Raw genomic sequence first — 57,671 nt, forward strand, 5'->3', positions numbered from 1 at the left:
AAATGAGAAATTAATAAGCAAACCGACAAAGAATATAAGCAAAACAAACAATACCATCTCACTTTTGTTTCTATTGATCCTCTTTAAACGGTACCGGTATGAAAAAGGAATCCACTTTAGCAGATTGGAGTATGATTTGTTGATCGATTTCGGCCTTTTTTTGGTTGACTTACGCTGTTTAATATAAAATCGATAAACCAAGATCAAGTTCAGTACCATAACAGTAACAAAGGATGCAATGAGACATAGCGCAAGAAGCGAATAATCCGTTTCCAAAAGGGGATAATTGTATATCTGATTATTCATTTGCTTGATTGTATCGATGAACCCTATACCTGCAATTCCACCTGTAACCCAAGCCAAAAAGAGGGTCACTGTTGTTTCAGTCAAGTAATGCTTGTAAAGTGTCGCTTTACGAAATCCCAGCTTGACAAAAGTACTTAGGTTGCCCGATTCCTTCTTTGAGACCTCGAAATGGTAGACACTTAGAAGTACCGCTACAATTAAATACAAAAGACATGTTAATAATAACGCCAAATCCCGGGGTGCTTCTGCATCACCGATAACTTGCTGGATTCGGGTATTATTCTTGGAATCATTAATATAAGCAGGTTCTACTTTCTCGGAAATATCTTGCACATCCAGATCACTAGAGTACGCATAATAAGTAGAAAAACTCTCACCAAAAAGAGACTGGAAGGTTTGGTTGTCCACGAAGGCTATTCCAAACTTATTTGAATTTGCTTGCAGAACCATATCGCTGTTTTTTGTTGTTATGTAGTCAGGGGATATCGCGGAACCAACAATGGTCAAATCCCTATTGTTAAGGTCAATTGTATCTCCGATTTCCAGTCCATTTGCTTTTAGATAGTTCTTATCCAATAAAATTTCATTTTCTTCTTGTAATTCTTCCCCGCTGGTTACTTGATGCTTATTAATATTCTCTCTCACAGAGAAAACACGAATTGTCTTGCCATCATATCGTACTTCGCCATACTTCATTTCTTCATAAGATATATCATCCGATGCCGGCAACTTATTTTCTGTCATGAATATACCGTCTTCCACTGCAAAGTCTTTATTAAATTCATGAACAGACTTCAATACACTGCTGGTGCCGACAAAGAAGCTTACGAAAATACCAGTTGTTGCAAAGACAACGAGGAAAAGTATCAATAACTTTAATTTGTATCTGGAAATCCTTCTTAATATACGTTTATTCAACTTTTTGTTCGCGCTCGGATTCACCATTCCAAAAGCTCCGCCAACTCGACGTTTACATTTTTTTGATCACTTATTTTATTGCCATCATGGATTGTAATGACCCGGTCCGATATCTTCGTGATTTGTTCGTTATGTGTGATAAGTATGATTGTGCTCCGATGACTTTTCTGTATAGCTTGAAGCACCGTCAACACTTCTTGTGAAGATTTGCCGTCCAGCGCGCCTGTTGGTTCGTCACAAAATATTATTTTTGATTCTTTTGCCAGAGCGCGTAGTATAGCAGCTTTTTGCTGTTGACCACCGGAACATTGCATTGGGAATAGGTTGATTGCTTTTCGGATATCCCAAGTATCAATTAAATTTTCGATGGTCTCTGTCGGCTCATTTTCCAAATATATATTCTCATGGAGTGTAAGGTCATCTATCAAATTGTATTCCTGAAAAACAAAGGCAATATCCTTTCTCCTGAATTCATTGGTCTCTTTACTTGTAAAACTTTGAATATCCCGATCGTTTATCAAGATTTGTCCAGAAGTCACTCCTTCCAGTCCCGATAAGCATTTTAACAGTGTACTCTTTCCCGAGCCTGATTTGCCGATGATTGTGCACAATTCCCCTTCTGCTATATCCAAATCAATGCCGTTCAATACTTTTAACTCATTCTGTTTATGCTGGTTATAAATCTTAACGATATTATTAGCTTTAATCATGTTAGCCTCCATTTTTATGTGTAATAGTAATGAAGTAAGAATAGTAAGTGTCATCAGCAGGAGTGATTGCACTTACCTGGAACCCGCATGAATCTAATAATGTCAAAAATATATCCCAACGTTCCGCCTGCGCAAAGTCTGCCAGCATATTGTTAAGAAGTACCTCACCTTGAAGGATGCTATTGCAGATATCGAATTTATATCTGGATAACAAGTTCCACTTCTTATTGTGTCGTGCTATCAATTCTTGATTTATCTCGAAATCAGGATAATACTGACAAATAACGATACAGCCATTCTTATGCAGGATTTGTTTGAGTTTGTAAAAGAGGTCTAATTTCTGTTCGTAAGTTAAGTAGAAAAGCATGTAGCTCATATTAATCATGTCGAACTGCTGATCAAAGTGGATATCAAGTATATCGTCATTATACAAAGCAATATCAGCATCACTTTTATACTTGAGCTTCAGCTTTTCATAAACCTTTTCTTGACGTTCTACACCGATGATTTGTTTACTGTATTCTCGATAAACATCGATATAATTTCCGTTTCCACAACCGATGTCCAACACGGATTCAAACTCTTTATCAAGCAAAAATCTTTTAAAGTTATCCTTTGTATACGTATGAAAGGCTAACTCACCTAGGTTCGTATAAAATTCTTCTGAAAAACTGGGGTGCACTTTGTAATAAAAATTCAGACCATTTAGTTCTCGGAGGTAGATCAATACCTCCCTTACATACTGCATATCTTTCGTATGCATGATTTTTCCTAAACCGCTTTTGGGATCAGCTGATATCGTGTTCTCTATGAACAGATAATCTTTGTGTAATAAACTTACGCTTTTGGAATGGTGCCCATCATAAAAATCGAGAAGTTTTTGTGCTTCTTCCCTCTCCAATAGATATGATTCATTCAAAGTATAAGATCCGTCTTCATGCTGGGACACTAAATCCAAATTGCTTGCCAATGCCATGAATGATTGAAAAATATCCGCATGCATGGCCAAACCATGCATGCTACTGACAGGATCAAAATTCATATAAATCTGTCTTAACGTCATGAATCTAATGTAATTCTTAATCTTAGAAAAAACCAAAAGCTGAAATAGTGGAGTCTTCCTGATGCCAAATGTTTTGGCTGCTCCTATTAAAAATTTCATCCGAAGTGATTTCTCAATTGTTTTTTTATGATATTGAGATGTATTGTACGCTTGCCGCTTCATTTGCAGCTGACTAAACTCCATATAGAAACACCCCTCCTTACTTTAAGACATGTACGGGAAAAATATCTATTATCAATGAATTTATGGATTGATGGTAAGTATGTCTTTTTCAGATGTTAAGATGGGCATATTTTTTCGAATGATTTCTAAGGATGCATCCAGATCTTCAATAGTATGGGCCGCGGATATGAAAAACCTGATTCTAGCTTCGCTCTCTTTTACGGCAGGATAAACGATGGGCATTGCATTCACACCCTGTTGGAAAAGTGACTCGGCGAATTCAAGTGCCTTATCTGAATCCCTGGTAATGAGTGGTATGATTGGGGTACGGGAGCTCTCCCCTGTATCAGCACCTAATTTCTTCAACCCCTCCAGGAAATGTGTATGATTGGTTTTTAATTGTTCAAATAAATAACCATCTCGTTCACATATCATCAAAGAAGCTAAAGCCGCCGCGGCATTGGAAGGCGTCATGCCTACACTGAAAATGAAACCGGGCGAGTTATACTTTAAGTAATTGATGAACTTCTTGTTTCCGGCGATATAGCCCCCGCAGCTATTCAGCGACTTACTCAGTGTCCCCATGAGAATATCTACTTTTTCAGGATTGATCCCAAAGTGACTTGTTACACCGCGCCCGTTTCTACCAATCGTTCCAATGGAGTGAGCTTCGTCGACCATGAGTATTGCATTATATTTTTCTTTTAACCGGATAAGCTCTGGTAGATTACATATATCCCCGTCCATGCTATATACGCCTTCTGCAATGATCAATGTCCGGCGAAATTTAGTTCTCAATTTCTTCAGTTCTTCTTCAAGATGCTGCATATCATTGTGCTTAAATGGCTTTCTTTTAGCTCTGGAGAGTAGTGCACCTTGTATAATGCTATTGTGGGATAATGCATCATGAAGGATTAAATCCTCCTCATTGACGATATTCCCGATTGTATTCACGTTTGTACTATGACCTCCTACTTGGATGATGGCATCTTCCGTACCGATAAAGTCTGCAATCTTCCGCTCTAACTCGCGGTGTATACCTATTTCCCCGCATAATAGCCGGCTGCCGGAAACACTCGTTCCATGTCGGGAGATAGCGTCCATAACAGTCTCGTTTATTTCACTGTCGCCATTTAAACCCAAGTAGTTGTATGTGGAAAAATTCAAAAGCACTTGCCCATCGATTATAATCTTATTGGATGCAATTCCCTCACTCTTCCTGAAGTACGGAACCGTCTTTTTCGTTTGTAAGAATTGGTGAAAGTCATGGATTTCAGGAAAATCTTCAATAATTGATCTGGACCCGGTATCAACGTCCATCCCTGTTGCTTGGCGAACCAGCAATGCAATGTCTTTGACCGTAGTGTCCTCTTGCTGGAATACAACTTCCAAATCGACTGTTTTAATCTCTGGAAAATCCATGAGCAATAGACGATGAAAATCCATTATCATCATGGAATCAAGACCCAAGTCATTCACCAAAGAACTTGTATATGATATCTCAAGCTTGTCGTAACCGGTAATATCGGCTAAATGCTGCATGATAATCTGGGAAACCTTTTCATTGGTAATCATTTTTCACCCTCCGGATTTGTTTAATAGAATTTTTGCACTAGGAATTTTGCTGCGTTTTCTGGACCATCTATATCCTTTAATAGCTCTCGCATTGCAATGGCGCGTTCTCGCATCTTGCTGCTTTGGAGTGCGTAATTGATTAACCTATCCAAGCTGTTTGTAGCAATATGCCCCTTTTTAAGCTCGAGCGCGTTACCGTATAAAACACAATCACGTATATTTGCAAGCTGTTCTTGCTGCAATCCGATCCCGATAAATGGTTTGCCGGATAAGCAGGCGGTTTGGACCGTGCCCTCTCCGCCATGAATGATGGACAAATCAATCAAACCGGCTAACTTATGTGCGGGCAGCAGGTCGCAGAGATGAATATTACTGTTCCAGGCAACATTTTCTTCAAGCATGCCCAACTTATCTTTCATGGGACATATGATGGTGTATGGGAGCTGTTCCAGCGCCTTCAATACACGGATAATCATTTCCTTGCTTCCCGAGCTCCCCATGGCAAAGTAAATCACCGGACGATTTTTTGGGAGATTCGTTAAGAAGGAAGGTATCTGATTTTCCAGCTTGGCAAAAACAGGACCAATATACGTGTAATTACGTGGTAAATCATAAACGCCGCTTAATTCGGGAATCGTAGTGATGAGATTATGATCCGCATCCAGTGCGTCGATGGTGCTTTTTGGAAGTGAAACATTTTCTTCTTTTGCAATTTTTACAAAGGCTCTTGGTTTGTAAGTGATGCGCAGAGCTGTTTTTGTGTAGATTCTTTTGAGTAATTCTTTCGGAAAGTAAGTTTTATTTAAACTGGAGGGGAGTTCTAGATGTCCTTTTAGAAAATACGTTCTTGTATAAGCAAAAGGCTTTATGTAGATGAGTGGAGTATGACATGCCCTAGCTGAGATGAACATGCTTAATGTAGTTCCGATTACAACTGCAGCAGGACGATACGTTTCGATGATTTTCTTTTCGCTGCTGATGCGAGCTTTAAGCATTTTGTAGGTGAATGGATGCCTTATTCCCTTCATTTGGTCCACTTTCATGATTTGGTCTATATCCCGCTCGCTTAGATGTGGTTTTAAATGGATGAAGGTAAAATTGGCTTCCTTGATCAAATAAGCATATTTCTCGGAATAGCCGACAAAGACACATGTAAAGTGTTCAGCGCTTTTCTTTGCGACTTCGATCGACCTGGTTGTTTCAGCGAGATTGAATGTTTCTGGCGCGAATAAAATTGTTTTTTTGATTATCCCACCCCTTAGATGCTTTTAAAAGAAACACAACGTCAGTATAAAACATGAAAATCGACGTTATCAAGTGTTTTGGTATTAAATTACAGTTTATTAACAATTGCATATTAAAATTTAATACTTGTCTCTTGCTGAAACCAACACATTCACTTCAATATCCTTAATAAAATCGCGACGGTAACGTAAATTACACTAGCAAGTGCTTTAGTATTATTGCCTAATTTTTATGTAAACTTCGTATGAATATTTTAATGCTGTTTCGTACCGATTTACTCCTATATGTTATAAAACGCTTGGAACGTGAACCAAACGTTTTATAACATAGTTATTCAACCCCCTCTACTTCTTCAACGCATTGATCATATTGGTCAGTTCCATAAACCGATCATCCAATTTCTCGTATTCCGGATCGGCTGCTGTCAGCATGCTCAGCTTACCCAGTACTTCCTGACGCTCATTTTCCAGTTGCAATAGCAGAATATCATCATCTGTGTCTGTTTCAGCTGCTGTACTTATATTTTTACTCATCTTACCATTTTGTATTTTCAACTGTATATCGGTTACTTTTTCACGGAAATAACGATCATGCGAGATAACCAGCAGCGTGCCGCTGTAGGCTGACAGTGTTTGTTCCAGCTGCTCGCGGGATGGTAAGTCCATGTGATTTGTCGGTTCATCCAGCATTAATACATCCTTGTCTTCCAAGATGTGCTGCATGAGCTTTAATTTCACGCGTTCTCCCATACTCATATCCGCGATCGGCAGCGTCCAGCTTTCTATTTCGAAACCGAGATGAAATAACAGTGTCTGAACCTTTCCCCTATCTGCGAACGTATCCTGGTGAAAAATTTCAGCAGGGGACTTTTCCAATGGCAAATCATATACATCCTGTGAAAGATAACCGATGTTTGCTGTTGGGGAAATCCAAATCTCTCCTGTATAAGGTTCATTATCGGTAATCATACGGAAGAAGGTTGTTTTTCCGCTTCCATTCGGTCCTTGAAGGCTGATTCTCTCCCCGTGCTTGATTGTAAAATTGGCATCTTGGAAGAGTATTTTTTTATCATATCGTTTGGATACATCTTTACATTCCAAAAATCGTTTGCCGCTCTTCTTGGAATGTTTCAAATCAAAGGAAATGCTCTTTTCCGGCATAACTGCCTGGACTTCTTCTTTTGCCAATTCTTTTTCAAGTCGCTTTTGTTTCGATTTCACAGCCTTATCCATCCGTTTAGCTTTTTTACGATAATATTCCTTTGCGCCTTCTTGTTTGGTGGATTGGGCGTGCGCTTTTGTGCTCCAGTTTTGCAGGGAAGCGATTTGTCCTTCGACTTGCTGAATACGCTTTTGCTGTTTTTCATAGGCATGCTGCTGCGCCGCTTTTTCCTTGTGACGATGATCTGTGTATGCAGTATAATTCCCTGCAAAAGTATGAAGCGCCTGATTTTCAATCGCCCATATTTTTGATGACACTTCATCTAGAAAATAGCGGTCATGTGAAACAATCAATATCGTTTTGTTTATCTTTTTGATTTTCTCTATCAAAAGGTTGACACTGTCTTCATCTAGATGATTGGTTGGTTCATCCAACAGTAAAATTTCCGCTTTACTCGAAAAACCGTTCGCAAGTCTTGCTTTCAGTTTCTCCCCACCACTCATTTTGGGATAAGAAACGGATGGCACTTGCCACTTACCGAGTAAAATAGCTGCTTCAGACTGAAATGAATCAGTGGAATAGCTGTCACTTTCCTGTTCGACCAATTCTATCTCAATTGAATCCTTCTTCCATATGAACCCCTCTGTCACTTCCTTATTTCCTGCCAAAATCTGCAATAATGTGCTCTTTCCAGCGCCATTTCTCCCAGTTATCCCAATGATATCACCTTTATGGACTGTTGCATTTGCTCCTTGTAATATTGGGCGTTCACCATAACAATAACTGACTTGCTGTAATTTGATTAGTTCTTTCATATAAATCCGCTCCTTAATGTTAGGAGGACAGAAAAAAATCCTCCCAAAATGAATTGGAAGGATTAGCCGTACCAGAAATGCACACACATGCCCTAAGGGCAGTGTGTTTCCGTTAATGTTGAAGATGGGCAGACTAATCCTATTTTGTACGCGTTGAAAATGACTTTTCAATTCGTGAAAAAATAAGATTAGTCAATCATTGTCCACCCATCATCCTCTCGTGTTTAGTACTTTCAGTATACCAAAATTAATTTGGAAGTCAATGCCACTTAAATCAATTGCTCTTTTCGTTCTGTTCCTGGCGCCAATACACTATCATCTAGACCAGTTTTGAAAGGACTGCCGGCAGTGGACTCTGTAAACTCCGCTTTTGCTTGTTCCACGAGAGCTGGTTCAGACAAAAGATCGTATGCAGTCAAAGCCATAATGCGTGCCGCATAATGCATCCCCTTTAGTCCGATGCTCGTTCCGAATACAGCTGTGGCTTGCCAAGCATGAACTTGGGTGCCAACCGGACCGCAAGTCGTTTGGATACTTGCAAGTGGTGTGATCCAGCTGACATCGGCAACATCTGTCGACCCGGGCATCGTCGTACCTTTCATTGACATGTCATAGAAGTTCTTCGTCGGCAATATATCATTTGTATCAAGCTGCAACTGGCGGCGTGATGCTTCAATCAGCTTTGGATCCATCGATTTTCGCAAAATAGCCGCATAAGCAACTTCATCGGAAGTGAAGCTTTCCATCGGATAATCCTCCATATTGCGGTAATTCAATGTATCCAACGTATCATTGGTCAGCATATGATAGCAATTCGCCAAAAGTTCATGAGATGTTGTCGTGCCTGTGATCAATGCTGCCCCTTTAGCTATATCATGCATCCGGCCAAGCATATCCCCGACTTGATCCCGATTGGCTCCGCGCAGATAATACCAGACTTCCGCTTCATCGGGCACGATGTTCGGCGCTTGGCCGCCGTTTGTGATGCTATAATGAATTCTAGTGCCGTCAACCAGATGCTCCCGCAGATAGTTAGCACCGATATTCATGATTTCCACTGCATCCAGCGCACTTCGTCCCGCATGCGGAGCACCCGCTGCATGCGCAGGTACACCATGGAAACGGAATTTGATCGAAATCATTGCTTGCGTACTGTAATTCTGAACGACATTACTGGTACCTGGGTGCCAGGTGAGACAGCAGTCCAGATCGTCGAATACCCCTTCCCTTGCCATGAAAGTCTTTCCGGAGAGTACTTCTTCCGCCGGACAGCCATAATAGCGAATTGTGCCATTCACCTTGCCTTGACCGATCAGTTCCTTTAAAGCCAACACTGCTTCTACACCGGCAGTTCCGAGCAGGTGATGACCGCAGGCGTGACCAGGACCATTCACTGTGACGGGATCTTTATACGGCTTACTTGATTGGGACAGACCAGGTAAGGCATCAAATTCACCGAGGATGCCGATGACCGGACTGCCTTGCCCGTATTCTGCGTAAAAGGCTGTTTGCATCCCTCCAATCTTATCTGTTATACGGAATCCCGCATCGGAGAGAACTTCCTTCTGAGCTTCACTCGCATACGTTTCCTCATAAGCAATTTGAGGATTTTGCCAGATATCAAGCGCAAGGCTTCCTGTGACATTCCCCAGCTTTTGGAGAATCCCAAGCAATTCTTTTTTACTCATGAATCATCTCTCCTTCAGTCGTAGTTTTTGATGTTTGGTAATTTTCCAAAAGAACGCAAATGATAACGGTGAGAAACATGCACACCAACCCTTTGAAGAAGACGGGGATTGGGAGTTGTGCCATCAGGATTCCGAAGGCGATACCGATGACACCAAAAAGCGGTTTCTTCATGGCTAATTGCGCGATCATACCGCCGAAGATGGCAGGAATGATATATGTGAATGCTGCTTGGACGGACTCCGGTATGACAGAAAGGATATAGGAACCAGCCAAAATTACTGGAATGAGTACAGCTATATTCATGAAGCTGGCAGCAGCAATCGCCAATGTGGCAGCCACTTCTCCTTTCCTTGTACCGGGATCTGCGCCGATGACCTGTTGTGCAGCCGCCGCAGATGGCAAGCACATATTGGCTATATTCCCGGTGAGGAAACTCAAATAAGTACCGGAAACGCCAAGAGTCGCGTAGTAACTCACAGGCTCTATCACCCAGGCAAAGCCTACCAGGGCGATATACGCTACAAAGGCAGCGAAAATGGCTTGCCATCCTGGGTGATAACCTTCAACGAATGATAGGTAAAGCGGCAATGCCGCCGATAAAACGATGACACAGCCGATTGTAAGCCTGCCCCAAAAGTGAGCATTCGTTTGGAATGCTTCAAACGTCTGCTCCTGCGTTTCGATCATCTGTTCCTGCACTGCTATCTGTTCGGCTGTTTTGGCCATTTCTTTCCCCTCCTTTTCTTATCCGATAAAGTAGCCGACTGTCAGACCGCCGACGATGGCAAATCCTAAAGCCCATTCTTTCAGCCAGTTTTTCTGCAATTTATTTGCTGCCAGCAAGGTAACGATCGTTATTCCGATACTTGTAAGAATGACAAGAGTATGACCACTGCTTTTTACCGCTTCATTTGCGGCAAAGTAACCGAAGGCACCGAGCATGGCTGCCGTCGAAATGACTACCATCTTTTTTGTCCCGTTTTTCCTTGCTGTGATTTTCTTTTGGTAAGAACCAAGTGACTTTGTGAAGAAGAATGTAACGAGCAGCCAGCCAGTACCACCGATGCATAGTGTCCAAGCAATTGTTGTGAACGCCTCCGGACCAAAGTCAGCTGATCCAAGCTCTGTGCCATATGCGCTTGAGGCCATCTGAGCACCAAGAGATTCTGTAGCGGACGAACCAATGATCGCACTGCGCATCATGGTAAGCGGGTTACCGATCAACGTCATCAGCGAAACTGCAATGATGATATTCCCCAGTGCAGGACCAATGGCGGCGATAGCACCGGTTTTCATAGCACTCCTGGCTTCCTGCTCGGTCATACCAACTGAGGATCTAGCCTGGTAAGCTGACCTGACAAATACGACCCCTTGGAAAAGGACGATACTGACGACAAGCAGACAGAATACCCAGAGAATCCCGCTATTCATGATTTCGGAAATCGGCAATGTATAGCCCCCCTTTTTAATTGATTAATAATTCTGATTTTTATGGTAATTGAGAGAGCGCTTGGTGTCAAAACCTTTATGAAAAACAGTCATATAGGAGTAAAAGTTAGGAGAAATCAATACGGAATCTTACCTAGCGCTTGTCAGTTTTTTTATCAAAATCCCTTCAATTAGTAATAAAATGCTGCTTACAAGCTATTATCTTTAAATGCAAGAAAAAATGGGCAACCCATTGAATAAATGAATCGCCCTGAATTTTGATAGCACTATTTGCTGTTCCAATTCGATATATAAAATAGCCAAAACTAATTCTGTCTATCTTTCGTTCGCGATAATCTTCCCAATAAAAGATAGCATCCATCATGATGTAATTTCCGGGTTCGATAGATTGTTGGAATGGTCGTTTGAAAAGACAAAGAAGACCGTACATTTTCGGCATCCAACTGCATAACATCAAATTCCCTTAAAGCGGTATGCAGTTGGATGCTAATGGGCGGAGCTTCTCGCTGATGAACAAACGTTCGGGCCATTCAGCAGTGTGCCATAGCACTAGCTAATTGTTTATTTGTATCGGTCCGGATTCTTTTATTACAATCCTCTTCCTCCATCATTGCGACTGGTGCGAGACGGCAAATATCCAGGAGAACGCCTGTTATTTCTTCTTGCCGATGTCCATTCTTTTCGATAACGACTTTGACATCTTCTCTTCTGTAGCAGAAAAATTCAATATAAGACGCATATCCGCTTCCGAAATGATTCCACTCCGCTTCACAGACGATGTTTGGTATGCGGCTAATCCGATGATAAAAAACGTTTTATGTGAGCTTCAATCATTTCCTCGTCTTTTGTAATGTATGGAAAACTGTCTCCTATCACGTTGCCTGCTATCAGTTCTTTCAATTCCTGTTTCGTAAACACTGTCAATCTGTCCCTCCAATCGCTTTTTGTAGAACAAAATTCTTTGTGCCTCATCTGACAGTGAGCGCTCCTCCATGACATAAACATCCTCTTCTCCACATACATCTAGACTATGGACAAGTTGAGGTGACAAATGTGGGGAAACAATCATTATTAAAAGGTACGATCATTTTGGCTGTGGCAGCTTGCTACAGCAAGCTGATTGGATTCATAAACGGAATCGTTTTGTCACGGCTGTTAGGACCGGAAGGAATCGGGCTTGCCATGATGGCAATGCCGATTACCGGGCTCTTGATTGCGGTCACTGGTTTTGGGCTCGAAGTGGCGGTCGCCAATCTTGTGGCAGAAAATAATGCGACGAATAATCGGACAAGACTGCGGCATGTCCTTTCTCTCTCCTTTTTGATAACAAGTACGTTAAGTGTCATCACATCATTGTTTTTATTTGGTGTTCTTCACTTTGCTCCTGGCATTTTATTTGCCGATGAGCGGGCAATCTACACATTTACAGCGATTATCCCGATCATCCCGATAGTCGCGATATCGTCCATTTTGAAAGGTTACTTCCACGGGAAACAGTATATGTCCCCTGGAGCATTCGCTTCGATCTTGGAACAAAGCGTGCAGCTTGTTGTGACATACATGCTCGTCCAATACCTGCTTCCGTATGGACTCGGCGTAGCTGCTGCCGGTGCTGTAATCAGCATGGTCATCGGGGAAGCGATATCGTTAGGAGTTTTGATGATCGCTTTTAACAGACAAAAGGAATTCAAGTGGCGTTTTTTCCATATCATCGGTGATCTCGTTCGTGACGGGAAACAGCATACCCGTGACTTGATCAAGGTTGCATTGCCGAATACCGGCAGCCATTTGGTCAATAGCTTCGCAGGTGTACTGCTGCCGATCATCATCACGCACAGTTTTCTAACTGCCGGACTTACTGCCGAGACGGCTACCGAAACATATGGTCTTTTGATGGGATATGTGATGCCGCTCGTATTCGTCCCGACATTCATCACCCATTCCTTATCGACAAACTTGCTCCCATCCATCAGTGACTTATATGCAAGGCGTCAATTCCAAGAAATGTACAGCAATATAAACCAGGTGATCAATGTCACCATGATGATCTGCATTCCTTGGGCATTGTTCCTTTATTTCTTCGCGCCCGATCTGACTGGATTATTCTATCACTCGGAAGAAGCGGGCCTGCTCATCCAAAAAATGATCTTTTGCTTTATGCTCAGCTATTTACAGATTCCGCTCCAGGCGGTGCTGATCGGGATCGGTAAAAGCAGTGTTGTCCTGTATAACAATCTTATTGCTGCCCTTGCGAGTCTGCTGATGATCTATTTTGTTGCTTCGCAGCCGAGCATGGGGGTAAATGGTGTCATTCTCGGGCTGAACTTAGGGGAAGTACTGGGTACGGTACTGCACTTTGCGAGTCTTTATCAGGCAGTCCGTTTCCCATTCAGTTTTGCCCGGTTCTATAAATTGCTATTGGCCATCACCTGTATGGCATCCTGCGCAATTTTCTTGTATATGACGCTGGATTCCTATATTACAAATGGATATGTACTGCTAAGCAGCGTATTGCTTGTATCTGCGACCTTTTATTTGCTCCTCCTTCACCGATTCCGACTATTCAAACAAGAGCAGTAGCAGACAATCACGCTTGAAGCCGATAATTCCACTAGGTTATACTAATACTAGTAATTGAGGTGAAGAGATGTACAAACTATTGACGCATAATGACTTGGACGGTGTCGGCTGTGGTATTTTGGCGACACTCGCTTTTGGGGAGGAAGTTGATATCCGCTATAACTCCATCAGCAGTCTGAATGAAGAAGTAAAGAAATTCCTGGCTGATGAAACCCAGCATGAGAAAGAATTATGGGTGACGGATTTGGCAGTGAATGAAGAGAATGAAGCTGCCATCAGCGAATTCATCCAATCCGGCGGAAAGGCCCGCCTTATCGACCATCACAAGACAAGTGAACATCTGAATGCCCACGATTGGGCATGGATTGAGACAAAGCAAGAAGATGGAAAGCAGACTTCAGCAACAAGTATGCTGTATGACGTCCTGGTGAATGAAGGTCATTTGGAGAAAACAAACGCGGTGAGCGAATTTGTCGAGCTTATCCGCCAATATGATACATGGGAATGGGAAAAACGGCAGAATGAAGCTGCCAAACAGCTGAATGCCCTTCTCTTCCTGCAGAGCATCGAAGAATTTGCCGATGAGATGATTGATCGCTTACAGCAGGATGACACGTTTGTTTTCAGTGATTTGGAAGAAAAATTGCTGCAAGTGCAGGATGCCCAGACAGCCCGTTATATCCGCAAAAAAAGGAAACAAGTCGTTCCTGTCAAAATAGATACATATTTAGCTGGTGTCGTCCATGCAGAGTCCTATCTCTCTGAATTAGGCAATGATTTAGGCAAAACGTTCCCGCATCTTGATTTGATTGTCATGGTGATGATGGGGACAAAACGCTTAAGTCTCCGTACAATCCATGATGATGTCGATGTATCAGCCATTGCCGGCAACTACGGCGGCGGCGGACATCAAAAAGCGTCCGGAGCATCATTGACCGAAGATGCTTTTGAATTGTTCGTAAAGAAAGCTTTCGAACTGCAGACATTGCGACCGGATGCGATAGATAATCGATTCAACGTGCCGAAAAATGATCTTGGAACATTGTATGCAAATGAGCAAAATGATAAGTTCCTTATCGTTCAGCAAAACCGAAAGTACTATATCATGAAAAATCAGCAGCCAGCAGAAATCGGCTTTGAATCATTCGAAGAAGCTGAAAGACAATTGAAACGGGAAGAACTCGCTTTCCTTGTCACCGATCACCGCTATGTTAAATATTTGAGTGAACGCGTGAAGAAACAGGATCTTACCGTAGATCAGCCGGTCCAAAAGAATCAAGAAAACTAAAAAAAGGCGGAAAACATTTCATTGTTTTCCGCCTTTTTCATTATTGTTTTTCAGCTGTCGCGATTGCTTGTTCAATCAGCATTATATCTTCATGTATCAAATTCCGGATTTGTGGTTCGGGGCATCGTCTGTATTCATCCTCCAGCCGTTTCAACTCTGTATAAAAGATATCCTTGTCAGTAAAATGCATATTTCCTGCCTCCAAATGGCCTTTTTATTTATATATGCCGAAGACGGCATGAAATATACCCCACATATAACATTATTTATAGTTGTTGCCTTTCAAGATATATGGTAGAATCTCTAACATAGTTCAAATATTTTCAATATTTTATTTATTGAATTGTCTAACTATTTAGAAAACGTTTCTGCTTGGAGGCATTTATCATGAAAAAATCAATTCCATTTTCTTATGTCATCGTTACTGGTTTCATGCTGTTCGCCCTTTTCTTTGGAGCAGGCAACCTGATCTTCCCCGCTCTTCTCGGCCAACAGTCTGGAACCAATGTATTGACTGCAAATCTTGGCTTCGTCATCACTGGTGTCGGATTGCCGCTTCTCGGTATCCTAGCCTTCGCTATTTCAGGTAAAAATGATTTACAGGACTTAGCCAGCCGGGCGCATCCGATCTTTGGGCTTGCTTTTACCATCATTTTATATCTATCCATCGGTCCATTATTTGCGATGCCGCGTACAGGTACAGTATCATTTGAAATCGGCATTCAGCCATTTTTACCTGCTGATGCCGGACCATGGCCATTGATCATTTATTCCATCCTGTTCTTCGGAGTTACGTGCTTCTTCTCTTTGAAGCCAGCTAAGATTGTTGATGTAGTTGGTAAATATTTGACACCAGCCCTGCTCCTGTTCATCGCAGTCTTGATTATCACTGTGCTTGTCAACCCGATCGGCAGTCCACAGGAACCAACCGAAGCTTACAGCAGCGGGGCTTTCTTCAAGGGTTTCCAGGAAGGCTATCTAACGATGGATACATTGGCAGCATTCGTATTCGGAATCATTGTCATCAATTCTGTAAAAAACATCGGTATCTCGGACCGTAAAAGTATACTTAGTTTCACAACGAAAGCTGCTTTGATTGCCGCTCTACTACTTGCTTTGATTTATACGTCTTTATCTTATCTTGGCGCAACAAGTGTAACTGGAATAGGTTTGCTGGATAATGGTGGTGCCGTACTTGCCGGAGTTTCCGAGTCCTATTACGGCACACTAGGTAACGTCTTGCTTGGCTTGATTGTACTTGGTGCCTGCCTGACGACAAGTATCGGTTTGGTAACAGCATGCAGCAGTTATTTCAGTCGTCTGCTCCCTAAAGTATCTTATAACGTTATTGCCGTTGTGCTGTCAATTTTCAGTGCTGTTGTCGCAAATGCAGGATTGGCTAATATCATCGCATTCAGCGTCCCTGTCTTGACGATCATATACCCACTTGCAATCGTCTTGATTTTCCTGACCTTCCTGCATAATACTTTTGCAGGAAGCAGAGCCGTCTACTTGACCAGCCTGCTTTTCACATTTGCAGTCAGCTTGATGGAGGGGCTGAATGCAGCAAAGCTTCCTATCCCTGGAGTACAGAAATTCCTGACAGATAACCTGCCGATGTACAGCGTGGGGCTTGGCTGGCTATTGCCGGCAATTGTTGGAGCTGTGATCGGATTCATCATCCATTTGGTTACTCGATCTGACCAAAATGAACTAAAGAATGCAGATGCACGATAAGCTTAATAACAAGAAAGCACGCTTGGGATGATTCCAAGCGTGTTTTCTTTTGCAATAGAGAAATTACATAGCTGTGTCGACTCGAAGATTTCATTTGAGTACCAGTCACACTTTTTTTCAAAATGGCGTCTAATACATATAATTTGTCCAATGCTTCCATATCTCGAGAGTGCTAAGCCTTTGTCAATTTCTTAACGCACGCTTCCTCCCCACCTAATACTGTAAATGTCTACCAGACGAAAATATAATTCCCTTTTAAAGCTTCAAACAAGAGAATTTACTTATCCAACTTCTCTCTTCTGTTTTATAAAGGAAAGCGAGACACCTTGTTTCTCTTAAATGCCGCTGCGGGGCCCCTTTACGAACAATATAAAAGCAGGCTCGAATATTGCAAGAAAAAAAGATGCACGGCAACTTTCATTAGCAAAAGTCATTTTCCCATTGTGCTACAAGCTATAAAAAGTTGCTATATCGGTAACTGGAAAATTAATGAGCATGATCGTATCAACTCTGATACATTTGTATCAGGAGGGGTCAAATTTGAATTTATATGAAAAAGCAAAAGAAATAGTCAGTATTTATAAATCCAATCCTAAAGTTGATACTTGTTTTATAGGAGGATCTGTATCACGAAATTGGCAGGATGCATACTCCGACATCGAAATATTCGTCTTATGGAAGCATGGGCCCAATGATCAGGAAAGGAAAAAACCTATTGCAGAATTGGATGGCGAAATTATTGATTTCTTCCCTTATGAAGATGGAGAATGGTCAGAAACTTATATAAGTCAGGGCGTAAAATTAGAAATCAGTAATTTTCTGACTGAAACAATAAATATGGTGATAAACGATGTATTGGTATCATTTGATACGAATCCAGTGAAGCAATGTCTTCTAGCTGCAATTCATGATGGTATCTCCTCGAGTGAGGATAATGTGATGGAAACACTGAAAAACAAAGTAAAGAAATATCCAACGGAGTTGCGGATCGCTATGGTGGAAGAAAATATGCATCTGGGTACGAAATGGAATAACCGGGAGGCGCTGCTTCATCGTAAGGATTGGCTAATGCTTTATCAAACGATGACAGAAGTACAGGCCAATTTGATGGGTATATTGTTCGGGTTGAATCGTCAGTACATACATCATCCATCATTTAAATGGCAGAGACAAACGTTGGAATCCATGGATACCATCCCGACAGATATGGTCGATCGTTTAGATTCACTTTTCCTGCAAAAACCTGAAGTTGCTGTTAATCAATTAGAAGCAATCATCCGGGACGTTTACGAGCTGATTCAAAAGACGCTGCCGCAAATGGATGTAACAAAAGTAATGGAGAAATCGCTTTTCTTAAGACCTATTAATCAACAGATATAACATGCATACATCGGTCAGAATGCTTTAGGCGAAGATACTGACTTAGGACAATCTTTACCATTTATGCTACGCTTGAGAAAGAATTGGAAAGGAGAGATTTAGATGCATAATCATATCCCTACCATTAAACTGCATGATGGTTCTATTTTTCCTGCTGTGGGCTTCGGTACATATCAATTGAAAGGAAGCCAAGGTGTACAGGCGATCCGCAATGCGATTGATGCAGGTTATCGTCTTTTGGATACCGCTTATAACTATGAGAATGAAGCAACTGTCGGACAGGCGATCAAGCATCATGCTATCCCGCGTGAAGAAATCCTGGTGACATCCAAGCTGCCCGGGCGTTACCAGCAGTATGATGATGCGGTTACAACGATTCAGGAATCCCTTTATCGTGCTGGCCTGGATTATTATGACTTGTATTTGATCCATTGGCCGAATCCGAAACAAGACCACTATGTCGAAGCATGGCAAGCTTTGCTTGATGCTCGTAAATGGGGCCTTATCAGATCGGTCGGTGTGTGTAACTTCCTGCCCGAGCATTTGGACAGACTCAAAGTGGAAACTGGTGAACTGCCGGTCATCAACCAAATCGAGCTGCATCCCTTTTTCAATCAAGAGGAACAACGTCGCTACCACCAGGAAAATGGCATCGTGACAGAATCATGGAGTCCGCTTGGCAGAAAAACGAATCTGCTGGATCATTCGCTGCTTGCTGAAATTGCTAAGAAGCATGGCAGAACCGTTTCTCAAATTGTGTTGCGTTGGCATTATCAGCTGGGAAGCATCGCCATCCCTAAATCAGCCACGCCAAGTCGACAGCTTGAGAACATTACCATCTTTGATTTTGAGCTTGATCAAACCGATATGGACAAAATCCACAGTCTGACAAAGGCAGACGGACGAATTGCCGACCAGGACCCGGCAGTTTATGAAGAATTTTAAAAAGAGCGCTGTGCAGATTTTGCACAGCGCTCTCGTTATTTCTTCTCGAATTCCATTTTCCAGCTGTAATATTCGTTGTCTGGATTCTTTTCATACGAAAGATAAGCAGAAAACTTTTTGCCTCGTTTGCTTGTCAGCCCTTTTACATGCGCAGTACCACTTTTGAGCAAGGCTTTCACCATCGTCTTTGTCGGCTTCTTCCGCATGGCTGCCAGGAATTTATCGGCTTTCCAAACGATGAAGCTGCAAGACTTTTTGTAGTTCTTACAGCCGAATCCTTTGTACCCTTCCACGACTTCTCCGCCGCAAGCCGGACACTTGCCTAGCACCTCATGGGTGAGGGTTTGCTTTTCGATTGTCCGGATCGGAGCTGCTTCATCTTGTTTCATCGTTTGGACAGCTTCTTTTGTAAAGGAAAAAATCATATCCAGAAAATCTTCCCGGCCAACTTTTGCATCTTCGATATCAGCCAATGTCTTCTCCAGCCTGCCGGTAAAGTTCAAGTCAAATAACGGCTTGACTGGGAAAGTTTCCACCAGCTTCTTACCTGTTTCCGTTACATGCAGTTCTTTTCCTTTGTTACTGATGTAGTGAATGTCTTTCAGTTTTTTGATTGTTTCCGCTCTTGTTGCTGCCGTCCCGATACTGAAGCCGCGGAGCACTTCGCCGATTTCCTCTTCATCCTGTCTACCTTTGCCGCAAGTTTCCATGACACGCAATAACGTCCTTTCGGTATGCGGTTTCGGGGGCTGTGTCATGTGAGAAGTAACAGCTGTTTCCCATGTATCGACCAGCATGCCTTCCTGTACATCCGGCAGCAGTGTTTCTTTCGTCTGCTGCTTCTCGACTTTCTTCCAGCCATCTACAAGCTGAATTCGACCCTTGGAAATAAAGCTGCCTGATAGAGACACACCCGGAATCACAGTTTCCAGAGTGGTTTCCTCATATACCGCGACCGGCATGAACTGCATGATAAAACGGTTTTTGATTGCTGTATACACGAGCTCCTGATCCGGCGTAAGCCTTTTTGGCAGGACGTAGGTCGGAATGATAGCGCTATGGCTTGAAACTTTGCTGTTGTTGAATACCCGTTTCGAGCGGGTAAATTTGATTTCGGACTCATAAGGCAGTCCCGCTGCCACTTTTTTCAGTACGCCAGCTGCTTTGGATACTAGGCTCTCTTCCAGTGCTGTACTGGAGGTCCGTGGGTAAGTAATATATTTTTTCTCATACAAGGTTTGCGCCACTTTCAGCACCTTATCGGATGTCCATCCGCTGTATCTTGCCGTCATATAACCTTGCAGACTAGATAAATTGAACAAAGGCGGGCAGAACTCCTTTTTCTCTTCTGTCTGCTTGTCCTTGATTTGTCCTTGTTTTCCTTGGATTTGCTGAAGGATGTTTTGCAGCGGTTCTCTTTCCTTGAACTTATCCGTTTTACCTTCCTTATAGACTCCTTCATAGAATTGCTTATCAGGTGTACGGAAGGTCGCCATCAGTTTGAAATAAGGCTCTGGCTTGAACTCGCTGATCTCCTTATCACGATCATAAATGATTTTCAAAGTTGGCAGGAGCACACGGCCGATATTTAACACTTGGCCGCGACCGCTCTGATAACGGAGTGTCGCTACCGAAGTCAGGTTGATGCCAATGACCCAGTCGGCCCATTGACGTCCGATACCGGCATCATAAAGAGGCTGAAGCTCTGTGTTTGGACGCAAGGATTGGAGACCGCGCAGGACTTCTTGTTCTGTCCATTCATTAAGAAGCAGTCTATATACTGGCTTGTCCGGTTTGACATAGTTGATGATGCTGTCGCCGATCAGCTGTCCTTCCCGGTCATAGTCACAAGCGGACACAACCATGCTGACATCCCTTCTTTGCATCAGCCGCTTTACGATGGCAATCTGCTTTTTCGCACCCGGATCAGCAGTATCGCGATTGCGCGGGCTTGACTTCACTTTGTAACGGAACGATTCCGGTACGAACGGGAAATTATCCAGTTTCCACCTCGCCATTTTCGCGTCATAATCTTTCGCGTCATACAACTGCAGCAAATGACCGAAAGCCCATGTGATGATATAGTCAGGACCTTCATAAAACCCATCCTGTTTTGTTTTAATTTTCAGTGCATCAGCGATATTCTTCGCAACCGAAGGTTTTTCCGCCAATATGACAGTCATACTCATATATCGATAAAACTCCTTTGATCTATCAAGCTCATAACTTCTATTCTATCATAAAAAGCACCGACTCTTTAAAGAGAGTCAGTGCTTTGTCATCAAAGCGCGTTAAGTAAAGTCGAATGAATCGTACGCAGGACATCCCCTCGGCTGATTACCCCGACTACCTGTTTTTGATCATTCACAACCGGTATCTTCTTGAAGCGATGTTTGGCAAGGATGTTCACGACATCCTCCATTTCGTCAGCCTCGTGCACGGTGACTATCCCTCGTTTTTTAGCTAGATTCAATATAGGATGATCCTTTAGTTCATCGACGATCTTATCGATTTTTTCTGCTTTGAAGCTTACAGTCAGCAAATAGTTGAAGACGACTGCATCCTTTGGCTGGATCCCTCGCAAAATATCCCCATCACTGACGACGCCTACGATGCGTCGGTCTTTGTCCAGTATCGGCATGCCGCTGATGCGCCGATCAACAAACGTTTTGAGTACTTGCTTGACTGTATCCTGTTCGTTCGCTGCTATTACATCTGTTATCATGAAGTCTTTTGCTTTCATATAAAAGCCTTCCTTCTGTATAGGATGAATGCTACACCTTTATTATACGCTTACATGACGGAATCTGCTAAAAAAAAGACATCTGCCAAGTAAGCAGATGTCAGTTTATCATTCTTTTTCGAAATGTTTCGTGCTCCGTACTGTGTCGATCGGACGGACGAGTTTCTCGATTTGTTCGCGCTTTGGTTCCAAAAACGGCGGTAAAGAGAGTTTTTCGCCGAGTGTCTCGTACGGCTCGTCTCCCATGAACCCAGGGCCATCTGTTGCGAATTCAAATAGAATTCCTGGTGCAACACGGGAATATAGAGATTCGAAGAAATGACGATCCACATAGCCGGAAGTCTGGAATTGGAAGCTTTGCATCCGTTCGATCCACTCTTCCAGTACTGCTCGATCCTCTACACGGAAAGCAGCATGGTGTACAGTGCCAAATCCCTGTCTGCCATCCGGCAAAATTGTATTGTGCTCGAGGACGATGCTTGCTCCATTTCCGCCTTCACCAACTTCATACAAATAGTAGGATCCTTCCTGAGCAACCGGACGGAATACCAGTACTTTTTCGAGCATTTCTTTAAAATAATCGATATGTGCTGTACGGACAAAAATCGGTCCAAGCCCAGTAATTGCATACTCCAATGGTACTGGACCATCCTGCCAAGGTGTTCCGGACGCTACACCTTCATCATTTTCGTCACTGATCAATTGATATTGCTGCTCGTCAAAATCCTCGAACGATACTGTTTTTTTGCCGAATTGGTCTTTGATGCCATGATGTTTTACATGCAGACGATCGAATCGTTTTACCCAATAATTCAAAGCTGCGTCAGTTGGGACCCTGAAAGACGTCTTGTAAATTTCATTCGTGCCGTGAGTACCTTTTGGAATGCCAGGGAAATCGAAGAATGTCATATCTGTTCCTGCACTGCCTTTATCATCTGCAAAGAACAAATGATAAGTCTGAATATCATCCTGATTCACTGTTTTCTTGACCAGGCGCATGCCAAGTACATATGTGAAGAATTCATAGTTTTTTTCTGCACTGCTTGTAATTGCTGTTACGTGGTGTATACCTTTTAAATGATTCATTTTGTCACACTCCAGCCTGATGATAAAATTACCTCGAATTCGAGATAACTACATTATGACGCATATATGAAATGATGTCAAACGCATAGAAAGCAAAGAAAACCTACATACCATTTCAATCATTTCAATCCATTTCAATTTCACTCGCAATTGAAGAAATGGCGATTCACTTATAATGCATTTTTTCATTTGGTTTTGCGAGGGTTTTGCAGCGCCTTCCATCAGTGGCTTCTGTCTGGATATCAATTTCTATGTAAAACAATAGAGCCCATTCTATTCGATTAGAGTGGGCTCTATTTATAGATTTCGTATTGAGTTAGTTTCTTTGCTTTTCTTTTAAGCATATATACACTATAAAGACCTAAAAAAGTTATAGGTGCTACCGTCAACCCTGCCCAAATAGGCAATCTGCTTGCACTCGACATCATCGGCATCCAGAATGAGAGTACATGCATCAAGACAAGGAATAAAACAAAATTAGATAAATGTGTATATTTAACCGCCCTTGATTGTGCATCTGTATAGATTTCCAATTTATCGGTCCCATCATCTTCTTTGCAAAAATAGTACCATCCTCCAGATGCACTGACCAGATTCCAGCCATCCTCTTCGAACAACTTAAAATAATCTTGATTTTGTGTACCAATTCGATAGTCTAGACGATATATCAGTTTTGTTGGCGGAGCTGCTTTGAAGGTGTATGTAAATAGGCCATAATGATCCAGTTGCCACCCTTCTTGTGCCATCCGCTGCAGCCACACTTCTTCTTTCTGGTCGCTCCAAGCCGAAAACCATTTTCTTATTTTCTTTCTCTCTGTCATCATTCTCCCCCTAATTGCTTTTTATTGAGTTCAACTAGCTTTCATAGCCACTCATATTCGTACTTGTCTAATTGAAAGTCATCCAACTAATGCCTGGACCGAGTTTCATGGTACATTTACCTTCTTTCGTATCCGGCAGCGGATCGTGCAGCAGCACCATCAGAATATAGTAGGTGCTGTGAGTCGAGGAACAAGTCTTTTACTTTCTGAGCACCTTTTGATAGTTATATCGATAGACGATATATATCGTCTGTCGATATAATATCATAATCTTTACAATGTAAGTTATCGATATTTTTTATACCTAATGGTAATATAATGGAAAATAGGTGGGGTATATTGCGCAGTGCGATTTTTGATAGGAGATTTTTATTTTTAACAATAGTTGCTCTTTCCTTTCAAGCGGGCGCCTTATTACTTGCTGTGTATGAAAAAGACTCCTTTGTGGTGCTCTTGATAATCGGAATCACTTTATTGGCGTTGTCGGTAAAAAGGGGGATTGATTATTACAAATCCCAAAAACCAAGCGCCTGAACGTATGTCCAGGCGCTTACCAATGCTTGACATCTTTGAAGTCACGCATTATGATACGCGACTCTTTGATATCATGATATAATCGATATGGTTTGCTCGCCAGCCGGATCGGCAGCGTGAAAAGGAACTGACTGAGATCGTCTTTGTACTCTGTCGTCATCCTGGAAGGCTTGGAAAGGATGCGATTCTGCCATTCTTGCTTGAATTCCTTCTGCAAATCGAGACGGACATCAATCGCATGATGACATTGAGTACAGCAAATCGTCTTAAGCTTATCGTTGATGTACGTAATGGTAAATGGAGACTCCTCGCGACAATGGATACAATATAACTCTGCTTCCATGCAGCTTCGTTTCAATGTTATCTCCTCTTTCCTGTGTCTGGCTTTTAAAACCCAAAAGGTTTCTGCAGCTTTTTTCCTTCCTAATCAAACATTTCGCTGCTTACATGCCAATATCCTGTCTATTTCCATCAATTTATATGCATGATATTCAACTCTTCGTATACGATTTTCAATAGTTCATCTTCTATTTGCGGTCCTTCCTCTTCGTCCAGCAGTCCGTTAAGCAGAATCGAGAAAACAATCCGTTCACCTGATTTGGTTTCCATGTAGCCTGATAAGGAACTGACTCCAGTAAGTGTCCCTGTTTTCGCTTTGACTTTTCCCGCGAGCTCTGTACCGACAAAGCGATTGCGGAGTGTCCCGCCGACCATCCGTTCGGTCACCCCACCTACTGGCAGCGAATGTTCAAAAGCCTGGAACCAAGGTTCGTTCTGAACGTTTATAAGCAATGCTGTCAGCTGACCGGCTGTTATACCATTCACATGAGAAAGACCAGAACCGTCCCTAATCACCATTTGCTCCGTTGGCAGCAGGCCATTCAGATAGCGCTTGATTTGTTCGATACCATCTTCCCAGTTCCCGGCTTTTTCCTTGCTGCCCATATGCTTGACATACATCTCGGCATGCCCGTTATTGCTTAGCTTCATGAATGGTAGAAGCAGTTCTTTAAGCGGAGCGGATTCCTTGCGCAAAAGCTCCTTTGTCTTTTCAGGAGCTTTTGCTGTTTTACTGCTGCCATCTAACTGAATTCCAGCAGCTTCGAGATTTTCCCGGAACAAATGCAGTACATAATCGGTCGGTTCCCAAACAGCTACCCATTCCTGCTCTTTTTCACCTGGAGCAATTGTGCCTGAAATGACGATATCATTGTTTCCATGCATTCGAATCACTTCCAATTCTGCTTCACCGTCTTGGGAAATGACTGCATTATTATGTATGGTCACATAATCTGTTGCAGGGATAATGCTCACATTTGGTTTTCCTGATGAAGACGCTGCGTCCACTACAACCTTCACGGTTCCTGTATCATGATCGGTATCGGGTGCTACCGTCAAAGCACTGATTGCGGCACCATAATAGGCTGACTCATCTCTCCAAGTTGTATCCTCACTGTAGCGTTCCTGATCGAAATACGTATCGTCAGCGATGATATCACCGTTTATTTTTACAATTCCCAACTCATTCAGCTGTTTTGCCAGCTGCGCGATGTCCTTAATTGTTAAGGAAGGATCTCCTTTACCAATCAAATACAAATTCCCATGAAGCTGACCAGCTGAGATATGGCCATCTGTTGCAACATACGTTTCGAATCGATGCTCTGGCTCCAGTTCATCCAAAACAGCTGCAGCAGTCAAAAGCTTCATATTGGATGCAGGTCGCATACGCTGGTCCGCGTTTTTTTCATAGATTGTCTTCCCTGATTGTGCTGCCGCGATATGAATCGCAACGGATGCCCCCTCTAGATGTTTCTCGCTTGCCAAATATTCCTTTATCCTTTCCTTCATCGTATCCTCTTTTCCGGCTACACGGATATGCCCGTGAGGGATCAGACATGCAAAGAACAACAGCATTACAGCTAATAATCGCGTAACGTTGCGAAGCATCAGCGTTTCCTCCTTTTCGCATATCCCGCTTAACCTTTACGTTTATATCTATATGTATGTAGTGTAACAAACTATCAGATAATTTAAAATATTATCCTGAGGATAAAGAAAGACACCATCAGATGGTGTCTTCCTTCTTGATATATAAGCATACTGGGCAATGGTCGCTGCCCAGCGTATCTGCATGTATCTCAGCTTCTTCTATTTTATCTTTCCACCGTTCAGAAACGATGAAATAATCAATGCGCCAGCCGATGTTGCGTTCTCTCACCTTATTCATATAGGACCACCAGCTGTAGGCGTCCTCGCGCTTCGGATAAAGATAACGGAAACTATCAACAAAACCAGAAGCAAGGAAAACTGTCATCTTTTCCCGCTCTTCTTTCGTGAAACCGGAATTTCCATGATTTGTTTTATGGTTCTTCAAATCGATTTCCTGATGGGCAACGTTCAAATCACCGCATAAGATGACTGGTTTGCGGCTGTCCAGCTCCTGGACGTAAGACAGGATCCGGTCTTCCCACTCCAAGCGCTCAGCCAAGCGTGCCAAGTCCCGCTTGGAGTTCGGTGTATAAACCGTCATCAAATAAAAATCATCATATTCCAGCGTGATGATTCGCCCTTCCGGCTCATTGATTCCCTCTTCCAAACCATAAGTGACATGAAGCGGTTTTTGCTTCGTGAAAACTGCAGTACCAGAATATCCTTTACGCTCGGCGTAGTTCCAATATTGATGATATCCAGGCAGATCCAATTCAATTTGTCCTGCTTGGAGCTTCGTTTCCTGCAAGCAGAATATATCTGCATCCTGCTCATTAAAATATTCAAGAAAGCCCTTCTTTACACAGGCTCTGATTCCATTAACATTCCATGATACCAACTTCATTTCTCTATTTCCCCCGTTGTTTGTCTCTAGTCTCTGATGTGCAGGATTATTTTCCCTGCATGTGTCCTGCTTTCCATCAACTGATGTGCTGTGACTGCATCCCCAAGCTCGAATTCTTGTATGCTCGGAAAATGAATAGCTCCATTGGCTACCAAATCGATGACTTGATCAGCAATGTGTTTCAAAGCCTCCGGTCGTTTTTTTCGTGTCGTACCCAAGCTGAAACCAAGCAGTGACCGGCAGCTGGCATGTACATCTGATGTTTTGATCATGCCAGGTGTACCGCTGGCATTCCCGTAATTTATTAATCTTCCGTAAGGAGCAAGACAGCGAAAGCTCTCTTCCATTATAGAGCCGGCAAGCGAGTCCAAGATAAGATCTGCCCCTGCTCCAGCAGTAAGCTCCTGCACCGATTCTATAAGATTATCATAAGTAATACAATGATCGGCGCCCAGTTCCATTGGTAACGCTGCTTTTTGTTTGTTGCTGACAGCAGCTATTATTTTGCCGGCACCCAGCTCTTTTGCAAGCTGTATCAATGTCAGGCCAGTCCCGCCTGATGCTGCATGGATTACGACGGTTTCCCCCTCTTCCAATCTGCCAACGTTACTCAGCAGCATAAAAGATAAAAAGGAAGGAACAGGACAAGCAGCAGCGATAGCTGTATCAACATGATCTGCTATCGGATAGACCAGCATGGCATCAGCTACACTGTATTCCGCATAAGCACCATTTTTCACGAACGCGACGACGCGGTCTCCAACACGAAAGTTTGTGACACCTTGACCCAACTTATCGATGATCCCGACTGCATCCAGCCCGAGTATACCGGGAATCCCAGAGCCTTTTGTTCCTTTTCGCTTTTTGATATCGGCAAAATGGACACTTGCTTTCAAAACTTTTATCCTCACTTCACCCGCAGATGGTTCCGGTACAGCTACATCTTTGTATTCCAGCACTTCCGGACCGCCTGTTACTGCTGCTGTAATTGCTCGCATAAATCAGCCTCCTATAGATGGGATATGGATGTACCAGTCATAATCAATGATTCTTCGCATATTTTATCATATTGCGGCAGTGTTTCGTTCCATAACTCTCGCGAAAAGGGGCTGTGTCATGAATCAGGTCAATATGAATGATGTGAAGATGGCTATCGAGAAGCGCATCAGAAAGCTTGAAGAGCTTCAGCAGAAGGATGGTTCTTGGCGTATGTGCTTTGAAGGAGCGATTCTGACAGATTGCTTTTATATGTTCACCTTCACTTCCTTCGGGAAAGAGCCGGATACTGTAGAAAAACTGAAAGCACAGTTATTAAAAAAGCAACGTGACGATGGCAGCTGGGCAGCATACCCCGGTGAGAGAAACGGCAATCTTTCGGCTACTGTCTTGGCTTATGCTGCACTTCGTTTTACAGGGGTCCCAGCTAAAGAGTTACGCACTTCAGAACGCTTTATCAGCACTAATGGCGGTATCAATAAAGCCCATTTCATGATCCGCTTCATGCTTGCGATACACGGAATGGTGCCATGGCCCCACTTTTTGAAATTCCCAATGACCGCCCTGCTTGTTCCGACCACATTCCCGATTAATTTCTTCCAATTCAGCTCTTATGCGAGAATCCACTTTGTCCCGATGCTGATATTGCTGAATAAAAAGTTCAAGCGAATCAGCAAGCATAGCGTCCAGCTTGAACATCTGCTTTATGAAGATGAGTGGGATGATCTAAACGATATGCGCGCACCATTTCAATCCATCACAGATGAATGGAGCCGGCTTTCGCGCCTGCCAGCACGTCTCCATCGTGCAGGTTATTCGTATGCACAAACATATATGCAGGAAAGAACGGAGTCGGATGGAACACTTTACAGTTATGCCAGCGCCACCTTCTTCATGATCTATGCCTATCTGGCGCTCGGTTATGAAGAAAATAACCCGAAAATACAGCAGGCGCTGGAAGGCATACATGGTCTTGTCAACGAAAATTGCAATGGCATCCATGTGGAAAACTCCACATCGACGGTATGGGATACAGCCCTGCTAAGTCATGCACTTCAGCAAGCAGGTGTCCCTTTGAAACAAAGGACGATTCAATCGGCGAATCATTACCTCCTCCAACGCCAGCATGTTAAAAAAGCAGATTGGCAAATTCATCAGCCGAAAGCCGAACCTGGCGGCTGGGGATTCTCGGATATCAATACAAATCACCCCGATAACGATGATACCTCCGCTGCACTCCGCGCTATCACCAGACAGGCCCGTGAAGAGTCTTCCAGCAGGCGAGCATGGAAAAGAGGAACAGACTATTTGCTGGCGATGCAAAATAAAGACGGTGGCTGGGCTGCATTCGAGAAAGATACCGACTGGTGGATACTAGGAAAGCTGCCGATTGAAAATGCGGAAGATGCGGCCATTGACCCGTCTACGGCTGATCTGACTGGGAGAGTCATGGAATTCCTGGGAACTTACGCTAGTCTGAAAAAAGATCATGGCAGTATCAAAAAAGCTGTCCGCTGGCTCCATAAGCAACAGCAGCTGAATGGGTCGTGGTATGGAAGGTGGGGTGTTTGTTATTTGTATGGAACGTGGGCTGCATTGTCCGGTCTTGCAGCAGTCGGTGTAGAACCGACAACAAAATCGGTGAAAAGGGCTGTAGCTTGGCTGAAAGCCGTCCAGCACGAGGATGGAGGCTGGGGAGAATCCTGCCGAAGTGCAGAAGTAGGAACGTATGTCGATTTATCGATCAGTACTGTCGTTCAAACTGCTTGGGCCGTCGATGCCCTGATTGCCAGCGGAGAACAGGAGAGCGAAGAAGTGCAGCGAGGGATCCGTTTTTTGCTGACAGACCCTCTGCTGCAAGCCTCAATCGACTACCCGACCGGTATCGGTCTGCCCGGACAATTTTATATCCGCTATGAAAGCTATCCTTATATCTTTCCGCTGCTTGCACTGAGCCATTACCGAATCAAGGCAAAGTCTTAACCAATACTTTTGACCATACCGCCATCCACGACGAAAGCTTGGCCGGTAATATATGAATTTGCTGAAGAACAAAGGAAAACAGCCATCTTGGCAAATTCCTCCGGAGTTCCATATCTTCCCAACGGAATGGCTGCTTGACTTTCTTTCTGAACATCCTTCAAACTTCTGCCTTGCAGATCAGCCGCCTTCTGATCAAGCTGATCGACTCGATCGGTGTGGATTTTTCCAGGACCAAGTGTGTTGATCAAAATATTATCAGGAGCCAGTTCCAGGGAAAGAGATTTTGCCAAGCCAACGATCCCGGCGCGGAATGTATTGGACAATAACAAATTATCGATTGTCTGCTTGATGGAGGATGAAGCGATATTAAGGATATGGCCGCCTCCATTTTCCTTCATGATCGGAGCCGCCGCCCGTATGAAACGCACGAAACTTAATAGGTTCAATTCGAAAGCATCCTGCCAGTCTTCATCGCCGAAATCCAACAGCTTCCCAGCAGGCGGTCCGCCAGCATTATTGATAAGTATATCGATTGAACCAATATGCTGCGCAGCTGTTTCCACTGCACGCGAAATATCTTTCGCATCCGTAATATCACAAACCGAATAAAAAACATTTTCATTACCGGATTCTTTGATGATGTCGCTTCTTGTCTGTTTCAGCGCTTGTTCATCCCGGCTGACGATATGGACGGTGGCACCTTCTTTAGCTAACTGCATGGCTGTCGCTTTTCCAAGCCCTTTGCTGGCAGCTGCAACCAGCGCTGTCTTCCCTGTCAATCCTAAATCCATATGATCACTCCTTACTCTGCTGCTTTGGCGATTTTACTCCTGATCCAGCGAGCTGCTGTATCTTCCGGGATTTCGTATGTACCGCCTTCGCGAAGCAGTTGGTTTTTGTACATCGTCTGGACGAGCATGATTACTTTCATCTGCTGTCACTCCTTCCTGGCTTTCATTATACACCGAAGCCGCCGTGCTGGCAGGCTCGGCGGCTTGTTCATAACAATACGGTATAATTTCGGTGCACGACGGCTTTATGCCATACCGAAGACGGCCCGGTTTCACGATTTACAAGCATTTCCCGAAGATCCGCAGATGAAATATCACTGATGCCGCGGGCAATTGTATCTCCATCTGTTGTCCTGATGTCGACGACAGCAGAGGCGGAAAAAGTACCTTGCACCTCAGTTACACCGATCGGAAGCAAACTTTTCCCATGCTGCAGCAAAGCCTCTGCGGCTCCTGTATCAACTGTAAGGCTGCCGGTCGCTCTGGCATGATGCGTGAGCCATTGTTTGGTTTTGCGCTGTACTTCGGACGCTTCATCGCCGATATACGTACCAGCGCCATTGCCTCGGGAAATCTCGAGCAAATTTGATGTTTCATTTGTCGTGCCGATGAAAACTGGTACACCCAACTCAAGTGCAGTCTGAGCTGCCAGCACTTTTGAATACATGCCTCCCGTCCCTACCTTGGAACCAGATGTCTGTTCGATGCTAGCCTGCATCTCGGGAGGAATCGCATCCAGACGCTGATATCGTTTCGCATCGGGGTATGTGTTGGGATTTTTGTCGTAAATCCCATCCACATCCGTGATCAATATAAGCAAATCAGCTTTAACAAGTCCGCTTACATAAGCCGAAAGCATATCATTATCACCAAATGTAAGCTCTCGGATGGATACGGAGTCATTTTCGTTGATGATCGGGATGATATTACGCTTTAGCAGCTCCTGCAGCGTATTGTAGCTGTTATGATATTGATCGGCATTCGTGAACACATCGCGTGTCAAAAGCAGCTGCGCACATTTCATATCATATTTGCCGAATGCTTCCGTGTATGCTTGGACGAGCAAGCCTTGTCCGATGGCAGCAGCAGCTTGCTTCCCTTCGATTGTCACAGGCCTTGACGGGTATCCAAGCTGGCGGAATCCAGCTGCCACCGCCCCAGATGACACAAGAATGACTTCATATCCTTCCTTGATCAAAGCTGCGATCTGATCCGCATGCTGGCGAATTTTCGCATCACTCATCCCGCCGCCTTGTTCCGACAGCATGCTGCTGCCTATTTTTACGATTATTCTCTTCATTGATCATTCACCTTTTCGTCTGACAACTCATTTTAGTAACGATTATATAGCAAAACAGAAGCAGCTCCTAGTTTATTAATAAAAAACTTCATAGAATAACGCACTAGTTTGAACGGGATATGGTTTTCCAATGATGTATCCCTTTAAAAAAGCTTGATTTTTTCACGAAAAAATATACAATGAAGCTAACTGAATATTTGAATGCTTTCTAGGGTTCCGCAGCTGCGGTTGGTCTGGTCCGAGAGAAAGCCCACAGTATTCACTGTGCCACGGAAGGATAAAAGCCTGGGAGAAACTAGTTATAGTTACTCCCGGGCTTTTTTGTTTTCTTGGCTACCATAACATTCGGAGGTGGATCGTATGAACAAACATTGGTTCATGGTCATCGTGGCGGCTGTATTCGAGGTTTTATGGGTGATTGGACTAAAACATGCAAGTGGTGTACTGGAATGGATCGGCACGGTTATCGCTATCGTGATCAGTTTCTATTTGATGATCAGAGCTGGACGTTACATTCCGGTCGGTACCGTTTATGCAGTATTCGTAGGGTTAGGAACTGCTGGGACTTTCTTTTCCGAAATCATTTTTTTCGGTCAAGAATTTGTCCTTAACAAATTCTTGTTAGTTGTCTTATTACTTGTAGGCGTTATTGGTTTGAAGCTTGTTACAAAAGATAAAGAAACCGAAGGAGCTGATCAATGATGGCTTGGACTTCTTTGATTTTAGCCGGGTTGTTTGAAATGTTTGGAGTGGCAATGATAAACAAACTGCACAAGGACAAGAATTGGAAGTCAGTTGCATTATTAATCATAGGCTTTGGAGCCAGCTTCCTTTTCCTTTCTTACTCTATGGAAACTTTACCCATGGGTACTGCCTATGCCGTGTGGACAGGAATTGGAGCGTCCGGAGGAGCAATCGTAGGGATGTTATTATATAACGAACCGAAAGATTGGAAACGGATCATATTCATAGCTATGGTGCTAGGAGCAGCAGTGGGTCTGAAGCTGGTTTCATGAGAATGCTCATCAAAAAAGGACAGCACCTCCTGAATGTAACGTTTAGGGGTGCTGTATACTATATGCCCTTATGACTAGGCTCTATCCTTCGTCATTTGATGAAAGTCCAACTCATTCGACCTCGACTGTCCAGCCGAATGTATCGTCTGCCTCGCCCTTTTGGATGCCGACGATTGTATCATAGACTCTTTTGGCAACCTCACCGGTCACGCCATTGTTGATTTCGTATGTTTCGCCTTCATAGAACAGTTTTCCGACGGGCGAGATGACTGCTGCTGTCCCAGTGCCGAATATTTCTTCAAGTTTGCCTGTCTTTTGCGCCTGAACCACTTCAGCAATCGTAACACGTCGTTCAGTTACAGGGTATCCCCAATGCTTCAATAGATGAAGGACACTATCGCGTGTGACACCTTGCAGGATGCTGCCGTTCAGCTGCGGTGTAACGATTTCGCCGTCGATTTTGAAGAATACGTTCATACTTCCGACTTCCTCGACATATTTCTTCTCCACTCCATCGAGCCAAAGAACCTGGGAATACCCGGATTCCGCTGCCACTTCCTGCGCTTTCAAGCTGGCAGCATAGTTACCGCCGGTTTTCGCATCACCAGTACCACCTTTGACTGCACGTACATAGTCATTCTCCACTGCGATGCTTACCGGGTTGAGACCTTCTTTGTAGTAAGCGCCCACAGGGGACAGAATGATGATGAACTTGTAGCTGATGGATGCAGCTACGCCAAGGAACGGTTCCGTCGAGATGATGAATGGACGGATATAGAGTGATGTTCCTTCGGCAGTCGGGATCCAATCCTTCTCGACCGAAATAAGCTGTCGCAATGCTTCCAATGCCAGTTCTTCATCCAAACGCGGAATGCATAATCTGTCATTCGAACGGTTCATACGTTCGAAGTTTTTGTCCGGACGGAACAGCAAAACTTTTCCTTCTTTCGTCACATAGGCTTTCAAGCCTTCAAAAACAGTCTGGCCATAGTGGAAACACATGGCTGCCGGACTGAGTTCAAGTGGTGCATATGGTACGATCTGCGGATCATGCCAACCTGCTTCGGCTGTATAATCCATTGTGAACATATGGTCCGTGAACACCTTTCCGAATTGAAGCGTGCTTGCTTCCGGTTTCTCTTTTAAATTTTCGCTGCGTGTAAATGCAAAGGTTTGTTGTTTCAAAGCTAGGACTCCCTGTCATTTTAGATTTTCTTTTTCTTTAAATTGTACCTAATGATAGAATATTGCGACAACAATATCTTATCAACAGATTATAAAGGAGATTACAGACAGATTCAACCTAAAATTTTAACAAAATCACTTTCTATATGTTACGATGGAGAAAGATCAGGGAAAAGAAGAACAGATACATAAAGGAGGGACGGCAAATGGAAACGGGTACAATCATGTGGATCATCTGCGGCATCATCGTAATCGGCGCTCTTGCAGTCGCTGCAGTCATGATCATGAAAGCTGTAAAGTCAATGCTTGCAACGAAGAATAAAATCAATAAGACGATGGCACCAATGCAAGCGGACATGCAGACGATCAAACAAGAGCAGACAGTCCTGCAGCAGCATCAAAAAGATATTCAGGAAAACGTCCAATCCATCACGGAAGGCACAAAGACAGTCATCTCTTCGGTCAAACAAGCGCCTTCAGCATTGAAACAGCAATTCAAGCAAACACAATATGGAAACAAATAACCAGCAGTCACTTGACTGCTGGTTTCTTTATGCTTCTGTCAGTTCATTCAATTGACGCAAAATACCTTCTGCCTGCTCCATGGCCCCTTTCACATCCGTGAGCTCAGCTGAAAACCGTTTGATACTTTCCTCTGTACGGCTGCTGATCTGTTCATTGCTCTGGGAATGCGTCATGATGTTTTCGAATTTACTTGTGACATCCCCAAGCTGCACCGTACCGCTGGAAATCAAATCTTCCGCCGTTGCCATGTACTTGCTAACATTGCTGATTTGAGCGTAAGTATCTTGAATAAGCGATGCGACATCGGAGACAGATGTTTTCGTCTCTTCTGCTAGTTTCCGGACTTCACTTGCGACAACAGCAAAGCCTTTCCCCTGCTCGCCAGCCCGAGCCGATTCAATCGAAGCATTAAGGGACAGCAGATTTGTCTGCTCGGCAATACCTTCGACCAGACTTACAATGCTGCCGATTTTTGCCGCTGCTTGCTCCAAAGCGGTTAGTTCTTGCTGCACCATCTTCATCTGCTCTCCGATGCGCTGCATCCGCTCCTGTTGGGATGCAAGTCCTGTTTGTCCTTCCTCAGAGTGACTCACTACTTCTTTTGCTGTATGTTTCGTTTCATTACTCTGCTCCGTCAGTGTTGCCGAGAATGCGACCAGCCCTTCTACAGCTCGGTTCACCTGTATGAATATGCTTGTAAGGCTCTCGGAAGTAACTTGAATACGCTCATGCAGCTTATCTTGCGTTGTAATATGTTCAATATGTACTCGTTCATGTTCTGTATTGTAAGCATCCAATACAATTTGCTGTTCGATATTGAAAATTTTCGTCGTAGCCAGAACTGCTGTACGATAAGCACGGAAGTCAGTAATATGCTTTTCGTAAATGGACAGCATCTGCTGCAGAAGATCTTGGAAAGCTCCCATATACCATTTCGGTTCCAAGCCGATTTTGGCATGAATCAAAGCGATTCGTTTGCGTTTCTCCACATAGTCTCCGTCTACTTTGCCATCAAACATTTCCTCGATATGCCGCTTCAATGTTTGCTTCAGTCTGTCAACGGAGCTATTTTTTTCGATGATTGCAAGCAAATTACCTTGATTTGTAATGTTATGATAAAAACGACTCACAATATTGTCGATTTCCTGATAAACTAGCGGTTGCATATTGATCAAGATACGCAAATCCTCTGCCGTCAAATGGATCATATCCAGTTGCTTCCTGAGCTCGCCACCGATTTGCATTACTACTTTGGCTTCTTTTGTTTGATTTGCATGTTCCTCGGTTTCATTATTTCTCTCTTTTTTTCGTTTTAATAACATTCTGGTCCTCCTTATTGAATCCCCCATTTCTACATTATCGGTTGAACAGCAGAAAAATCAAGGTGTCCTTCCAAAATACTGGCAGGATTTCTCACAAGTTGCTGGCTCCGTAACCTTTTTCAGGACATAATAAAAGCAGAACTTCCGTCAGGCGGAAATTCTGCTTCATGATTAAGGTAAAACTGTCTCACCCATAAGCTTTAGATCAACTTGTTTGGCCACGTCTCTGCCTTCGTTGATTGCCCAAACGATCAGACTTTGTCCTCGGCGGGCATCGCCGGCAGCGAATACGTTCTCGACATTCGTACGATAGTCTCCGTAAGCTGCTTCGACGCGTTTGTTTGGCGTAACATTGACACCGAATTCAGTCAGAAGCGGCGTTTCGGTACCTTCGAAGCCGATAGCGATCAATACGAGCTCAGCAGGCCATACTTTTTCGGATCCTTCAACTTCCTGGTAGACGAACATGCCTTGTTCATTACGGACTTTCTGCATATCGATCGTATGCAATTCTTTTAGGTTTCCTTGCTCATCCTTGACGAATTTCGTTGTCTGGATGGAGTATTGACGCGGGTCTTTGCCATAGACCGCTTTTGCTTCTTTGTGCGCATATTCCAAACCGAATACATGCGGATATTCCGGCCACTGGTTATCAGCACTTCGAGCAAGCGGCAGCTGTGGATGTTTACCAAATTGCGTAACGCTTTTCGCCCCTTGGCGGACAGCCGTTGCGATACAATCTGCACCAGTATCCCCGCCGCCGATGACGATGACATCTTTACCGGCAGCATCGAACTCAGGCTGAATGGTTTGTTTGTCATCAAGCAGCGCCTTCGTGGAAGCTGTCAGATAATCCATTGCGATGTGGATGCCTTTGGCTTCCCTTCCTTTGATGACAAGATCGCGCTGTTTCTGTGCACCCGTGCAAAGGATGACCGCATCATACTGTTCGCGAAGCTCCTCAGCAAGGATATCCTTGCCGATTTCTGTGTTCAGGATAAAATCGATACCTTCCTGGCGCAATAAATTGACACGGCGCTCGACGACTTCTTTTTCAAGCTTCATATTCGGAATACCATACATTAGCAAACCACCGGCACGATCAGCACGCTCGTAAACCGTTACGGAGTGCCCGGCTTGGTTCAGCTGATCTGCGCTTGCAAGGCCTGCTGGACCGGAACCGATGATGGCTATCTTTTTGCCAGTCCGTTTCTTCGGGATACGCGGTGTGATCCAGCCATTTTCAAAGCCTTTATCGATGATGGCCCGCTCAATATTCTTGATGGTCACTGCCGGGTCACTGATTGCCACCGTACAGGAACCTTCACAAGGTGCCGGGCAGACACGGCCTGTGAATTCCGGGAAGTTATTGGTCAGCATCAATCTCTCCAATGCTTCTTTCCATTTCCCCTTATACACCAGGTCATTCCACTCCGGAATCAGATTGTAAATCGGACAGCCGGATGTAGCACCGCCGATTTCCATGCCGATATGACAGAACGGTGTACCGCAGTCCATGCAGCGAGCTCCTTGTGTCTTCAGCGTAGCATCAGAGAAAGGAGCGGCGTATTCGTTCCAGTCCCCGGTGCGCGTTTTCGGATCGCGTTCAGTTGCTTCTTCTCTTTTGTAGTCGATAAAACCGGTTGCTTTCCCCATACTTCCACCTCTTTCTTAATGTACAGCTGCTGGTTTCTCGGATTCTTTCACTGGCTGCGGCTGCTGATTCTTTAATACAAATGCCTCCATGGCCGCTTCCTCCTGAGAAAGTCCAAGTTCACGCTGTGCATCGATTTGATGCATCATGCTGCGGTAATCAATTGGAATCACTTTCACGAAGTAAGCTAGCTCCGTTTCCCAGTTTTCCAGGATGAAGGACGCTTTTTCACTTTCCGTGTAAACAGCATGCTTCTCGATCATACTCCGAAGCTCTGCAATTTCTTTTTTATCGGTTAACTGTTCAAAATCGATCATTTCCGTATTGCAAAGCTGTTTGAATGCTTCACGATTTGCAGTGTGGACATAAGCGATGCCGCCGGACATTCCGGCTGCAAAGTTTTTACCCACTTCACCGAGTATGACAACCTTACCGCCTGTCATATATTCACAGCCATGCTCCCCGATTCCTTCCACAACTGCTGTCGCGCCGCTATTGCGCACAGCGAATCGCTCACCAGCCATACCGTTGATATAAGCTTCGCCTGAAGTAGCTCCATACAGCGCCACGTTTCCAGCGATTACTTGATGGGCGGCGGATGCTTGGAATTCAGCTGGTTTTTTGACGATCAGTTTTGCCCCGGATAAGCCTTTGCCGATATAGTCATTGGCATCTCCTGTCACCTTCAGGGTCATTCCTTTCGGTGTAAAAGCACCAAAGCTCTGTCCCGCTGAACCGTTAAACTGGAGGTTCACGGAATCTTCCGCAAGACCTGCCTCGGCAAATTTCTTGCTGATCTCGCTGCCTGCAAGCGTTCCAGCCACGCGATTGATATTGCGGATCGGCAGTTCCAGATTCACTTTTCCTTTGCCAGCAAGTGCTGTTTCCAGCTGCGGCAGGATGTCTGTCGTATCCAATGCGATATCAATCTTATGGTTCTGCGGCGTACTGTAAGTCCGCGGTCCATCGATTTGATGAAGCAGTCTGCTCAGATCAAGCTGTCCTGCTTTCCAATGCGATTTTGCTCGTTCGGAAACTTCCAGTACATCGGTACGGCCGACCATTTCCTCCATCGTGCGGAAACCGAGTTCTGCCATGATTTCCCGTACTTCCTGTGCAATGAATGTCATGAAGTTGACGACATGATCAGGATCACCCATGAATTTCTTGCGCAGCTCTGGGTTTTGCGTCGCGATGCCGACAGGGCAAGTATCGATATGGCAGACACGCATCATGACACAGCCCAAGACTACCAATGGAGCTGTTGCAAAGCCGTACTCTTCCGCCCCAAGCAATGCTGCCATGACGACATCACGGCCAGTCATCAATTTACCGTCGGTTTCCAAACGGACGCGGTCTCGCAAGCCATTCAGCATTAGCGTCTGGTGTGCTTCTGCCAGTCCGATCTCCCATGGAAGACCAGCGTGCTTGATACTTGTTTTCGGAGATGCCCCTGTGCCGCCATCGTAACCACTGATGACGATAACGTCAGCAGCACCTTTGGCTACGCCGGCTGCAATCGTACCGACGCCGCCTTTGGCAACCAATTTAACGCTGATTCTTGCATCGCTATTGGCATTCTTCAAATCGTGGATCAGTTGCGCCAAATCCTCGATACTGTATATATCGTGATGCGGAGGTGGAGAAATCAAACCGACACCTGGAGTCGATTTTCGAACGTCCGCAACCCATGGATACACTTTCTTGCCTGGCAGCTGTCCGCCTTCCCCAGGTTTTGCTCCTTGTGCCACTTTGATTTGCAGCTCATTTGCCTGCACAAGATAAGAGCTCATGACACCGAAACGGCCGGAAGCAATTTGCTTGATGGCACTGCGACGATAATCCCCGTTTTCATCCGGTGTATAGCGCTTAGCGTTTTCGCCACCCTCACCACTGTTACTTTTTCCGCCTAAACGGTTCATTGCAATGGCTAATGCTTCATGCGCTTCTTCACTGATGGATCCGAAGGACATTGCTCCTGTTTTGAAGCGGGTCACGATGCTTTCCACCGATTCGACTTCTTCAAGCGGAATCGCCTTCGTTTTCTTGAAATCAAATAAGTTGCGAAGGAAGCCAAGTCGTTCTTGATCGGCAGCTTCGGTATATTCTTTGAACAAATCATAATTATTGCGACGGCATGCCCATTGCAGCGTATGGATCGTTTTCGGGTTGAACGCATGATGTTCCCCGTTTTTGCGCCATTGGTAGTCACTGCCTGTTTCAAGGGCTGTTGTTTGTGATTTATAAGCCTCTTGGTGGCGTTTTTTCGCTTCTAGAGCAATCGTGTTCAAATCAATTCCATCCACTTGGGATGTTGTTCCGGTGAAATACTTGGAAATGACTTGATGGCTGATCCCGACTGCTTCAAAGATTTGTGCCCCACGGTAGCTCTGGACAGTACTGATCCCCATTTTGGACATGACCTTGACGACGCCTTCGGTCATTGCGGCGGCATATTGTCTGATGGCGTCAGGATATGACAATGCAATATCACCATTTTCGATTGCTTCCTTCACTGTTGCATACGCTAGATAAGGATGGATGGCATCTGCACCATAGCCAAGAAGTGTAGCAACATGATGCACTTCCCTCACTTCCCCGGCAGAAGCGATCAAACTGACTTTCGTCCGAAGGCCCTTGCGGACAAGATGCTGATGCAAACCGCTCACAGCAAGCAGCGACGGGACCGGTACATAAATATCGGACATGAGTCGGTCTGTCAGCACAAGAACGCTGACCCCTTTGCTGATTGCTTCTTCCGCTTCCTGGAAAATGCGCTGCATGCTTTTCTTCAGATCTTCCCCGAATAATGTGTGGATCTCCTGCAGCTTGAAATCACCGCTTTTATCAGACACCAGCTGTTCCAGCTGATTATTTGTAATGACAGGTGATGCCAATTTGATCCGCCGGCAATTTGTTTCATCCGGATGCAGCAGATTGCCCTCTTTTCCGAGATAAGAAAGCGTACTTGTGACGATTTGCTCCCGATACGCATCAATTGGCGGGTTCGTTACTTGGGCGAATAGCTGTTTGAAATAATTGAACAATGATTGCGGCCGATCAGACAGCACGGAAAGTGGCGTGTCATTCCCCATCGCTCCGATCGGGTCTTTGCCTTCCGATACAAGCGGAACAAGATACTTCTTCACATCTTCATAGGTGTAGCCGAAAGCTTTCTGTCGCGTGACAAGGTCCTCGATAGCACTATCATCCGAAACCGTCCGGTCGTGAAGTTCCACGATATTCTCATCCAGCCACTTTTGATAGGGCTGTTCCGCAGCCATTTCCCGCTTGATTTCCCCGTCAGGGATCAGACGGCCTTGCTCCATATCCAATAGCAGCATTTTGCCAGGGCTGAGTCGATCTTTAAGCAGGACATTTTCTTCTTCGACATCAATGACGCCTACTTCAGAGGAGAGGATAAGATGATCATCTTTCGTCACATAATAGCGGCCTGGACGCAAACCATTACGGTCAAGGACTGCTCCGATTTGTTTTCCGTTCGTGAATGAAATGGCTGTCGGTCCGTCCCATGGCTCCATCAATGTGCTATGATAAGCATAAAATGCACGTTTTTCTTTATTCATGTATGGGTTCTTATCCCATGGTTCCGGAATCATCATCATGGCGGCGTGAGCCGGTTTGCGACCCGCAAGCACGAAGAATTCAAAAGCATTATCCATGATGGAGGAATCACTTCCGTCCGTATCAAGGATCGGCAGGATTTTCGCAGTGTCCTTACCGAAAGCTTTGGAAACCAGTTGCTTCTGACGGGCGCGCATCCAGTTGACATTCCCTTGCAGTGTATTGATTTCTCCATTATGGATGAGATAACGGTTTGGATGGGCACGTTCCCAGCTAGGGAATGTATTTGTACTGAAACGGGAGTGCACAAGTGCAAAGGCACTTTCAAAAAGCGGATCTTTAAGATCGAGATAGAACTGATCCACTTGCGCAGAAGTCAGCATCCCTTTGTAGACGATCGTTTCACTGGAAAAGCTTGCGAAATACAGATGCTGCTGCATTTGTTTTGCTTCGTTTTCCGCTTGCTTGCGAATCACGTACAGCTTGCGCTCGAATGGGAGTCCTTTTTCAGTCTGTTTCCCGATACCGACGAATAGCTGACGGACAAAAGGCTTCACATCGCGTGCCATCGTGCCGATGTGCGTGTCATCGACAGGTACAGTGCGCCAGCCGATTACGTGCTGCCCTTCCGCTTCCACAAGCGCGCTGATCTTGTTTTCCAATTCTTCTTGCTGTGCATCCTGTGTGTTGAAGAAGATCATGGCAACGCCGTAAAGCCCGGCTTCAGGTAAAGAAAATTCCGTCTTTTCGGAAAAATAACGGTGTGGAAGCTGTACCATGATCCCTGCTCCGTCCCCTGATGCGGGATCGCTTCCTTGACCGCCACGGTGATCCAGCTGACATAATAGCTGCAATCCTTTTTGAACGATATAATGGGCGGCTTTCCCCTTCATATGCGCGTACAAGCCGATACCGCATGCATCGTGCTCGAATTCCGGGCGATAAAGGCCTTGTGCTTTTGGTAGAAAATGAAATGCCATTATTAATCCCTCACTCTCTGTCTCGAAACCGACATGTTGTCTTATAGAACATTGTAGGTTTTCTGATTGATCGAAACAATATATAATTTAGATAGAATCAATCTCATTTTGAGATGGAACGGGGGATTACTGCATGGAATTACGTCAACTGCGCTATTTTATCGAGGTTGCCAAGCGGGAGCATATGTCGGAAGCAGCCGAATATTTGCTTGTCGCTCAGTCTGCCATCAGCCGTCAAATCAGTAATTTGGAAGATGAACTTGGAGTGGACCTGTTCGAACGCGAAGGAAGAAATGTCAAGCTGACCAAAATCGGCCGTACATTCCTTTCCCATATCGAGACAGCCATGCAGGCAATCGATTATGCGAAAAAGCAAATCGATGAGCATTTGGATCCGGAGCGCGGGTCGGTGAAGATTGGCTTTCCGACCAGCCTGGCTGGCCAGCTGCTGCCAACGGTCATCTACTCATTCAAGGAAGCCTACCCGAATATCCAGTTTCAGCTGAGACAGGGTACGTATCAATTTCTGATTGAACAAGTATCCCGGGGCGATATTGACATCGCCTTTATCGGCCCTGTTCCTAGGGATCATGATCGTATTGATGGCGAAATCCTCTTTACCGAGAGCTTTTCCGCACTCGTTCCAGTCGCACACAGATTCGCCGAACGGGAGCAACTGCAGCTGAAAGACTTACAGAGTGAGCAGTTCGTCCTTTTCCCGGAAGGCTACAAACTGCGGCAGCTTGTAATGGATGGCTGCAAAAAAGCGGGGTTTGAACCGACTGTATCGTCTGAGGGCGAAGATTTGGATGCTATCAAAGGGCTTGTTGCAGCCGGTATCGGCATCAGCATTTTGCCGGAAAGTACATTCTATGATGCTACGCCCCGGCTGACAACAAAAATACCCATCACCTTCCCGGAAGTCAGGAGATCTGTTGGTATCATCATGCCTAAGGAAAGACAAGTGGCGCCCTCCGAACGTTTATTTTATGAATTTGTGCGGGATTTCTTTTCCCGTTTGCAGCAATTCAGATGAAAAAAAGCGATTGTGCATTGTGCACAATCGCTCCTTAGTTTGCCAGCTGGTCAGCCGGACGCAATAGACGACTCAGCTTGGTCAGTTCGAATTCCTCAAGCATCGCCTGCTTCTGCTTCTCATCCACTGCCCAGACAGCATCTTCCAAGGAACAGCTGATCGGAACCTCACAATGAATAGCAGCAAGCTTCCTGCTCAAATGCAAGTTGTCCAAGTCTGACTCGATCTTTTTTCTGACGCCATTGGGCAGTTCCGTTAAGTTCTCCAGCAGATTATCGATGTTTTCAAATTGGGTCAGCAGCTTAATCGCTGTCTTTTCACCGATTCCTTTGACACCAGGATAGTTATCCGAACTGTCCCCCATCAAACCTTTCATATCGATGATTTGTGCTGGTGTCAGGCCCTTTTGTTCCAAGAATGTGGCTTCCTGGAATACTTCATAGTTGCCCTCGCCTTTACGCATGATGGCAACATCGACATTCGGACGGACAAGCTGCAGCATATCCTGATCACCGGTAACTATCGTCACTTGATGTCCTTCTTCTGCATAAAGACATGCCAATGTCCCGATGCAGTCATCTGCTTCATAGTTTTTGAGTCCGATATTCGGGATGCCATATCCAGCTGCGACCTGTTTGACTGCTTCGAATTGCGGAATCAGTTCAACAGGCGGTGCTTCACGATTACCTTTGTACGTATCCAGCATCTCGCTGCGGAATGTTTTCGAACCCATATCCCAGCAGGCCGCAACATGCGTCGGTCCAAAATGATCGACAGCCGCGGACAAATGCCGGATAAAGCCATGCAATCCGTTTGTCGGCATCCCTTTTGAATTGACCATATAATAGTTGCGGTAAGCTGTGGCATGGAATGCACGGAAAAGAATCGCCATGCCATCTATTAATAAAATGTGGTTTTTCATACGTTTCTCATTGTCTCCTTCTTTTCTTTCATCCTCTTATCCAATATTACAAGCTTTTATTTTAACATACTAGTACAACTTATTTATATAGGGTAAAATAAGTCATATTACACCAGGAAGGAGCTATTGAATATGACAACAAACTTTGCCAAAGCAACATTCGCAGGAGGATGCTTCTGGTGTATGGTAAAGCCATTCGATCAATGGGATGGAGTGGAATCGGTCATCTCCGGCTACACAGGAGGCCATGTCGAGAATCCGACATACGAACAAGTGAAAACAGGGACATCAGGACACTATGAAGCTGTCGAAATCACGTATGACCCTACCAAAATAACATACCAGCAAATTCTGGATTTATATTGGCCGCAAATCGACCCCACCGATGCAGGCGGACAATTCCATGACCGCGGCGACCAGTACCGTACAGCCATCTTCTACCATGATGATGTGCAGGAAGAACTAGCCCAATTCTCCAAAAAAGCGTTAGAAGAAAGCGGCAAGTTCAAGCAGCCGATCGTGACGGAAATCCTTCCGGCAGCTGTCTTCTACCCTGCCGAGGACTATCATCAGGACTTCTATAAGAAAGAAAAAGAAGCATATGAAGAAGACCGGGCCAAATCTGGGCGTGATGAATTCATCGATGAGCATTGGAATAAATAAAGGAGCGATTTTTCGCTCCTTGTTTCCAATGCTGAGTTTACATAATAATATTATGGTCTACTTCTTTTTTGATTAGTTCATATGATTTCCATTTCGCTTCCTTATCGTGAATATTCGTGATCAGCATGAACTCGTCCGCTTGATAAAGTTCCTGCAGTCTTTCCAGCTCCATCCTGACTTGCTCAGGTGTTCCAATGACGCAGCGTTTGCGGTTTTGCCGAATTGTTTCTCTATCCGTTTCTGTAAGCTGGCGTTTTGCTATAAGCTCAGGCGACGGAACTTGTGTATCGCGCCCTTTCCCGACGCTCAGCAGCCAATGATCCTGACTCTCCGCCAACGCTTCCGCCTGTTCTTTTGTTTCCGCACAGACAACGAAGATACAAACAATGCCATATGGTTTCTCCCTCATGACCGATGGACGAAATGCTTCCTTATATATAGGCATCGCTTTCGGCTTAGCTGGACTGATGAAGTGACCGAACACATAACCGATCCCCAATTCACCTGCCCGCTTGGCACTTCCTTCTGATAAACCAAGCACCCATAATGGAGCAGGCTCTTTAACACGCGGGGATGCTTTCACCGAACGATAAGGGTGCTCACGCGGCAGTGTGTTAGATAGAAAGCCTTGGAGTTCCTCCAGCTTCCTCGGAAATTCTCCCATGCCGCTTTCTGCTCCATCCGCCAAGGCATTTCTCGTCTGTTCATTACCGCCCGGGGAACGCCCGACTCCAAGATCCACTCGTCCAGGAAAAAAACCTGCCAATGTATGAAAGGTTTCCGCTACCTTCAACGGGCTGTATTGAGGCAATAATACCCCGCCTGTTCCAACTTTAATTGTATTGGTCGCACTCGCAATCCGCGTCGCCATGATTTCTGGTGCAACACTGACTAGACCATTTGTATTATGATGCTCTGCAAACCAGTAACGCTCATAGCCCAATCTTTCTGCATGCTGGGCAAGTTCTATGCTTTCCTGCAATGCATCTTCCGGCGTACTTCCCCTCCTTATCGGTGCCTGATCCAATATGCTGAGCTTCATGCGCCCACCTCTTCTCTGATCTTCTCATTTTTATTTTAGGGAAAGTGATGGGAAGCATACAAGGTATTCGCTCAGCAACGCCAAAAGTACTTTCTAAGGGAGACGCCTAAATCATGAGATTGACTCACTTTAATAATTTTCGTTCTAAAGTATCCTCTATCAAGGACCAGGCTTCATGACAGCTGGGAGCTGTGATAAACGGTTTAAATCCATAGTTTAGGTACATATTAACCGCTTGGTAACTTGTTGTTTGCGAAGTGAGATAGGCCTTTGAGTGATAGTTTGCCAAGATATTCATTGCTGCACTCAGTAAAGGTTTGGATAGTTTTTTTCCTTGATATGCAGGAACAATTCCTACCCAATGGATTCTCCCTAAAATTTCTCCATCGTCTTTTAAGCTGCCATACCATGCCGTTGTGGTTCCAATCACTTCTCCATGTTCATTTTCGATGAACACACATCTATTCATCATTTCATCAATATATGTTCCAAATTCTTTATGAAAGTGCTCTAGTGCAGATTCTTTACTATCAAATTCATCTACACTTGCTTCCACACGTGCCCAATGATGTTCGTCACCTTTCTCAAATAATCTGATTCGAAATCCATCAGGAAGTGGGTATTGGGGAATATGCAACAAATCTTCTCTCACCATACGAAGTGGAATTCTTTTCAATTAAAATCATCTCCTTATAAAATTACATGTCTTGTACGCATACGCCTTAAAGTTCGCAGTGATTCACTTTACTAAACCTTGCATTCACTTATGTATTCTACTAAAAAAAGTGCTTAGTCTTTACCAATTCTTCAATAACTGCCCAGAAGTGGCACATCCAGTACCCGGTGCTGCGTTCAGTGACAATTACAATCTCTTCTTTCTACGAATGCGTTTTCATCATTTCATTGCCTTTTACTGAAGTTTTGAAACACATGATGCGTAGTGAAGCTGGTAATTAATTAAGTTTCTCAACGCAAAAAAGTTTCATTAACAAACTATTACCTGCCTCGAAAACAACGCCTTCAACCCCTTGTTGGCAACACAGCGTTCAATTATCGTAAATCCTGCCTTTACAAGGCATCTCATCCATATCCCCAATTGTAAGGGATAACAAGTCTATCAGCTATTCTTCTTGCATGTTTGATGATTATATGAGTGCTGTACTGCGGCAGCAATACCCCGCATGTTCAAACTTTGATTGTATGGAACGCAGTCGCAATCCGCGTCGCCATGATTTCAGTGCGACACTGCCTTTTGTATGATGATGCTCCGCAACCAAGTATAGCTCATAGCCTAATCTTCCTGTATGCCAGGCTAATTCTGCGCTTTCCTGCAATGCCTCTTCCGGCGTGGTTCCCCTTCTTATCCCTGCTTGCACCAATAAGCTGGGCTTCATGCGCCCACTTCTTCTCATCTAATTCTATTTAGCATTGTAGGGAATGAAGGGAAGCATACAAGGTATTCGCTCAGCGATTGTTATAAAGACAAAATCTTAAAAAGGCAGGCCTATTAAGTGAGCAGCACTAATGCTTTTTCATACCATATTCAAATACAAACTTGAATATAAAAACCGCATCCTATATACTTTATTCAAATATTACTTTGAATATGGAGATGACGAAATGGCAAAAGAAACAGCTTTTTGCAATGTTACCTGCCTCCACGAGGATAAAGTGAACCGAGTCAAGGAGAACTTGTCCGATGAACATTTACATGATGTTACCAAGCTATTGAAAGCTGTTGCGGATCAAACACGTATAAAGATCATCTCAGCTTTGTCAATCGAAGAAGAATTATGTGTCTGTGACGTAGCCAATATTCTGGATTGCAGCATTGCCACCACATCCCATCACTTGCGAACGCTGAAAAAAGCTGGACTTACAAGTACAAGAAAAGAAGGCAAAACGGTTTATTATAAGCTTAGCGATCACTATATGGCTGGCTTTATCCTCCAGGCCATTTCACAACAAAAAGAAATAGCACTGTAAAAGGAGAATGCGAAAATGATAAATCAAAGCAAAAAAAGCTCCTGCTGTCAGGGCGCCATTCAGAATCAAAATGATTGCTGCAACACAAACAAGCAAGTTGCTGCAATGTCCACTGCATCTCATGCCGATTCGACTTCAGAAGGAATTAATAACGCTGTCACTGTTGCGGTAAAAGACGAGAAAAAAGAAGATCGCTGCTCGGGGGAGGACCCCGACGAATCGGACAGAGGAAATTCCTGTTCTCCTCCTGACGGTTTCGGGACTGACGAAGCGGCTTGTTGCTCTTCTTCTAAAACCCAAACAGAAACATCTTGCTGTTCTCCCGTTGAAGTGGCCACTGCAGAGATTTCTTGCTGCGTAAATAGTACAGTGAAAGACCTTGATACCCTATCAAAAACAGACACCTTAGCTGGCAGTAACTGCTACACTGCTGATACTTGCAAATCAACCGCAGCGGTACAGCCTAAGGCTCTTTCTAATAGCCCAATCATGACATATAATGTCTCCGGCATGGATTGCGGTGCATGTGCAAAAACAATTGAGAAAGCGGTCCGGAAGCTGCCTGGCGTTCAATCCGTCGAAGTGCAATTTTCCACTGGGAAGATGAAAGCTGCTGCCAAAGAAGCGTCACAACTTACCATCATTCCGAAAACTGTTTCGAAACTTGGCTACAGTGCTGTCGAGCTTCCCGGTAATGGAGAAACATATGAGGTCGAAGGAATGGATTGCGGTGCATGTGCCAAAACGATCGAGAATCATTTACGGAAAATACTTGAAGTCAAACACGTAGAAGTTAACTTTTCTACAGGAAAAATGCAAATTGATCACGAAGCTGATAAAGAAACGATTATCCGTGAGGTGCAAAAAGCTGGTTATAAAGCAGCGTTAGCCTCCAAGCGAAATCCTTCAGAACCCGAGGGGAAAAAAAGTTTTGACTTTGGCACTATTTCTGTGGCTGGGTCCGGTATCCTGCTCGCCCTGGGAGTTGGTCTTAGCTATACTGAGATACCGAACCTTGTCTCTGTTCTGCTTTATGCATTTGTGATGGTAACCTGCGGGTATAAGCCTCTGAAAAGCGCTTATTACGCTGTGAAAAGCGGTTCACTTGATATGAATGTACTGATGTCTGCAGCCGCGATCGGCGCTGCCATTATCGGCGAGTGGCTGGAAGGTGCCGTTGTCGTCTGGCTGTTCTCCCTAGGCGCCATGCTCCAAATGAGGTCGGTGAATCGAACACGTCGTAGCATCAAGGAATTGATGGATCTTGCTCCTCCGGAAGCATGGGTACGAAAAGGCAGTGACTTAATAAAAGTCGCCGTGGAAGAAGTCAAGCTTGGTGACACGATTGTTGTCAAAGCCGGTGATCGCATCCCGCTTGACGGTGAGGTAATCAAAGGAGAATCCAGTGTAAATCAGGCATCGATCACTGGAGAATCCATCCCTGTTGATAAAACACTCAACGATAATGTCTTTGCAGGTACAGTAAATGAAAATGGCACATTGGAAATCAATGTCACCAAGCTAGTCGAAGATACAACCATCGCTAAAATCATTGAAATGGTAGAAGAAGCACAAGGGAAGCAAGCGCCAACCCAAGCATTCATTGATCGGTTTACCAGCATCTATACACCCGTTGTGTTTGTACTGGCGCTTTTGGTTACCGCTGTTCCCCCCTTTTTTGGATTTGGTACTTGGAGTGAATGGGTTTACCGGGGGCTTGAACTGCTTGTCATTGCATGTCCTTGCGCCTTGGTCATTTCCACTCCCGTAGCAATCGTTGCGGCCATCGGTAACGCTGCGAAAAATGGCGTGCTGATCAAAGGTGGCTCTTCATTGGAAATTGCAGGAAAAATCAGTGCAATCGCATTTGATAAGACAGGAACAATAACGGAAGGGAAACCGAAAGTTACCGACATACGAGTATTCAGTGGCAGTCAGGAATCTTTGTTGGAGATCGCAAAGACACTTGAAGCTTATTCCAATCATCCAATCGCTAATTCGATTGTTGCATATGCGGATGAACAGAATGTCCACCAATTAGAAGCCGATAAGTTTCAAAGTATTGCCGGAAAAGGTGTATCTGCCTTAATAGATGGAAGAACCTATTTCGCAGGAAATGTAAAGTTATTCAATGATTTGAAAGTAACCATCCCTCCTGCCATTGTGGATTTACAGGAGCAAGCAAAAACAATCGTTATTGTTGGCAGCAGACAAGCGATTTTGGGCGTCATCTGTGTAGAGGATACAATCCGCCATACAACGGTGAAAGCAATTCAGCAGCTGGAAGCAGACGGCCTGAAGGAAATGGTCATGCTTACTGGCGATAATGAAAAAACAGCCGCCCTCATGGCCACGAAATCAAAGGTGAACCGCTATTTCGCCAACTTACTGCCGGAAGATAAAGTGACATCCATCAAAAAGCTGCAGCAGGAAGGCCACAAAACAGTGATGGTCGGAGACGGCATCAATGATGCTCCTGCCTTGGCAACAGCGGATCTGGGAATCGCCATGGGCGGTGCCGGCACGGATACGGCCATCGAAACAGCAGACATCGTCTTGATGGCCGACAATCTGGAGAAACTGCCCTTCACGATAAGGCTCAGCAAAAAAGCCATAACTATCATCAAACAGAACATCTGGTTCTCCATTTTTATCAAAGCAGCGGCTTTAGTATTGATTGTTCCCGGCTGGCTGACCTTGTGGCTGGCGGTTTTGAGTGATACCGGTGCGGCTATAGTGGTTATATTGAATAGCTTACGTCTGTTTAAAATGAAATAACGTATAGAAAACCCTGATCAGCAGCCTTAGATCAGGGTTTTAATAAGAAAAGTTGTATCATTGTAATTGAGGATCTCTTCTTCATTCAGAATTGAAGTGGCTTTCCTTAAACATTGGGCTCAATTCATCAACGAACCTTATTTCCATCAAGGTCATAGAAAACTAATTTTTTTCCCGTATGTACCCTGTATTAATCTATCCAACCACAATTAGCTTATCCATAAAATCCCTATGTATTGATTCCAACGCACTTAATCTATTAACTTCAAAAGATAATAAAAATGCTCTTTGCCGTGAATATCATGATAATTGCAAGGTGATTTTCTTACAAGGTTATACGCATCAACTTAGCCGATCAAAGCATCTCCCTTGAAAATACGGTTGGTGTTGCTGCACGCTGCATCGGTATTCTTTCCATGAATGCTTGGTTCTTTTCTTGGTTCTCAGTAACATCAGTTGTACGTGGCCATTCTACTGAGCTAGCAGATTCGTATTGTCCCGTATATTGTAACGAGCTATCTCTAAAGCACCGTTTTAGTCACCATTTCAACAGCTGATTATAGCTGAATGCATAACCATTTCATCCCTTAGGCAACTTGGGCCATATAATTAAAGAATTGAATGAAATTAAAGCGGATCATTAGTCGCAGCTAGTAAAAAGCATCACAACATAGCATTGCAACACAAAAAAATGTAAGGGTGTTTCAAAATGAAAACAGTAACCCATCATTTTCTATTTATCTTTTATGTCACCTGCTTCCTTTTTCTCATTACAGGTTGTCAACAACAGCAAAATACAGGGGAAGAGAAAGTAATTATTTACGTTATGGAATCTGTTACATCACCTGTGCATGGTTTTACTGTTACATTAGCAGAAACAGGTGAATCAGTACCGGATATAGGAATAATACTTGAGCCGACAGATACGCAAGGGAAAACAGAAGCAGTGTTGAAAGTTGGGACGACGTACGAAGCTTTCTTAGTTCTGAATGATCGCCAAACTCAATACGAAAAAATTACAGTTTCAGAAGATGCAGACGATAACATATTCACTTTTGTACTTGGTGAATAATGAAACAGCCATCTGTTTCTACATAAATGGCTGTTTTGAGATACTAACGTAATTATCTATTCACAAACAATAACCTGCCTAGAAAACAGTGCTTTCAGCCCCTTATTAGCAACACATCGATCGATTATTGTGAATCCTGCCTTCCACAACATCTCATCCATATCCTCGATTGTAAGGATCACAAGTCTATCAGCTATCCTTCTGGCATTCTTAATAATAGTGAATTGCTCTTCTGCGGTCGCACGGGAATACAGATTATAAGGCATATCAACGATTGCGACATCGTAGTGCCCTTCTTGTTCGGCAATGTCTTTGACAGCAACTTCCCCCTGATAGTTAAAGTGCGTAATATTTTCCCGTGCTCCTTTTACTGCGAGCGGATTACGATCGGCACCAATGATAGGGATATTCATCGATAGAGCTTCCACTAAAACGGTGCCAATCCCACAGCAAGGGTCGATAACACTGACACCACGTGGGTTTGGCACTGCGATATTTACAATCGTTCTTGCCAAACGTGTGTTTAAAGCCGTTGAATATTCCTGTGGCTTTTTGGCATGATGCAGCCAGACCGATTCATTCTTTACATAGGTGCCGAAATACCATCGCCCTTTGAATGGAACGATGCCAAAAAGAACATCAGGATTCCGCATTTTCGCCTTTCCGGTTATATTCCAGCCAACTTTCCTCTCAATAGCTCGCTGTTCCTCAAATTCTATTTTCTGTTCATTGTCTAAATCATTTATTTTTAGGTAAAGTACCTTGAAGGTTTTATCTTGAAGCTTTATTTGATGCACCTGTTCGGCGATATCATCAATAGTTTCCCCTAAGTAAAGAATGGAAAGTCTTCCTTTGATGAATGGACTTCTACTCGGATCGATTTTTGTCGTACTTTTGATCAGATTGTTTGATTCCTGTCCGAAAAGTGATCTTTGCTCCAATTTACATAAGGAAGTCTCTTCCCTGCCCGCTGTGAAGGTATATAAATATTCCAATGATTCGATGGATTTTATCGTCATGTATCTGCCTTTCTTAAACCGCAATTAAGAATCAATTATAACAGAAACGGCGTAAAGGTCTTCTAAAGTATATGAACAAAAAAATACTCAAAATGAAAGCAGCGAAACGATAGGAAGAGAAAATCGATGGTGCAGCGTGAGGAAAGATTGAAAGATTTTGAAATCTGACAGATTTTTAGCATCTCATCCGGCCATAGAAGCAGTCCATTCAATTGGAAAAGAACATAAAAGTCCAGGGCTTATCCGCTTATCGGTTGGGCAAGGTGATGTGAGAGACTAAATGAAGAGGCTCTAAATAGGATAAATCAGAAAAAGCCAAGCCTTCCTGATGACCTGGCTTAATCCCTTGGCAGAAATACTAAGCACAAATTAAGATGGATGCCTTTTAACAGCAACACTATATTCTAAATGATTTCAGTTCCTGATTTAAGCCCTTCGTAGAAACATAAACTTCCTGATAAATGCGGAATAAACTTTTGTATCTTTCTACATTTGCAGCAATCGGCTTGAACTCTTTCATCTTTTCCGTAAACACTTCGGCGCATTCTTCAAGTGACGTAAACCACCCGGCTCCGACAGCCGCCAGCATTGCCGCTCCGACACCGGGGCCTTGTTCACTCTTTAAGCGTACAATCGTGGCATCGAAGATATCCGCCTGCATCTGAAGCCATGCATCATTTTTTGCTCCTCCGCCAATCGAGACAACAGTATCGATGACTTTGTCATTCTCCCGGAATATCTGGATGGACTCATGAAGTGAAAACGTTATTCCCTCCAATACCGCTCTTACAAAATCTTTAATCGAATGAGAAGAGTCCATACCAATAAAACTTCCGCGAATAACCGAATCAGCATAAGGAGTTCGCTCACCAGTAAGATATGGTGTAAAGATCAATCCGTTGGAGCCGATTGGTACATTATCGATTCCCTCCAACAATGTTTCAAAATCATTATCTTTGGCAAAAACCTCTTTGAACCAATGAAGACTGTGGCCTGCCGACAGAGTGACACCCATTGTATAGAAGGCGCCCTTTTTGCCATGATTAAAATAATGCACCTTTCCTTCAAAATCCAAGTCGCCTTTGTCTTCATAAGACAAGATGACCCCCGAGGTTCCAATACTGCATAAGGTTTCACCTTTTTTTAAAATTCCGGAGCCAATTGCTCCGCAGGCATTATCCGCCGCTCCTGCAAACACTTTAGTTGCTGGTGACAGGCCTGATTCAGAAGCAAAAGCCGGAGTCAGTGTCCCGACACAGTCCTGTGATTCCACCAGCGGAGGACATAAAGCAGGTGAGATACCCACATCTTCGCATATCTCCAAACTCCATGTTTTTTCATTTATATTCAATAGGAGCGTCCCCGCCCCATCGGAATACTCGGTCGCGATATGGCCCGTCATACGGTAACGCACATAATCTTTTGGAAGCATGAATGTCGATGCCTTTCTGAATAATTCCGGTTCGTTCTCTTTCACCCATAATAATTTCGGTAATGTAAAGCCCTCCAGCGCTGGGTTTTTAGTGATAGTCAATAGCTTTTCCTTGCTGATTTTATTATAAATTTCCTCGCATTGCTTCGTAGTGCGCGTATCATTCCATAAAATAGCATCACGCAGAACATTCCCATTCCCATCAAGTAAAACAAGTCCATGCATCTGGCCGGAAAAACTAATCCCTTCTATATCCTCGATCCTTTCGTCAAATCTCCCTATTAAGCTTTGCAGGGCGCTAATCGTCTTGCGTACCCACTCCTCAGGATCCTGTTCACTGTATCCGGATTTCATCTGAATTAGCGGATATGTCATTGTTTCTTCCAAGCAAACTTCCCCTGCTTTGTTTAAGAGCAGCGCTTTCACAGCACTCGTCCCTATATCTATCCCAATCACATATTTCAAATTATCTCCCCCTTTTCACGACATAATAGGATATACCAAAAATATATTCATCTGGTATATCCTAACTTATCTATTCTGCCAGAACGGTTAATAGGTATTGATTAATGGTCGCTTTCAACTGTTCTGCACGGCCTGAAGCGTTTTTGATTTCTCCTAATCCCAAGGCATATTCCTCGAGTTTATGAAAGTCTGTATTATTCTCTACGATTTCCTTTCCTATCCCGCTTGTAAAACTGCTATAACGAGTTTCGATAAAGTCCTCCAATACGCGGTCTTCCAACAATTTGTGGGCCGTCTTCAAACCTGCCGCAAAGCTGTCCATTCCCGCAATATGCGCGTGGAATAAATCCTCCGCTTCAAATGATCCCCTCCTCACCTTAGCATCAAAGTTTAAACCACCTTTACCAAGTCCGCCGTTTTTCAGGATTTCGTACATCGCTAAAGTGGCAGCATACAAATCTGTCGGAAATTCGTCTGTATCCCAGCCAAGCAGCGGATCACCTTGGTTCGCATCAACGGAACCCAACATGCCATTGATGCGCGCGACCCGAAGTTCATGTTCGAACGTATGGCCAGCCAATGTGGCATGATTTGCTTCTATGTTAAATTTAAAATGATCCTTCAAATCATAATTTTGGAGAAACGCTAATCCTGTGGCCACATCAAAATCATATTGATGCTTTGTAGGCTCTTTTGGTTTTGGTTCAATCAAAAATTGTCCATTGAATCCGATTTCTTTAGCATAATCCACAGCCATGTGGAAGAACCGGCCAAGATTGTCCTGTTCCAGCTTCATATCTGTGTTCAATAGCGTTTCATATCCCTCGCGACCGCCCCAAAACACGTAATTTTCAGCTCCAAGGTCTTTGGCAATTTCGAGTCCCTTCTTTACCTTGGCAGCAGAATAAGCATACACGTCCGCATTGACCGCAGTTGCGGCGCCATGGACAAAGCGAGGATGTTTAAACAGATTCGCTGTATTCCACAAAAGCTTTGTTTTGCTAGTATTCATATATTCCTTGATCATGGCAACGATTGTATCAAGATTTTGATACGTTTCAGCCAAGGAACTTCCTTCAGGTGCAACATCTGCATCATGGAAACAAAAGAATGGTACATTCAGCTTTTCGAAAAACTCAAATGCAGCCTCAACACGTGCCTTAGCTAAATCCATACCGGAGAATTTATCCCATGGGCGCAGCATATTCCCGCTGCCAAATGGATCGGAACCATCCATGGTCATCGTGTGCCAATACGCAACACCAAACCGAAGAATTTCTTCCATCGTCTTTCCTGCAACCATTTCTTCGGGGTTATAAAATTTAAAGGCTAATGGATTGGTAGAATCAGTACCTTCGAATACAATCTTGTCAACGCTTTCAAAATAAGCCATGTTACTACCTCCTATTGTTTTTTACTTGATGTATCCAAAGAATCATGCCTTTTACGATGTATTGCCATAATGCTCATGCCATTGCCGATACTAGCGATAATCAAGGCATCAATAACAACTCCAGTGATTTTTCTTTTCCTCCCAAAAGGCTGTCAAGGCATCTAATTCATTCATGTCTAAAGCTCTGACGGCCGTGCTTGAAAGCAAAATTCCACTGACTTCTGCCAGAGCTCCCCTCGAATTGAATACCCTAATGATATTCCATTTTATATGGATACCTGATAATGCTGTCAGCGTCCGAGTGTTTAAGCCGAAACTGATAAGTGTGTCGTTTCCTTTGCCTGCATCTCGATTTCCATGTCATCAGCACTGTCATTTCCAATTTCTTTACCGGCAAGCAGCTAAGCTGAACAGCAGACAGGTCCGAATGGAGTAAGCCCTTACATTTTTCCGCGTAAGCCAACCCTCCCCTTCCTTCATCATCGACTCTTTCCATTTGATGATATCACCGAAAACTTAGTTTGTCTAGACGATAAACTAAGTTTTCCAAACTATCATCTTCCTCACATGTTCAGCAAAAAAGCGTATACTTATTGAATCTATTATCTTATAATGTAAGTGCTTTCATATTTTTATGGCTTGCCACAGAAAAGGAGGTCTTAAAATGGACAGAATCAGCAGTACTATTTATCTTATATTGGAATGGATCACACGTTTTGCTTATTTGAATGTCCTTTGGATTTTATTCACTTTTGCCGGCGGTATTATCTTGGGATTTTTCCCTTCCACAATTGCTATGTACAGCATCATCAGGAAATGGTTGAGGGGAGATTCGGATTCTGCCCTATTTACGACGTTTTGGTCATCATACAAAAAGGAATTTTGGAAAAGTAATAAATTAGGGGTATTCGTTGCAATGCTCACGGTTACCATCTTCGTGGATATATGGTACATGCACATCCTTCCCTCTGGCCTGTCTTGGACGCACGTTCCTTTGCTGGTATTCATCCTTTTTTCCTTCCTTTTCTTGTTTTATCTTTTTCCGACTTTTGTCCATTTTGATTTGAATGTTAGAACAATCATCAAACATGCTTTTTTGATCATGTTGATTCATCCTTTGCACACACTTTTAATCATTATCTGTCTGGCTTGTTTGTTGCTTATAATGTATACGCTGCCTTCCTTGGCATTTATATTTGGCGGTAGTTCTTTTGCGTTCATCACGATGTGGCTCTGTTTGCATGCTTTTACTGGAATGAATAGAAAAAGTACCATGTAAAAAAGAGCAATCTTCACATAGAGATTACTCTTTGGCTTTTTCACCTTAACCTTTAACTGCACTGGAAGAGATACCTTCTACTACTTTATTGCTAAAAAATAAGAAGGCCAGCAATATTGGCAGCATACTAATGATTAAGGTTGCACCGATTGCCCCCCAATCCGTCATATACTGCCCAATGAAATTTTGTATCCCGACTGTCAGTGT

The 57,671-nt window shown here is 44.0% G+C and carries 51 protein-coding genes, 1 pseudogene and 1 riboswitch (2 of these 53 cut by a window edge); of the genes and pseudogenes, 16 read left to right on the top strand and 36 right to left on the bottom strand.

Annotated features, from left to right (window positions below; all coding sequences use genetic code 11):
• The 11 genes from AB1K91_RS06415 to AB1K91_RS06465 form a co-directional block, all read right to left on the bottom strand.
• Nucleotides 1–1,251: the 5' portion of an FtsX-like permease family protein gene (locus tag AB1K91_RS06415; protein ID WP_413088948.1), read on the bottom strand. The gene continues 891 nt to the left of window position 1, outside the view; 1,251 of the gene's 2,142 nt are visible here — the first part of the coding sequence; its start codon is at nucleotides 1,249–1,251; its stop codon lies beyond the left edge, outside the window.
• Complete coding sequence (locus AB1K91_RS06420; protein ID WP_413088949.1) at nucleotides 1,245–1,934, bottom strand: ABC transporter ATP-binding protein; 690 nt, start codon at nucleotides 1,932–1,934, stop codon at nucleotides 1,245–1,247. The genes AB1K91_RS06415 and AB1K91_RS06420 overlap by 7 nt, the downstream gene beginning before the upstream one ends.
• 1 nt (nucleotide 1,935) lies before the next feature.
• Nucleotides 1,936–3,180 carry a class I SAM-dependent methyltransferase gene (locus tag AB1K91_RS06425; RefSeq protein WP_413088950.1) on the bottom strand — a complete coding sequence of 415 codons (1,245 nt, stop codon included), beginning with the start codon at nucleotides 3,178–3,180 and terminating at the stop codon, nucleotides 1,936–1,938.
• 60 nt (nucleotides 3,181–3,240) lie between these two features.
• The gene (locus tag AB1K91_RS06430; RefSeq protein ID WP_413088951.1) at nucleotides 3,241–4,734 is read right to left on the bottom strand and encodes an aminotransferase class I/II-fold pyridoxal phosphate-dependent enzyme; all 1,494 of its coding nucleotides are present in this window, start codon (nucleotides 4,732–4,734) and stop codon (nucleotides 3,241–3,243) included.
• Nucleotides 4,735–4,754: 20 nt separating this feature from the next.
• A complete protein-coding gene (locus AB1K91_RS06435; RefSeq protein ID WP_413088952.1) occupies nucleotides 4,755–5,777 on the bottom strand; it encodes a glycosyltransferase in 1,023 nt (340 codons plus the stop codon).
• A gap of 546 nt (nucleotides 5,778–6,323) precedes the next feature.
• Nucleotides 6,324–7,955: a ribosomal protection-like ABC-F family protein gene (gene abc-f / locus AB1K91_RS06440; RefSeq protein ID WP_413088953.1), complete on the bottom strand. Its 1,632-nt coding sequence runs from the start codon at nucleotides 7,953–7,955 to the stop codon at nucleotides 6,324–6,326.
• Between the two features lie 269 nt (nucleotides 7,956–8,224).
• Complete coding sequence (locus tag AB1K91_RS06445; RefSeq protein WP_413088954.1) at nucleotides 8,225–9,643, bottom strand: amidohydrolase; 1,419 nt, start codon at nucleotides 9,641–9,643, stop codon at nucleotides 8,225–8,227.
• Nucleotides 9,636–10,370: a small-conductance mechanosensitive channel gene (locus tag AB1K91_RS06450; RefSeq protein ID WP_413088955.1), complete on the bottom strand. Its 735-nt coding sequence runs from the start codon at nucleotides 10,368–10,370 to the stop codon at nucleotides 9,636–9,638. The genes AB1K91_RS06445 and AB1K91_RS06450 overlap by 8 nt, the downstream gene beginning before the upstream one ends.
• Nucleotides 10,371–10,388: 18 nt before the next feature.
• A complete protein-coding gene (locus AB1K91_RS06455) occupies nucleotides 10,389–11,093 on the bottom strand; it encodes a DUF5058 family protein (protein WP_413088956.1) in 705 nt (234 codons plus the stop codon).
• A gap of 166 nt (nucleotides 11,094–11,259) precedes the next feature.
• A complete protein-coding gene (locus AB1K91_RS06460; protein ID WP_413088957.1) occupies nucleotides 11,260–11,457 on the bottom strand; it encodes a hypothetical protein in 198 nt (65 codons plus the stop codon).
• A 428-nt stretch (nucleotides 11,458–11,885) separates the two neighbouring features.
• Nucleotides 11,886–12,017 carry a hypothetical protein gene (locus tag AB1K91_RS06465; protein WP_413088958.1) on the bottom strand — a complete coding sequence of 44 codons (132 nt, stop codon included), beginning with the start codon at nucleotides 12,015–12,017 and terminating at the stop codon, nucleotides 11,886–11,888.
• 129 nt (nucleotides 12,018–12,146) lie between these two features.
• Between AB1K91_RS06465 and spoVB the strand changes: the two genes are divergently transcribed.
• Together spoVB and AB1K91_RS06475 are read left to right on the top strand one after the other, a co-directional pair.
• Nucleotides 12,147–13,673: a stage V sporulation protein B gene (gene spoVB / locus AB1K91_RS06470; RefSeq protein ID WP_413088959.1), complete on the top strand. Its 1,527-nt coding sequence runs from the start codon at nucleotides 12,147–12,149 to the stop codon at nucleotides 13,671–13,673.
• A 67-nt stretch (nucleotides 13,674–13,740) separates the two neighbouring features.
• A complete protein-coding gene (locus AB1K91_RS06475; protein WP_413088960.1) occupies nucleotides 13,741–14,961 on the top strand; it encodes a DHH family phosphoesterase in 1,221 nt (406 codons plus the stop codon).
• 40 nt (nucleotides 14,962–15,001) lie between these two features.
• Here the strand turns inward: AB1K91_RS06475 and AB1K91_RS06480 are convergent, their stop codons facing one another.
• Complete coding sequence (locus AB1K91_RS06480) at nucleotides 15,002–15,151, bottom strand: hypothetical protein (protein ID WP_413088961.1); 150 nt, start codon at nucleotides 15,149–15,151, stop codon at nucleotides 15,002–15,004.
• 197 nt (nucleotides 15,152–15,348) lie between these two features.
• Between AB1K91_RS06480 and brnQ the strand changes: the two genes are divergently transcribed.
• The 3 genes from brnQ (at nucleotide 15,349) to AB1K91_RS06495 (ending at nucleotide 19,023) form a co-directional block, all read left to right on the top strand.
• Nucleotides 15,349–16,698: a branched-chain amino acid transport system II carrier protein gene (gene brnQ, locus AB1K91_RS06485; protein WP_413088962.1), complete on the top strand. Its 1,350-nt coding sequence runs from the start codon at nucleotides 15,349–15,351 to the stop codon at nucleotides 16,696–16,698.
• A gap of 540 nt (nucleotides 16,699–17,238) precedes the next feature.
• A complete protein-coding gene (locus AB1K91_RS06490) occupies nucleotides 17,239–18,078 on the top strand; it encodes a DUF4037 domain-containing protein (RefSeq protein WP_413088963.1) in 840 nt (279 codons plus the stop codon).
• Between the two features lie 102 nt (nucleotides 18,079–18,180).
• Entirely contained in the window at nucleotides 18,181–19,023 is an 843-nt protein-coding gene (locus tag AB1K91_RS06495) for an aldo/keto reductase (RefSeq protein ID WP_413088964.1), read from the top strand.
• Between the two features lie 35 nt (nucleotides 19,024–19,058).
• Here the strand turns inward: AB1K91_RS06495 and AB1K91_RS06500 are convergent, their stop codons facing one another.
• The 4 genes from AB1K91_RS06500 to AB1K91_RS06515 form a co-directional block, all read right to left on the bottom strand.
• Complete coding sequence (locus tag AB1K91_RS06500) at nucleotides 19,059–21,206, bottom strand: type IA DNA topoisomerase (RefSeq protein ID WP_413089076.1); 2,148 nt, start codon at nucleotides 21,204–21,206, stop codon at nucleotides 19,059–19,061.
• A gap of 98 nt (nucleotides 21,207–21,304) precedes the next feature.
• Nucleotides 21,305–21,766: a CBS domain-containing protein gene (locus AB1K91_RS06505; protein WP_413088965.1), complete on the bottom strand. Its 462-nt coding sequence runs from the start codon at nucleotides 21,764–21,766 to the stop codon at nucleotides 21,305–21,307.
• 108 nt (nucleotides 21,767–21,874) lie between these two features.
• Complete coding sequence (locus tag AB1K91_RS06510) at nucleotides 21,875–22,852, bottom strand: ring-cleaving dioxygenase (RefSeq protein WP_413088966.1); 978 nt, start codon at nucleotides 22,850–22,852, stop codon at nucleotides 21,875–21,877.
• 293 nt (nucleotides 22,853–23,145) lie between these two features.
• Nucleotides 23,146–23,676 (bottom strand): DUF2812 domain-containing protein, encoded by a 531-nt coding sequence (locus tag AB1K91_RS06515; protein WP_413088967.1) that lies wholly within the window; start codon nucleotides 23,674–23,676, stop codon nucleotides 23,146–23,148.
• A 336-nt stretch (nucleotides 23,677–24,012) separates the two neighbouring features.
• Here AB1K91_RS06515 and AB1K91_RS06520 point away from each other — a divergent pair, with 336 nt between their 5' ends.
• Nucleotides 24,013–24,207, top strand: coding sequence for a hypothetical protein (locus AB1K91_RS06520; protein WP_413088968.1), 195 nt, complete (start codon nucleotides 24,013–24,015; stop codon nucleotides 24,205–24,207).
• A gap of 16 nt (nucleotides 24,208–24,223) precedes the next feature.
• Here the strand turns inward: AB1K91_RS06520 and AB1K91_RS06525 are convergent, their stop codons facing one another.
• From AB1K91_RS06525 to AB1K91_RS06540, 4 genes are all read right to left on the bottom strand, one after another.
• Entirely contained in the window at nucleotides 24,224–24,565 is a 342-nt protein-coding gene (locus AB1K91_RS06525) for a bh protein (RefSeq protein ID WP_093728447.1), read from the bottom strand.
• A 113-nt stretch (nucleotides 24,566–24,678) separates the two neighbouring features.
• Entirely contained in the window at nucleotides 24,679–26,154 is a 1,476-nt protein-coding gene (gene dacB / locus AB1K91_RS06530) for a D-alanyl-D-alanine carboxypeptidase/D-alanyl-D-alanine endopeptidase (protein ID WP_413088969.1), read from the bottom strand.
• Between the two features lie 118 nt (nucleotides 26,155–26,272).
• Nucleotides 26,273–27,040 (bottom strand): exodeoxyribonuclease III, encoded by a 768-nt coding sequence (locus AB1K91_RS06535; RefSeq protein ID WP_413088970.1) that lies wholly within the window; start codon nucleotides 27,038–27,040, stop codon nucleotides 26,273–26,275.
• A 26-nt stretch (nucleotides 27,041–27,066) separates the two neighbouring features.
• Complete coding sequence (locus AB1K91_RS06540) at nucleotides 27,067–28,038, bottom strand: quinone oxidoreductase family protein (RefSeq protein WP_413088971.1); 972 nt, start codon at nucleotides 28,036–28,038, stop codon at nucleotides 27,067–27,069.
• 118 nt (nucleotides 28,039–28,156) lie between these two features.
• Here AB1K91_RS06540 and shc point away from each other — a divergent pair, with 118 nt between their 5' ends.
• Nucleotides 28,157–30,019: a squalene--hopene cyclase gene (shc, locus tag AB1K91_RS06545; RefSeq protein ID WP_413088972.1), complete on the top strand. Its 1,863-nt coding sequence runs from the start codon at nucleotides 28,157–28,159 to the stop codon at nucleotides 30,017–30,019.
• Here shc and AB1K91_RS06550 read toward each other — a convergent pair.
• The 3 genes from AB1K91_RS06550 to proB form a co-directional block, all read right to left on the bottom strand.
• Complete coding sequence (locus AB1K91_RS06550; RefSeq protein ID WP_413088973.1) at nucleotides 30,016–30,810, bottom strand: SDR family oxidoreductase; 795 nt, start codon at nucleotides 30,808–30,810, stop codon at nucleotides 30,016–30,018. The two genes, shc and AB1K91_RS06550, sit on opposite strands and share 4 nt — an antisense overlap.
• Before the next feature lie 11 nt (nucleotides 30,811–30,821).
• The gene (locus AB1K91_RS06555; RefSeq protein WP_255374703.1) at nucleotides 30,822–30,950 is read right to left on the bottom strand and encodes a hypothetical protein; all 129 of its coding nucleotides are present in this window, start codon (nucleotides 30,948–30,950) and stop codon (nucleotides 30,822–30,824) included.
• Between the two features lie 68 nt (nucleotides 30,951–31,018).
• Nucleotides 31,019–32,110, bottom strand: coding sequence for a glutamate 5-kinase (proB, locus tag AB1K91_RS06560; RefSeq protein WP_413088974.1), 1,092 nt, complete (start codon nucleotides 32,108–32,110; stop codon nucleotides 31,019–31,021).
• Nucleotides 32,111–32,307: 197 nt separating this feature from the next.
• Nucleotides 32,308–32,404: riboswitch (guanidine-I (ykkC/yxkD leader) on the top strand.
• A 66-nt stretch (nucleotides 32,405–32,470) separates the two neighbouring features.
• Between proB and AB1K91_RS06565 the strand changes: the two genes are divergently transcribed.
• The gene (locus AB1K91_RS06565; RefSeq protein WP_413088975.1) at nucleotides 32,471–32,812 is read left to right on the top strand and encodes a DMT family transporter; all 342 of its coding nucleotides are present in this window, start codon (nucleotides 32,471–32,473) and stop codon (nucleotides 32,810–32,812) included.
• Complete coding sequence (locus AB1K91_RS06570; protein ID WP_413089077.1) at nucleotides 32,812–33,126, top strand: DMT family transporter; 315 nt, start codon at nucleotides 32,812–32,814, stop codon at nucleotides 33,124–33,126. The genes AB1K91_RS06565 and AB1K91_RS06570 overlap by 1 nt, the downstream gene beginning before the upstream one ends.
• Nucleotides 33,127–33,237: 111 nt before the next feature.
• On the opposite strand, the gene AB1K91_RS06575 is transcribed toward AB1K91_RS06570, so the two are convergent.
• Nucleotides 33,238–34,311: a branched-chain amino acid aminotransferase gene (locus AB1K91_RS06575; RefSeq protein WP_413088976.1), complete on the bottom strand. Its 1,074-nt coding sequence runs from the start codon at nucleotides 34,309–34,311 to the stop codon at nucleotides 33,238–33,240.
• A gap of 206 nt (nucleotides 34,312–34,517) precedes the next feature.
• Here AB1K91_RS06575 and AB1K91_RS06580 point away from each other — a divergent pair, with 206 nt between their 5' ends.
• Nucleotides 34,518–34,835 carry a DUF948 domain-containing protein gene (locus AB1K91_RS06580; RefSeq protein WP_413088977.1) on the top strand — a complete coding sequence of 106 codons (318 nt, stop codon included), beginning with the start codon at nucleotides 34,518–34,520 and terminating at the stop codon, nucleotides 34,833–34,835.
• A gap of 27 nt (nucleotides 34,836–34,862) precedes the next feature.
• Here the strand turns inward: AB1K91_RS06580 and AB1K91_RS06585 are convergent, their stop codons facing one another.
• The 3 genes from AB1K91_RS06585 to gltB form a co-directional block, all read right to left on the bottom strand.
• The gene (locus tag AB1K91_RS06585) at nucleotides 34,863–36,158 is read right to left on the bottom strand and encodes a protoglobin domain-containing protein (protein WP_413088978.1); all 1,296 of its coding nucleotides are present in this window, start codon (nucleotides 36,156–36,158) and stop codon (nucleotides 34,863–34,865) included.
• A 171-nt stretch (nucleotides 36,159–36,329) separates the two neighbouring features.
• On the bottom strand, nucleotides 36,330–37,814 hold the full coding sequence (gene gltD / locus AB1K91_RS06590) for a glutamate synthase small subunit (RefSeq protein ID WP_413088979.1): 1,485 nt from the start codon (nucleotides 37,812–37,814) through the stop codon (nucleotides 36,330–36,332).
• A 15-nt stretch (nucleotides 37,815–37,829) separates the two neighbouring features.
• On the bottom strand, nucleotides 37,830–42,377 hold the full coding sequence (gltB, locus tag AB1K91_RS06595) for a glutamate synthase large subunit (RefSeq protein ID WP_413088980.1): 4,548 nt from the start codon (nucleotides 42,375–42,377) through the stop codon (nucleotides 37,830–37,832).
• A gap of 133 nt (nucleotides 42,378–42,510) precedes the next feature.
• On the opposite strand from gltB, the gene gltC reads away from it, so the two are divergent.
• Nucleotides 42,511–43,413 carry a glutamate biosynthesis transcriptional regulator GltC gene (gene gltC, locus AB1K91_RS06600; protein ID WP_413088981.1) on the top strand — a complete coding sequence of 301 codons (903 nt, stop codon included), beginning with the start codon at nucleotides 42,511–42,513 and terminating at the stop codon, nucleotides 43,411–43,413.
• A 34-nt stretch (nucleotides 43,414–43,447) separates the two neighbouring features.
• Here the strand turns inward: gltC and AB1K91_RS06605 are convergent, their stop codons facing one another.
• Nucleotides 43,448–44,335 (bottom strand): 5'-3' exonuclease, encoded by an 888-nt coding sequence (locus tag AB1K91_RS06605; RefSeq protein ID WP_413088982.1) that lies wholly within the window; start codon nucleotides 44,333–44,335, stop codon nucleotides 43,448–43,450.
• 132 nt (nucleotides 44,336–44,467) lie between these two features.
• Here AB1K91_RS06605 and msrA point away from each other — a divergent pair, with 132 nt between their 5' ends.
• Nucleotides 44,468–44,998: a peptide-methionine (S)-S-oxide reductase MsrA gene (gene msrA, locus AB1K91_RS06610; protein ID WP_413088983.1), complete on the top strand. Its 531-nt coding sequence runs from the start codon at nucleotides 44,468–44,470 to the stop codon at nucleotides 44,996–44,998.
• Between the two features lie 37 nt (nucleotides 44,999–45,035).
• Here msrA and AB1K91_RS06615 read toward each other — a convergent pair whose 3' ends face one another.
• From AB1K91_RS06615 to AB1K91_RS06625, 3 genes are all read right to left on the bottom strand, one after another.
• Nucleotides 45,036–46,040 carry an LLM class flavin-dependent oxidoreductase gene (locus tag AB1K91_RS06615; protein WP_413088984.1) on the bottom strand — a complete coding sequence of 335 codons (1,005 nt, stop codon included), beginning with the start codon at nucleotides 46,038–46,040 and terminating at the stop codon, nucleotides 45,036–45,038.
• 124 nt (nucleotides 46,041–46,164) lie between these two features.
• Nucleotides 46,165–46,716: a GNAT family N-acetyltransferase gene (locus AB1K91_RS06620; RefSeq protein WP_413088985.1), complete on the bottom strand. Its 552-nt coding sequence runs from the start codon at nucleotides 46,714–46,716 to the stop codon at nucleotides 46,165–46,167.
• 469 nt (nucleotides 46,717–47,185) lie between these two features.
• Complete coding sequence (locus tag AB1K91_RS06625) at nucleotides 47,186–47,434, bottom strand: hypothetical protein (protein ID WP_413088986.1); 249 nt, start codon at nucleotides 47,432–47,434, stop codon at nucleotides 47,186–47,188.
• A gap of 226 nt (nucleotides 47,435–47,660) precedes the next feature.
• Between AB1K91_RS06625 and AB1K91_RS06630 the strand changes: the two genes are divergently transcribed.
• Both AB1K91_RS06630 and AB1K91_RS06635 read left to right on the top strand, forming a co-directional pair.
• Nucleotides 47,661–48,026, top strand: a complete 366-nt coding sequence (locus tag AB1K91_RS06630; RefSeq protein ID WP_413088987.1) for an ArsR/SmtB family transcription factor — start codon at nucleotides 47,661–47,663, stop codon at nucleotides 48,024–48,026.
• A 15-nt stretch (nucleotides 48,027–48,041) separates the two neighbouring features.
• On the top strand, nucleotides 48,042–50,804 hold the full coding sequence (locus AB1K91_RS06635; RefSeq protein ID WP_413088988.1) for a heavy metal translocating P-type ATPase: 2,763 nt from the start codon (nucleotides 48,042–48,044) through the stop codon (nucleotides 50,802–50,804).
• A gap of 81 nt (nucleotides 50,805–50,885) precedes the next feature.
• On the opposite strand, the pseudogene AB1K91_RS06640 reads toward AB1K91_RS06635, so the two are convergent.
• Nucleotides 50,886–51,115 (bottom strand): annotated as a pseudogene (locus tag AB1K91_RS06640) (VOC family protein); the annotation flags it as partial.
• A gap of 398 nt (nucleotides 51,116–51,513) precedes the next feature.
• Between AB1K91_RS06640 and AB1K91_RS06645 the strand changes: the two are divergent.
• Entirely contained in the window at nucleotides 51,514–51,876 is a 363-nt protein-coding gene (locus AB1K91_RS06645; protein WP_413088989.1) for a hypothetical protein, read from the top strand.
• 56 nt (nucleotides 51,877–51,932) lie between these two features.
• Here the strand turns inward: AB1K91_RS06645 and AB1K91_RS06650 are convergent, their stop codons facing one another.
• The 3 genes from AB1K91_RS06650 to xylA form a co-directional block, all read right to left on the bottom strand.
• Nucleotides 51,933–52,895: a TRM11 family SAM-dependent methyltransferase gene (locus tag AB1K91_RS06650; protein ID WP_413088990.1), complete on the bottom strand. Its 963-nt coding sequence runs from the start codon at nucleotides 52,893–52,895 to the stop codon at nucleotides 51,933–51,935.
• A 397-nt stretch (nucleotides 52,896–53,292) separates the two neighbouring features.
• Nucleotides 53,293–54,792 (bottom strand): xylulokinase, encoded by a 1,500-nt coding sequence (gene xylB / locus AB1K91_RS06655; protein ID WP_413088991.1) that lies wholly within the window; start codon nucleotides 54,790–54,792, stop codon nucleotides 53,293–53,295.
• A 70-nt stretch (nucleotides 54,793–54,862) separates the two neighbouring features.
• Nucleotides 54,863–56,185, bottom strand: coding sequence for a xylose isomerase (gene xylA / locus AB1K91_RS06660; protein ID WP_413088992.1), 1,323 nt, complete (start codon nucleotides 56,183–56,185; stop codon nucleotides 54,863–54,865).
• 664 nt (nucleotides 56,186–56,849) lie between these two features.
• On the opposite strand from xylA, the gene AB1K91_RS06665 reads away from it, so the two are divergent.
• Entirely contained in the window at nucleotides 56,850–57,464 is a 615-nt protein-coding gene (locus tag AB1K91_RS06665; protein ID WP_413088993.1) for a YesL family protein, read from the top strand.
• A 45-nt stretch (nucleotides 57,465–57,509) separates the two neighbouring features.
• Here the strand turns inward: AB1K91_RS06665 and AB1K91_RS06670 are convergent, their stop codons facing one another.
• A protein-coding gene (locus AB1K91_RS06670) for a carbohydrate ABC transporter permease (protein ID WP_413088994.1) crosses the window boundary here: on the bottom strand, nucleotides 57,510–57,671 show its end. The gene runs 660 nt beyond the window's last position; only the last 162 of its 822 coding nucleotides appear in the window; its start codon lies off the right edge, out of view — the gene reads right to left on this strand; it ends in the stop codon at nucleotides 57,510–57,512.

Source organism: Terribacillus jepli, from assembly GCF_047228925.1.
Lineage (GTDB): Bacteria > Bacillota > Bacilli > Bacillales > Amphibacillaceae > Terribacillus.

What these genes read in the sequence shown, in the direction of transcription:
- AB1K91_RS06420 (WP_413088949.1), bottom strand. Translation starts at nt 1,934, where the DNA reads ATGATTAAAGCTAATAATATCGTTAAGATTTATAACCAGCATAAACAG.
- AB1K91_RS06425 (WP_413088950.1), bottom strand. Translation starts at nt 3,180, where the DNA reads ATGGAGTTTAGTCAGCTGCAAATGAAGCGGCAAGCGTACAATACATCT.
- AB1K91_RS06430 (WP_413088951.1), bottom strand. Translation starts at nt 4,734, where the DNA reads ATGATTACCAATGAAAAGGTTTCCCAGATTATCATGCAGCATTTAGCC.
- AB1K91_RS06435 (WP_413088952.1), bottom strand. Translation starts at nt 5,777, where the DNA reads ATGAAAGTGGACCAAATGAAGGGAATAAGGCATCCATTCACCTACAAA.
- abc-f (WP_413088953.1), bottom strand. Translation starts at nt 7,955, where the DNA reads ATGAAAGAACTAATCAAATTACAGCAAGTCAGTTATTGTTATGGTGAA.
- AB1K91_RS06445 (WP_413088954.1), bottom strand. Translation starts at nt 9,643, where the DNA reads ATGAGTAAAAAAGAATTGCTTGGGATTCTCCAAAAGCTGGGGAATGTC.
- AB1K91_RS06450 (WP_413088955.1), bottom strand. Translation starts at nt 10,370, where the DNA reads ATGGCCAAAACAGCCGAACAGATAGCAGTGCAGGAACAGATGATCGAA.
- AB1K91_RS06460 (WP_413088957.1), bottom strand. Translation starts at nt 11,457, where the DNA reads ATGATGGATGCTATCTTTTATTGGGAAGATTATCGCGAACGAAAGATA.
- AB1K91_RS06475 (WP_413088960.1), top strand. Translation starts at nt 13,741, where the DNA reads ATGTACAAACTATTGACGCATAATGACTTGGACGGTGTCGGCTGTGGT.
- AB1K91_RS06480 (WP_413088961.1), bottom strand. Translation starts at nt 15,151, where the DNA reads ATGCATTTTACTGACAAGGATATCTTTTATACAGAGTTGAAACGGCTG.
- brnQ (WP_413088962.1), top strand. Translation starts at nt 15,349, where the DNA reads ATGAAAAAATCAATTCCATTTTCTTATGTCATCGTTACTGGTTTCATG.
- AB1K91_RS06495 (WP_413088964.1), top strand. Translation starts at nt 18,181, where the DNA reads ATGCATAATCATATCCCTACCATTAAACTGCATGATGGTTCTATTTTT.
- AB1K91_RS06500 (WP_413089076.1), bottom strand. Translation starts at nt 21,206, where the DNA reads ATGACTGTCATATTGGCGGAAAAACCTTCGGTTGCGAAGAATATCGCT.
- AB1K91_RS06505 (WP_413088965.1), bottom strand. Translation starts at nt 21,766, where the DNA reads ATGAAAGCAAAAGACTTCATGATAACAGATGTAATAGCAGCGAACGAA.
- AB1K91_RS06510 (WP_413088966.1), bottom strand. Translation starts at nt 22,852, where the DNA reads ATGAATCATTTAAAAGGTATACACCACGTAACAGCAATTACAAGCAGT.
- AB1K91_RS06515 (WP_413088967.1), bottom strand. Translation starts at nt 23,676, where the DNA reads ATGATGACAGAGAGAAAGAAAATAAGAAAATGGTTTTCGGCTTGGAGC.
- dacB (WP_413088969.1), bottom strand. Translation starts at nt 26,154, where the DNA reads ATGCTTCGCAACGTTACGCGATTATTAGCTGTAATGCTGTTGTTCTTT.
- AB1K91_RS06535 (WP_413088970.1), bottom strand. Translation starts at nt 27,040, where the DNA reads ATGAAGTTGGTATCATGGAATGTTAATGGAATCAGAGCCTGTGTAAAG.
- AB1K91_RS06540 (WP_413088971.1), bottom strand. Translation starts at nt 28,038, where the DNA reads ATGCGAGCAATTACAGCAGCAGTAACAGGCGGTCCGGAAGTGCTGGAA.
- shc (WP_413088972.1), top strand. Translation starts at nt 28,157, where the DNA reads ATGAATCAGGTCAATATGAATGATGTGAAGATGGCTATCGAGAAGCGC.
- AB1K91_RS06550 (WP_413088973.1), bottom strand. Translation starts at nt 30,810, where the DNA reads ATGGATTTAGGATTGACAGGGAAGACAGCGCTGGTTGCAGCTGCCAGC.
- AB1K91_RS06555 (WP_255374703.1), bottom strand. Translation starts at nt 30,950, where the DNA reads ATGAAAGTAATCATGCTCGTCCAGACGATGTACAAAAACCAACTGCTT.
- proB (WP_413088974.1), bottom strand. Translation starts at nt 32,110, where the DNA reads ATGAAGAGAATAATCGTAAAAATAGGCAGCAGCATGCTGTCGGAACAA.
- AB1K91_RS06565 (WP_413088975.1), top strand. Translation starts at nt 32,471, where the DNA reads ATGAACAAACATTGGTTCATGGTCATCGTGGCGGCTGTATTCGAGGTT.
- AB1K91_RS06570 (WP_413089077.1), top strand. Translation starts at nt 32,812, where the DNA reads ATGGCTTGGACTTCTTTGATTTTAGCCGGGTTGTTTGAAATGTTTGGA.
- AB1K91_RS06580 (WP_413088977.1), top strand. Translation starts at nt 34,518, where the DNA reads ATGGAAACGGGTACAATCATGTGGATCATCTGCGGCATCATCGTAATC.
- AB1K91_RS06585 (WP_413088978.1), bottom strand. Translation starts at nt 36,158, where the DNA reads ATGTTATTAAAACGAAAAAAAGAGAGAAATAATGAAACCGAGGAACAT.
- gltD (WP_413088979.1), bottom strand. Translation starts at nt 37,814, where the DNA reads ATGGGGAAAGCAACCGGTTTTATCGACTACAAAAGAGAAGAAGCAACT.
- gltB (WP_413088980.1), bottom strand. Translation starts at nt 42,377, where the DNA reads ATGGCATTTCATTTTCTACCAAAAGCACAAGGCCTTTATCGCCCGGAA.
- gltC (WP_413088981.1), top strand. Translation starts at nt 42,511, where the DNA reads ATGGAATTACGTCAACTGCGCTATTTTATCGAGGTTGCCAAGCGGGAG.
- AB1K91_RS06605 (WP_413088982.1), bottom strand. Translation starts at nt 44,335, where the DNA reads ATGAAAAACCACATTTTATTAATAGATGGCATGGCGATTCTTTTCCGT.
- msrA (WP_413088983.1), top strand. Translation starts at nt 44,468, where the DNA reads ATGACAACAAACTTTGCCAAAGCAACATTCGCAGGAGGATGCTTCTGG.
- AB1K91_RS06615 (WP_413088984.1), bottom strand. Translation starts at nt 46,040, where the DNA reads ATGAAGCTCAGCATATTGGATCAGGCACCGATAAGGAGGGGAAGTACG.
- AB1K91_RS06625 (WP_413088986.1), bottom strand. Translation starts at nt 47,434, where the DNA reads ATGAAGCCCAGCTTATTGGTGCAAGCAGGGATAAGAAGGGGAACCACG.
- AB1K91_RS06630 (WP_413088987.1), top strand. Translation starts at nt 47,661, where the DNA reads ATGGCAAAAGAAACAGCTTTTTGCAATGTTACCTGCCTCCACGAGGAT.
- AB1K91_RS06635 (WP_413088988.1), top strand. Translation starts at nt 48,042, where the DNA reads ATGATAAATCAAAGCAAAAAAAGCTCCTGCTGTCAGGGCGCCATTCAG.
- AB1K91_RS06645 (WP_413088989.1), top strand. Translation starts at nt 51,514, where the DNA reads ATGAAAACAGTAACCCATCATTTTCTATTTATCTTTTATGTCACCTGC.
- AB1K91_RS06650 (WP_413088990.1), bottom strand. Translation starts at nt 52,895, where the DNA reads ATGACGATAAAATCCATCGAATCATTGGAATATTTATATACCTTCACA.
- xylA (WP_413088992.1), bottom strand. Translation starts at nt 56,185, where the DNA reads ATGGCTTATTTTGAAAGCGTTGACAAGATTGTATTCGAAGGTACTGAT.
- AB1K91_RS06665 (WP_413088993.1), top strand. Translation starts at nt 56,850, where the DNA reads ATGGACAGAATCAGCAGTACTATTTATCTTATATTGGAATGGATCACA.